This is a genomic window from Cytophagales bacterium (assembly GCA_019456305.1).
In the GTDB taxonomy this organism is placed as follows: domain Bacteria; phylum Bacteroidota; class Bacteroidia; order Cytophagales; family VRUD01; genus VRUD01.
The window spans coordinates 1-49,145 of record VRUD01000020.1 but is presented as its reverse complement, the minus strand read 5'-3'; the positions used below and the strand labels follow the sequence as shown (position 1 = coordinate 49,145).

At 38.2% G+C, this 49,145-nt stretch carries 33 protein-coding genes and 4 pseudogenes (1 of these 37 running past the window's edge); 18 read left to right on the top strand and 19 right to left on the bottom strand.

Annotated features, from left to right (window positions below; translation table 11 throughout):
• From FVQ77_06180 to FVQ77_06145, 8 genes and pseudogenes are all read left to right on the top strand, one after another.
• Positions 1-28: pseudogene (locus tag FVQ77_06180) on the top strand (hypothetical protein) (it extends 1,106 nt beyond the left edge of the window).
• Positions 29-92: 64 nt separating this feature from the next.
• Positions 93-1,772 (top strand): T9SS type A sorting domain-containing protein, encoded by a 1,680-nt coding sequence (locus tag FVQ77_06175; protein ID MBW8049915.1) that lies wholly within the window; start codon positions 93-95, stop codon positions 1,770-1,772.
• A complete protein-coding gene (locus FVQ77_06170) occupies positions 1,769-2,860 on the top strand; it encodes a galactose oxidase (GenBank protein ID MBW8049914.1) in 1,092 nt (363 codons plus the stop codon). The genes FVQ77_06175 and FVQ77_06170 overlap by 4 nt, the downstream gene beginning before the upstream one ends.
• A 432-nt stretch (positions 2,861-3,292) precedes the next feature.
• Positions 3,293-4,138 carry a HEPN domain-containing protein gene (locus FVQ77_06165; GenBank protein MBW8049913.1) on the top strand — a complete coding sequence of 282 codons (846 nt, stop codon included), beginning with the start codon at positions 3,293-3,295 and terminating at the stop codon, positions 4,136-4,138.
• A gap of 12 nt (positions 4,139-4,150) precedes the next feature.
• A complete protein-coding gene (locus tag FVQ77_06160; GenBank protein MBW8049912.1) occupies positions 4,151-6,316 on the top strand; it encodes a tetratricopeptide repeat protein in 2,166 nt (721 codons plus the stop codon).
• Entirely contained in the window at positions 6,313-6,771 is a 459-nt protein-coding gene (locus tag FVQ77_06155) for a GatB/YqeY domain-containing protein (GenBank protein ID MBW8049911.1), read from the top strand. The genes FVQ77_06160 and FVQ77_06155 overlap by 4 nt, the downstream gene beginning before the upstream one ends.
• A 99-nt stretch (positions 6,772-6,870) precedes the next feature.
• The gene (locus FVQ77_06150; GenBank protein ID MBW8049910.1) at positions 6,871-7,395 is read left to right on the top strand and encodes a CvpA family protein; all 525 of its coding nucleotides are present in this window, start codon (positions 6,871-6,873) and stop codon (positions 7,393-7,395) included.
• A gap of 3 nt (positions 7,396-7,398) precedes the next feature.
• Positions 7,399-8,472, top strand: a complete 1,074-nt coding sequence (locus tag FVQ77_06145) for a rhodanese domain-containing protein (protein ID MBW8049909.1) — start codon at positions 7,399-7,401, stop codon at positions 8,470-8,472.
• 46 nt (positions 8,473-8,518) lie between these two features.
• On the opposite strand, the gene FVQ77_06140 is transcribed toward FVQ77_06145, so the two are convergent.
• The 3 genes from FVQ77_06140 to FVQ77_06130 all read right to left on the bottom strand — a co-directional run bounded on the left by FVQ77_06140 (position 8,519) and on the right by FVQ77_06130 (position 12,533).
• Positions 8,519-11,722, bottom strand: a complete 3,204-nt coding sequence (locus FVQ77_06140) for a T9SS type A sorting domain-containing protein (GenBank protein MBW8049908.1) — start codon at positions 11,720-11,722, stop codon at positions 8,519-8,521.
• A gap of 283 nt (positions 11,723-12,005) precedes the next feature.
• Positions 12,006-12,263, bottom strand: a complete 258-nt coding sequence (locus FVQ77_06135; protein MBW8049907.1) for a DUF2442 domain-containing protein — start codon at positions 12,261-12,263, stop codon at positions 12,006-12,008.
• Positions 12,264-12,272: 9 nt separating this feature from the next.
• Complete coding sequence (locus FVQ77_06130; GenBank protein MBW8049906.1) at positions 12,273-12,533, bottom strand: DUF4160 domain-containing protein; 261 nt, start codon at positions 12,531-12,533, stop codon at positions 12,273-12,275.
• A gap of 135 nt (positions 12,534-12,668) precedes the next feature.
• Between FVQ77_06130 and FVQ77_06125 the strand changes: the two genes are divergently transcribed.
• The gene (locus tag FVQ77_06125) at positions 12,669-19,037 is read left to right on the top strand and encodes a PKD domain-containing protein (GenBank protein MBW8049905.1); all 6,369 of its coding nucleotides are present in this window, start codon (positions 12,669-12,671) and stop codon (positions 19,035-19,037) included.
• A gap of 199 nt (positions 19,038-19,236) precedes the next feature.
• Here the strand turns inward: FVQ77_06125 and FVQ77_06120 are convergent, their stop codons facing one another.
• The 10 genes from FVQ77_06120 to FVQ77_06075 form a co-directional block, all read right to left on the bottom strand.
• Entirely contained in the window at positions 19,237-19,665 is a 429-nt protein-coding gene (locus FVQ77_06120; protein MBW8049904.1) for an ATP-binding protein, read from the bottom strand.
• Positions 19,643-19,978 carry an STAS domain-containing protein gene (locus FVQ77_06115; protein MBW8049903.1) on the bottom strand — a complete coding sequence of 112 codons (336 nt, stop codon included), beginning with the start codon at positions 19,976-19,978 and terminating at the stop codon, positions 19,643-19,645. Before FVQ77_06115 ends, FVQ77_06120 begins: the two co-directional genes overlap by 23 nt.
• A gap of 67 nt (positions 19,979-20,045) precedes the next feature.
• On the bottom strand, positions 20,046-22,151 hold the full coding sequence (locus tag FVQ77_06110; GenBank protein ID MBW8049902.1) for a serine/threonine-protein phosphatase: 2,106 nt from the start codon (positions 22,149-22,151) through the stop codon (positions 20,046-20,048).
• Positions 22,117-22,341: a hypothetical protein gene (locus FVQ77_06105; GenBank protein ID MBW8049901.1), complete on the bottom strand. Its 225-nt coding sequence runs from the start codon at positions 22,339-22,341 to the stop codon at positions 22,117-22,119. The genes FVQ77_06110 and FVQ77_06105 overlap by 35 nt, the downstream gene beginning before the upstream one ends.
• 332 nt (positions 22,342-22,673) lie before the next feature.
• Complete coding sequence (gene guaB / locus FVQ77_06100) at positions 22,674-24,143, bottom strand: IMP dehydrogenase (GenBank protein MBW8049900.1); 1,470 nt, start codon at positions 24,141-24,143, stop codon at positions 22,674-22,676.
• Positions 24,144-24,772: 629 nt separating this feature from the next.
• Positions 24,773-26,437, bottom strand: a complete 1,665-nt coding sequence (locus FVQ77_06095) for a T9SS type B sorting domain-containing protein (GenBank protein ID MBW8049899.1) — start codon at positions 26,435-26,437, stop codon at positions 24,773-24,775.
• A gap of 102 nt (positions 26,438-26,539) precedes the next feature.
• On the bottom strand, positions 26,540-27,775 hold the full coding sequence (locus FVQ77_06090) for a hypothetical protein (GenBank protein ID MBW8049898.1): 1,236 nt from the start codon (positions 27,773-27,775) through the stop codon (positions 26,540-26,542).
• A gap of 195 nt (positions 27,776-27,970) precedes the next feature.
• Positions 27,971-29,230 (bottom strand): phospho-N-acetylmuramoyl-pentapeptide-transferase, encoded by a 1,260-nt coding sequence (locus tag FVQ77_06085; GenBank protein ID MBW8049897.1) that lies wholly within the window; start codon positions 29,228-29,230, stop codon positions 27,971-27,973.
• Positions 29,231-29,234: 4 nt separating this feature from the next.
• The gene (locus FVQ77_06080) at positions 29,235-30,857 is read right to left on the bottom strand and encodes a UDP-N-acetylmuramoyl-L-alanyl-D-glutamate--2,6-diaminopimelate ligase (GenBank protein MBW8049896.1); all 1,623 of its coding nucleotides are present in this window, start codon (positions 30,855-30,857) and stop codon (positions 29,235-29,237) included.
• A gap of 246 nt (positions 30,858-31,103) precedes the next feature.
• Complete coding sequence (locus FVQ77_06075) at positions 31,104-32,414, bottom strand: T9SS type A sorting domain-containing protein (protein ID MBW8049895.1); 1,311 nt, start codon at positions 32,412-32,414, stop codon at positions 31,104-31,106.
• Between the two features lie 111 nt (positions 32,415-32,525).
• On the opposite strand from FVQ77_06075, the pseudogene FVQ77_06070 reads away from it, so the two are divergent.
• From FVQ77_06070 to FVQ77_06060, 3 pseudogenes are all read left to right on the top strand, one after another.
• Positions 32,526-33,137: pseudogene (locus FVQ77_06070) on the top strand (excinuclease ABC subunit A).
• Positions 33,138-34,115: 978 nt separating this feature from the next.
• Positions 34,116-35,153, top strand: a pseudogene (locus FVQ77_06065) (ATP-binding cassette domain-containing protein).
• Positions 35,154-35,651: 498 nt separating this feature from the next.
• Positions 35,652-35,927: pseudogene (locus FVQ77_06060) on the top strand (hypothetical protein).
• Positions 35,928-35,962: 35 nt separating this feature from the next.
• Here FVQ77_06060 and FVQ77_06055 read toward each other — a convergent pair.
• The 3 genes from FVQ77_06055 to FVQ77_06045 form a co-directional block, all read right to left on the bottom strand.
• Positions 35,963-37,072, bottom strand: coding sequence for a tetratricopeptide repeat protein (locus FVQ77_06055; GenBank protein ID MBW8049894.1), 1,110 nt, complete (start codon positions 37,070-37,072; stop codon positions 35,963-35,965).
• A gap of 80 nt (positions 37,073-37,152) precedes the next feature.
• The gene (locus FVQ77_06050) at positions 37,153-38,223 is read right to left on the bottom strand and encodes a M42 family metallopeptidase (protein ID MBW8049893.1); all 1,071 of its coding nucleotides are present in this window, start codon (positions 38,221-38,223) and stop codon (positions 37,153-37,155) included.
• A gap of 94 nt (positions 38,224-38,317) precedes the next feature.
• Positions 38,318-39,382 (bottom strand): branched-chain amino acid aminotransferase, encoded by a 1,065-nt coding sequence (locus tag FVQ77_06045; GenBank protein MBW8049892.1) that lies wholly within the window; start codon positions 39,380-39,382, stop codon positions 38,318-38,320.
• A gap of 206 nt (positions 39,383-39,588) precedes the next feature.
• Between FVQ77_06045 and FVQ77_06040 the strand changes: the two genes are divergently transcribed.
• The 4 genes from FVQ77_06040 to FVQ77_06025 all read left to right on the top strand — a co-directional run bounded on the left by FVQ77_06040 (position 39,589) and on the right by FVQ77_06025 (position 44,157).
• Positions 39,589-40,269 carry a hypothetical protein gene (locus tag FVQ77_06040; GenBank protein MBW8049891.1) on the top strand — a complete coding sequence of 227 codons (681 nt, stop codon included), beginning with the start codon at positions 39,589-39,591 and terminating at the stop codon, positions 40,267-40,269.
• Between the two features lie 218 nt (positions 40,270-40,487).
• Complete coding sequence (gene hflX, locus FVQ77_06035; GenBank protein ID MBW8049890.1) at positions 40,488-41,801, top strand: GTPase HflX; 1,314 nt, start codon at positions 40,488-40,490, stop codon at positions 41,799-41,801.
• A 326-nt stretch (positions 41,802-42,127) separates the two neighbouring features.
• Positions 42,128-43,447, top strand: a complete 1,320-nt coding sequence (locus FVQ77_06030) for an adenosylhomocysteinase (GenBank protein ID MBW8049889.1) — start codon at positions 42,128-42,130, stop codon at positions 43,445-43,447.
• Between the two features lie 17 nt (positions 43,448-43,464).
• Entirely contained in the window at positions 43,465-44,157 is a 693-nt protein-coding gene (locus FVQ77_06025; protein MBW8049888.1) for a class I SAM-dependent methyltransferase, read from the top strand.
• Positions 44,158-44,206: 49 nt separating this feature from the next.
• Here FVQ77_06025 and FVQ77_06020 read toward each other — a convergent pair whose 3' ends face one another.
• The 3 genes from FVQ77_06020 to FVQ77_06010 form a co-directional block, all read right to left on the bottom strand.
• Complete coding sequence (locus FVQ77_06020) at positions 44,207-45,298, bottom strand: glycosyltransferase family 4 protein (protein ID MBW8049887.1); 1,092 nt, start codon at positions 45,296-45,298, stop codon at positions 44,207-44,209.
• A 281-nt stretch (positions 45,299-45,579) separates the two neighbouring features.
• A complete protein-coding gene (locus FVQ77_06015) occupies positions 45,580-46,272 on the bottom strand; it encodes a class I SAM-dependent methyltransferase (protein ID MBW8049886.1) in 693 nt (230 codons plus the stop codon).
• Positions 46,273-46,486: 214 nt separating this feature from the next.
• A complete protein-coding gene (locus tag FVQ77_06010) occupies positions 46,487-47,827 on the bottom strand; it encodes an O-antigen ligase family protein (GenBank protein ID MBW8049885.1) in 1,341 nt (446 codons plus the stop codon).
• 221 nt (positions 47,828-48,048) lie between these two features.
• Between FVQ77_06010 and FVQ77_06005 the strand changes: the two genes are divergently transcribed.
• Positions 48,049-48,633, top strand: a complete 585-nt coding sequence (locus FVQ77_06005) for a sigma-70 family RNA polymerase sigma factor (GenBank protein ID MBW8049884.1) — start codon at positions 48,049-48,051, stop codon at positions 48,631-48,633.
• A gap of 74 nt (positions 48,634-48,707) precedes the next feature.
• On the top strand, positions 48,708-48,977 hold the full coding sequence (locus FVQ77_06000; protein ID MBW8049883.1) for a mycothiol system anti-sigma-R factor: 270 nt from the start codon (positions 48,708-48,710) through the stop codon (positions 48,975-48,977).
• Positions 48,978-49,145: the final 168 nt, after the last annotated feature.

Below are 49,145 nucleotides of genomic sequence, written 5' to 3'. Positions count from 1 at the left end.
TTATTATCTCAATAGACAGTACCTATGATACTACTTATGTTTATACATATGATACCACTTGGATATTTGCGTATTTTTTCGATACTATTGGTATGACTGTTGATTCTGCTGTTGTTTATATTAATGATTCTGCTGTTGTTGATACTATAACATTATCCATTGATACCGTTTGTTCCGATACTACTTTCCCTGTATGCCCTGATATCCTTATTATCTCAATAGACAGTACCTATGATACTACTTATGTTTATACATATGATACCACTTGGATATTTGCGTATTTTAGTTTTTTCTGGCAAGCCGGTGGTGTAGATGCAAATTTGAATCCTGACCCTTCTGATTCGATCTGGTTAGAGTTTCTGGCTAAAGATAGTACATGGAATTGGGTTTGGGGGAAAAAAGGGAATGCAATAAATGTAGGAGATAGTATTGCGTTAGATTTTAAGCAGGAATTCATTGCAATTACTGATAATAACCTTGCCTATTTTCACAAAGGCTTTCAATTTAAATTTCAATCATTTGGCCGCCTTTCCGGCAATTATGATGTCTGGCACATAGATTATGTTTACCTTTATACAAACGATACATTAAATGATGATTTTGCTTTTAGTAATTCTCCTACATCTTTTCTTAGCAGATATTCAGCAATGCCTCATAATCAATACTTTGTTGATAATTCCACAAAAAGCGCTGAAACTGCTGATATCATATCCGTTACTACTAATAATTTAAGAAAACAGCAGCTTTCAATGGATGTTTTATGTGAATTATCTATAAGTAATGAAAGCAGCATTGATTCATTGATTGATATCATTCTTGACACTACCTATTTCACTCCTAATCAATGTCCAAATAAACAATATCAACAATGTCAATTAAATGCATTACCTGATGAAAACAAATTAACAGATTTTAATAGTGCACTTAAAATAAAATACAAATTTAAGATTGAAAGTGATAGCACATTTACATCAAACGACACAATCTCCGGTTTTACAATCTTAGACAATTACTACGCGTACGATGACGGCAGCGCAGAATATGGCATTGGAATAAACGTACCTTTTGGCAGAGCAGCATATAGATTTATTCTCAACGAGCCCGATACACTTACCGAAATACAAATGTACTTTACCCAATTAGGCGAAAACCATAACGGCAAAACTTTTAAGCTCATGGTATGGAAACATATTGATACTGTAAATGCTGCAAACGATGATACTTTATACTCAAAAGACGTGCAGATTCTATACCAGGGAAGCATAAACAAATTTGACAGCTATAAAATTGATTCTCTTATATGGGACGGTATAGTCAGCGATACTTTTTATGTAGGCTGGATGCAATACACCAACGATATTCTAAATATTGGCTTTGATAAAAATACCAATACCAACCAGCATATTTTTTATAATGTTGCCGGACAATGGATCAGGTACGACCTTTCGGAAGGAAGTATGATGATAAGGCCCGTTTTTGGTGAATCCGGTTTCGCTACTGCAATACCTGAATATAAAACTATAAACAGATCAATAAAAATATACCCCAATCCTTCTGATGGTGTGGTTTATATATCAGCTATCAATAGTCCATCACTTCAGGGATGGGTCTACGTTTATGATATTAAAGGCAAGCTCATTGTAATGCAAAATTTACTACACAATAATAACTCCCATCAAATTGATCTGTCTGGCTACCCCGATGGGATGTATTTTTTGAAATTTGCAGGTAAAAACCTCAATGTTAATAAAAAGCTTATCTTGATCAAATGAAAAAGTTTAGGGATTTTATAGCTTACAATTGCTTTATGATTTGTATAGCAATTGCGGGTGGTTTGGGAATATTTATTTTTTATGGATGCAAAAAAGATGAGGATAAATCTAAACCAAACGAAGCAGGTTTAGGTGTATGGGTACAAAAAGCCGACTTAGGTGATATTGATACCCTATGTTCCGATACTACTTTGTCTATCTGCCCTGATACCCTAATTATCTCAATAGACACTACTACCACACCGAGAAGTTCTGCTGTGGGTTTTTCCATCGGCTCCAAAGGATATATCGGAACAGGGCAATATTTCATTTCGGGAACATTAGTTAACTATAAAGACTTCTGGGAATACGACCCCGGCGCCAATCTCTGGACGCAGAAAGCCGACTTTGGCGGCAGTGCAAGATATGCTGCTGTGGGCTTTTCCATCGGCTCCAAAGGGTATATCGGAACAGGATCTGGTAACGATAAAGACTTCTGGGAATATGACACTACCAGCAATACCTGGACGAAAAAAGCCGACTTTGGCGGTACAGCAAGATACTATGCTGTGGGCTTTTCCATCGGCTCAATAGGGTATATCGGAACAGGATGGAATAATAGCTATCTAAAAGACTTCTGGGAATATGACCCCAACACCGATACCTGGACGAAAAAAGCTGACTTTGGCGGTATAGCAAGAGCTAAAGCTGTGGGTTTTTCCATCGGCTCCAAAGGGTATGTCGGAACAGGATATGATGGTAACAACCCTCTAAAAGACTTTTGGGAATACGATCCCGGCACCGATCTCTGGACGAAAAAAGACGACTTTGAAAGTACGGCAAGATTAGGCGCTGTGGGTTTTTCCATCGGCTCCAAAGGGTATATCGGAACAGGAGGAGAAATTGGTGGCGCTAGTAAAAAAGACTTCTGGGAATACGACCCTGCAGCTGATATTATAGGGGGCACACCCTGGACGAAAAAAACCAACTTTGGCGGTACAGCCAGATCAAGTCCTGTGGGCTTTTCCATCGGCTCCAAAGGTTATATTGGAACAGGGTCAAGGAGTGATGGTACCTTTATAAAAGATTTTTGGGAATATACGCCTTAATACTTAGGGCTTACCGAAAAATAAGTTCCAGATTTTTGCGCACAAATTTGTTACAGATTTGGCTTATCCGATTGAGCAAAACCGCAGGAATAGCAGCGTTATTTTGAGGATTTTGCGATTGAGGAGGGGCGAGCGTAAAAAATTCTGCCCTTTGGCAGAATTTAGCGAGCAGCCAGCTATGGAGGGAGGGATCAAAGATGTGGCAAAGTTGTGATGCAAAAATCGGAACTTATTTTTCGGCAAGCCCTTAAAGCCGAAAGTTCACCCCGTGAGATAGCATATTTTAAAAGTTTCTATGCATTTGGTTAAGTATTATCTCACGGGGTGAATCTTTTTTTGCTATCTTTGTGGCAATGTAAATACTTGTAATGTGTCTTTTATTCGTATCATTAGTCCCGCCAAAGGCGGGATTAGCATTATAAATTCGTATCTATGTTAATAGAAAAAATACTTATAGACGTCAAAAAAGCAGTAACAAAGCTCTACGGTGAACGTTTGAGCAAGTTGATATTGTACGGTTCCCAGGCAAGGGGGGAGGCAACGGAATATTCGGATATTGATCTTTTGATCGTTTTAAAAGGCAGGATGAATGAAAAAAAAGAGACTAATAGAAGAGATATAATTTATGACCTTATATTAAAATATAATGAAGAGATCTCAGGGTTTGTGGTATCTGAAAATCAATATAAAACGAACAACATGCCTTTTTATTTAAATGTTCGTAATGATGGTATTGATTTATTAAAATCCGGTGAAATATTAACGCCACAAAAAATGAAAAAAATTTATTACGAAAGAAAACTTAAAAATAACGGAAAACCATTCCATGAAAATTTTAGACCTATGAAATTTAAAAAGGAAATAAAAATATTAATTGACAAATCAAAAAGGGAATTTAGTGACGCAGAATTACTTTTCAAAAATGAAAGTTATGAAGGTTCAGTTTCGCGCTGCTATTATTCTATATTTCACGCTGCACAGGCAGCTCTTTTAACAAATAATATAGATCCATTTGGCTTTCAACATAAAACTATTGTTTCAAAGTTCGGAGAGCTTTTTATTAAAACTGGTATTTTTCCAAAAGATATGAGCAAATATTTTATAGATACAAAAGATAAAAGAGAAGAAGCAGACTATGATTCTGTCGTTGGATTTATTTCCAAAGAAGAAGCTGCCACAAAGATAGAAAATGGTAAAGAGTTTAATCAAACCATAGAAAATTATATCCAAAAAGAAATGAAAAAAGAGAAAAATAAAAAAAGAGGGATGGAAATGTAAATTAACTGAGTAATGCAGCATCAAAAAAAAATGAACAAAATCACACTTACATTTCTTCTACTCGTGGTTGCTTTTTATGCTTTTTCCCAAAAGTCAGCAAAAGATTATTATAAGAGCGGTCTTAAAAAACATAAATCCGGTAATTATAAAGCAGCGCTAATAGATCTGAATAAAGCTATTAAGCTTTTTTCTAATTATGATAAGGCCTATAATAGAAGGGGGCTTGCTAAATATGAATTAGAGGATTATGAAGGCGCAATACAGGATTTTGATAAGGCCATCGAATTGAAACCAGAAATAGTTGAGCGCTATTATAACAGGGGTAAGGCTAAAGTCGGCTTTAAAAAATATCTGGGAGCAATAGACGATTACAATAAAGCAATTGACTTAAACCCTGAGTATCATGAAGCTTTTTATGAAAGAGGGATCGCCAAATATGAGTCTGGCCTTTACAATGAAGCAATAAAGGATTGTAATAAAGCAATTGAGCTAAAAATTTTTGATCCCGGGTATTCGGGACCCCTGCTTTTAAGTGGGAGTGATATTAATGATAATTTAGAAGATTACATTGGAGCTATACAGCATAATAAAAAGGTTATATTAAACCATATTTTTGCCAGGCCATGGTATAACAGTGTTGTTTCCAAAAAATACTTACAAGACACTATCGGAGTAATAGAAGTTTGCAATAAGGCAATAGCGTCAAATCCTGACGATTTTGAAGCTTATTATAACAGAGGCCTTGTAAAAGCTGATTCACAGGATTACAATGGAGCAATACAGGATTATAATACTGTTCTGGCTATAGAACCTGATTATCTTGATGCTTATCATAGCAGAGCTCTTGCCAGATATGAGTTGAGAGATTATAATGCAGCAATATGGGATTTTAATTTGGCAATCCAGATGGACTCTGCTTTGGATGAGGGTTATTATAACAGGGCGCTTGCAAAAGCTTATTTGCAGGATTATAGTGGTTCCATCAAGGATAATAATATGATGCTTATGCTGAATCCAGGTTTTGCTTTAGCTTTTTATAACAGGGGACTTTCTAAAAAATATTTACAAGACCATAGAGGCGCAATACAGGATTTCGATAAAGCAATAAAACTAAAATCAGATTATACCAAAGCTTATTTATACAGAGGCTTCAGTAAAGTAGATCTGCAAGATTACAACGGGGCAATAGATGATTTCAGTAAAGCGATAAAGTTGAATCCTGACGATGCAAATCTTTATAATAACAGGGGCCAGGCAAAATATAAATTAAAGGATTACAAAGGTGCAACCCAGGACCACGATAAGGCAATAGCGTTAAATCCTGATGATGCTATGGCGTATTTTTACAAAGGACTTATTAAATATGAATCAGGCAATTTCGAAGAAGCTATACAGGATTACGACAAGGCAATTGATCTGAAACCAGACCTTGTCAATGCTTATAAAAACAGGGGTATTGCTAAAAGCAGATCAGGGTTTTATAAAGAAGCAATGCCTGATTTCGATAAGGAGATAGAATTAAATCCTGACGGGGTCGGTGGATATTACAATAGAGGGCTCACGAAAGAAGTATTAAGAGATCATAAAGGAGCAATAAAGGATTACAGTAAAGCGATAAAATTAAACAGTGAATATTATCAGTGCTGGTATAACAGAGGTGTTGCTAAAAGTCATCAAAAAGATTATTCAGGGGCAATAAAAGATTTCAATAAAGCGATTGAATTAAAACCCGGTTTTGCTAAAGCCTATCTGAACGGAGGTATTGCTAAAGGTAAAACAGCAGATTATAAAGGCGCAATTAAGGATCTCAATAAAGCGATAGAATTAAATCCTGGCAATGCAGAGGCATATTTTTTCAGGGGTGTTGTAAAAGATGAATTAAGAGATTATAGAGGATCAATACAGGATTACAGCAAGACGATCAATTTAAATCCGGATTATGGTTTGGCTTATTATAACAGGGGTAAAGCTAAAAGTGAATTAGGACAATATAAAGGAGCTGTAAAGGATTATAATAAGGCGATTGAAATGAAACCTGATCTTTCTTTGGCTTATCTTATCAGAGCCGCCACTAAATATGAATCCGGAGATAAAGATGGCGCCTGCTTAGATTGGAGTAAAGCCGGTGAACTTGGTATTTTTGAGGCATATGATTTTATTAAGAAATATTGTAAATGAACTTAAAAGAACAAATTGATGCTGATATCAAAAAAGCGATGCTATCCAAAGATCGGGTTGCTTTGCTCGCTTTAAGAAGCGTTAAATCACTGATATTAATAGCCGAAACTGAAAAGGGTTCCGGGGGTGAATTATCCAAAGATGCTGAATTAAAGCTCTTGATGAAAGCAGTAAAGCAGCGAAAAGAATCTGCCGAAATTTATGCATCACAAAGTAGAAAAGATCTTGAAGGAGTTGAATTAGCAGAGTTGAAAATAATTGAAAAATATTTGCCGGCACAGCTATCTGATAATGAGCTTACCGATAAATTAAAAGAGATCATAAAAAAGATTGGGGCATCGGCTCCTTCGGATATGGGTAAAGTAATGGGGATTGCCACGAAGGAATTAGCAGGCCAGGCAGATGGAAAAGTTATTGCTGATTTGGTTAAAAAGCTATTAGTATTTTATCATTAGGGCATCTCTAAAAACTACACCATATATTCCCCTCTATCAAGAGGGGCAAGGGGTGTGTTTTAAAAAATATGTAGTTTTTAGAGATGCCCATTAGTATCATTGAAGTTTCTTGATATAATTTTGCTGATTCCCTTACTATGGGGCGCCTACAGAGGTTATAAAAAAGGTCTGTTGCTGGAAATTGTAGCTATATTCGCATTAGTTCTGGGAGTTATTGGTGGATTTAAATTGTTACACTGGGGGATCCATACACTCACAAATTTTATTGGAGATTATCATAAGTTGATACCTATACTTGCCTTTATACTAATATTTATTTCTATCGTAATATTGGTAAATATTTTAGGAAAGGCCTTGAAAAAGGTTTTAGATTATACTTTACTTGGAAGTCTCGACAATTTTTCCGGGGCTTTGGTAGGCCTGATAAAATGGGCATTTGGTTTAAGCATTATCTTATGGCTGGTCCAACTGGCAGGAATAGTTTTTCCGGAGGATGCAACAACAGGTACTTTTTTATTTCCTTTTATGGTAAATTTAGCCCCGATGATAATTGCCTGGTTTGCGCTGTTTTTGCCTTTTATACAGGATTTGATGGATTCAATTAAGGATTTATTACAAATATAAAACATGAGAGCGTATAGTATCTTATTATATTACTGTTACACCCCTATTGATGATCCTGAGAACTTCAGAAAAGAGCATCATCTTTATTGTTTATCTTCAAACCTTAAAGGAAGAATTATTATAGCTAAAGAAGGTATCAATGGAATTATTTCAGGCATTAAGGAAAATTGCGAAAAATATAGGCGATTTCTAAAAAATGATGCCCGTTTCAAAAATATTGAATTTAAGATTGATGAGCACCAAGGTCATGTTTTCAAAAAACTAAATGTGCGCGTAAAACCTGAGTTAGTAAGTTTGGGATTTCCTGCAATTGATCCAAATAAAAAAACCGGGGTGTACTTAGAACCCAATGAATTTAAAAGATTAATCCACAGCCCCCCCCTAACTCCAAGCCAACTTGAATCGGAGAAACGGGGAATCGGAGAAACGGAGAGAGGGAAAACGAAGCGATTCACCGATTCACCGATTCACCCATTCACCGATTCAGGGGGACTTAGGGGGGCTGGTAGGGGGGCTGTAGTGGTTCTGGATGTGAGAAACAATGTTGAACATAAAATAGGTAGGTTCAAAAATGCGGTTACCTTAAATATTGACCACTTCAGGGATTTTACTTCAAAAGTTAAGGAATTAGAACGCTATAAAAACTGCAAGATATTAACATATTGTACAGGAGGTATAAGATGCGAGAAGGCAAGTGCGTACCTTCTTCAGCAGGGCTTTAAAGATGTTTATCAGCTTCACGGGGGTATTATTAACTATGGCTATAAAGAAGGTGGAAAGGATTTTGATGGTAAATGCTATGTGTTTGACAGTAGGATAGCCGTGGATGTTAACAAAGTAAATCCAGTGGTTATTTCCAGGTGTTACATTTGTGATTCTACTTGCGACAGGATGGTTAATTGTGCGAATCCGGAGTGTAATTTACACCTGCCCATCTGTAAGAAGTGTGGCCTGACGTATGAGGGCGCTTGTTCAAAGCAATGTATGGCTCATCCTAAAAAACGGCCACTTAACGAGAGCGGCTATTATCAAAAAGAAATGAATGGATATGATCCGTATTATCAAATTAAAAAGTAATCGTATTGTAATGGATCTATTATCTAATTCTTTACAAATTCTATTATTATCTGCTTATATCAACATTTTTTGATACCACACCTTTTTCTGTCTCAATCTGTACAATATAATTCCCTGCTGTTAGTTTTGAAATATCCAATTTATTTGTTCCTTCCGGCACTACATCCAATACAATCTGTCCTAAAGAATTGATCAGCTTTATGCTTTCTATCTTGATACCATTAGACTGAATGATCAACATACCGGCAGCAGGATTCGGATATATCTTTAAACTTTCGTTTAGATCTTCACTGATGCCTGTGGTTTTTATTACCACGATCGTTTTTTGGACTGTATCCGTGCAGGTACCATTTGATACTATCAATACCACGGTGTAAATCCCTTCAGAAAAATAGTTATAGGGTGGATTTTGGATAGTAGCAAAATTACCATCACCAAAATTCCATGACCAGGAAGTAGAGCCGCTGGTGTTGTCGGTAAATTGTATAAAAAAAGAAATTGCAAGATCAACAGTATCTTTATCTGAACTAAATGAACCTACAAATGGATTCACGGATACTGTGATGGACGAAGTACCGGAACAACCGTTAGCGTCAACACTAATTACTGTATAAGTGGTAGTAGAATCAGGTGAAGCAACAACAGAGGCCCCGACCGTAGAACTCAATCCCTGAGGCGGTGACCAGGTATATGTAGTACCTCCGTTTGCAGTGAGTGTTACCGGTTCACCCGGACAAATTGCCGGTGATGCAGGATTTACGGTAATTGTTGGCGAATTAGCTGCAACTACGGTAATTGATACAGCGCCTGAACAGCCATTATTATCAGTTCCTGTTACAGTATAAGTAGTAGTAAAGGAAGGTGAGGCGTCAACAATAGCCCCCGTATCAACATTTAAACCGGTTGAAGGTGACCAACTGTACGTAATAGCCCCGTTAGCTGTAAGTGAAACCAAACCGCTGTCACATATTACCCCGGATGGAGGATTGACAGAAATGGTTGGCAAAGGGTAGATGGTCACGGCAACTGATGCTGTATTGCTGCAGCCATTTGTATCTGTGCCGATAACGACATACGTTGTGGTAGTTGTTGGTGCAGCAGTTACAACAGCACCTGATGTACCGCTTAATCCTGCCGCGGGTGACCAGGCATATGAATTTCCTCCCGTGGCTGTCAGAATTACACTACTTCCAAAACAAATTGCAGATGACGGTGTTACAAAGATACCAGGTAACGAATCAATTGTGATATAGCCCGCAGTAGAAAGTGTATCATTTGTTCCGCAACCAATAGCTATCAATTCAACATCATAAGCTCCCGGGGCGTTATAGGTTACAGATGGATTTGCAACGGTAGAAGTAGATGGAGTTCCTCCCGGGAATGACCACATATATCCCGTTGAACCCGTAGAAGTATTGATAAAGGTTGTTGTTAAAGTATCACACCCGGAAGTTGAGCCGGCAGTGAAACCTGCAGCAGGAGTATTTCCCAATATCGTTACGGTAACTGTCGCTGAATCAACAATACCTGTTGTGGTATCTGTTCCCACTATGGTATAGGTAGTAGTAGCAGATGGGAAAGCAATTACAGTATCGCCTGTGCCGGCACTCAGACTGCCTGACGGAGACCAGGAATATGTATCGACACCGCTTGCAGTAAGGACAACACTATCCCCGGCACAAATTTGAGAAGATAATGGAGTAACAGCAAGTATGCCTGAGCACACAACCAAGGCGCCGGTATCAAACGGCAAGGTAGTAACATCAAAAGAATAGTACATCATGTAGTTAATAGCAGTTGGACCACCACCCTGAAGCTCAGTACTAGGCTCTGAGTCTTCCTGCCAAACAATATGAATTCGGTTGTCTGCCCATATCATTTTGTTGGTCATTGGATAAACATCTTCCTCAAATCCCGTGCCGCTTGAGCCGTCATCAACATTACCTAATAATGGATGACCTGCTATGTTAATTGGTTTGCTCCAGGTACAACCGCCATCGGGTGAATAAACCAAATACAGGTCTCTGAATGATTGACCTGAAGTATCTCCTGTATTTGAGGTCCACTCAACCATGCCTGCATATACAATGTATGGATTGCCGGTTTGATCAACAGAGATCTGCGACATAGACGTAACCCCCAGGTAATAGATAGGAAAATTATTGCCTATTCCACTGGATGGGTCACCATCGGGCGGGCAAGGCGTAGGCGTACAGGTCCAGTTGGGCAGGTCAACCAACCCGGCTACAATAAGAGGAGCGCTCATGTTTTCATTCCAGTAATAGAGTCCATCATCTCCCAAAGGGAAAAGGCTGCCTGTAGGTACTCCCAGGCTGTTAACTTCAAGCACTATTTGTCCGGTTGAAGCATGAACCATACCATTATTGTCAACAGTAACTGCGTGTGCATCATCATAAGTCCAAACTTCATAACTATTAGGGCCAAAGTATAATTTACCTGCAGTATCAAAGGGTGCAATTATTGTAAAGCTCCACGTACCGATATCTCCGTTAGCAGTGGATTTCCACATTATCCAGTCTTCTCCCCAACCACCTGCTGTGAAAGCAACCGTACCATTCCTGGCGTCAATAGCATAAGAATCAGCGCCTATTCCACCAATTACGGTTGTATCGTCCATACCCGGAACAAGCAAATTCGTAATATCCCACGTCATTCCACCGTCAGAAGACCGGTAGTAAATTGCAGGTCTCGTTACTCCACCTGGAGTTACCCCAGCCGGACTTGAACTTATAATATGAATATAATTCCCATCCGCAACAGCCCTGGGCCACACATCACCGCCATAAGGATAAGTGAAAGGCAGAGTTGTTGTGCTCCACGCGCCAGAACCTTGTATGGGACGCCTCGTTATTTTTAGAGGAGTATGAGTAATTACGATCTCATCCATAGAATCTGACCAAACAATGTTAGGCCATCCAACATATCCTGAAGCACAGCCATGAGGAATCCCGCACTCACCATTAATACCATACACCCATGAAGCGCCATTATAATAGTTGTAACCAATACCCCTGTCAGCCGGATCTGGCTGAGGAGTGGTACATGAATGATTTTGGATCCATACGGCAGCCATGGTGCCGTTAGGTTTACTCACAAGTCCGTTACGTATTGCGGCGTTTGTCTGGAGGTCATAGCAAGTATGGCCGATTTGAACGCCCCAGGAGGCTTGTCCGCTTGAAATGCTTATTCCTGCAATAAAAGCGAACACGAATAAGAATGATTTTTTCATATCTATTGTTGTATTAATTTTAATTGGTGTAAATATACAAAAATAAAACAAAATCCTAACCTGGCGTAGCCAGAACCAAAATTTTAGTTCAGGATTTTTGGTTTTTAGTTTTAGTTATTTGGTTGTTAGTTTTAGTTCATTAGTTCAATAGTTTGCTAATGCCGGACTCATGGCACGACCAACAAACTAAAAAACTATAACCATAAACTATCAAACCATAACCAAAAACTAACAGCCAAAAACTAAATATTTTGCCAAAACTTGTCAGAATTTTAAATGTTAATCAATCTTTAATATATTCAATTGTTTTTCCAATTTCGTATAAAACATCAGGGCATATATCTGCACCATTTGGCCAGCAAATTGTATTTGAATAAGGGTCTTTTTTTACTTTTCTGAAGTATTCAATATCTTTTAATTCCTTAAATACACCATTACCTCCTATAAAAGATTTTATATCAATGATCTTAATATAATCGTCATCAAAAATAATTTCTAATTTATATTCTCTGAGGTATCTTACTTCTTTAATCCAATGCATGATTATACATTATTTTATAGGTTCAATTTTACCAAGTGGTTTTTCATTTTTCATTAACTCCCACTTTTCTAAAAGTTCTTCTTGATGAAGTTCTGCCCAATCAAGTATTAAATTCAGTCCTTTTCTTGGAAATTTGCCGGAAATTAACTTCAGATCTTCTATTGAAACTTTAGCTCTATATTCGTTATAGGTAATATGAAAATGAGGCGGTTCATGATCTTTGTAAAACATCTGAACAACAATTCCATAAAATCTGCATAACTCAGGCATAGAATTTAATTTTCTTTCTTGCAATTATAGTAAATTTAAATGAATTATCCAAAATACCGGTAAAATTACCCAGTGAATCGGATATTTTTTATATATAAATTTTGCATCAACGAAAATTTTTACTATATTTGGGCTATGAAAAAAACGTTATTCATCTTCACTTTCACTTTCTTTTTTATCTTCACCTCTTTTTCTCAGGTTTTTTACGGTGAAGAAGCCCGGAAAGCAGTCCCGGGAAGTGAGCTTGTAAAACCAGGGTTCAATACTTCTATTCCGCAATATATCAGGTTCGGTGATCGAGCTGGGATCAAATTTGACAATCCTCCTTATCAGGATGAGGAAGGGAGTGTTGGGGATTTAGCGGGAGGGGGTTCTCCCTTTAGGGAGTTAGAGGGTGCGGGAATTGAAAAATGGCTGAATCGTACATTTAAAATTGAGGATGGGTCGCGGTTAAAGTTTCTCAAATACGAAAAAGATAATCTTGGATTTACACATTACAAATATCAACAAACCTTGAATGATATTCCTATTGAAGGAGCAATATACATGGTCCATGTCAAGAATAGGAAAGTCAAATCAATGAATGGCATCCTATTCAACGCGCTGAATTTAAATTCAATTCCAAAACTAAGTGAAAACCAGGCGCTGAATAAAGCGCTGCAATACATTAATGCTGCTATAGGGGGAAAAGGAGATGGCAAAGTCCCCCCTTCGGGGGGATTTAGGGGGGCTGCCACCGTTTATAAATGGGAAATCCCCGGAGAAGAGGAACACCTGAAGCTTGTAACAAACGATCCGAATGCTACTTATTATCCGGATGGGAAGCTCGTGTTTGTACCAAAAAACGGGAATAATAAATCCACTGACTACCGTTTGGCTTATAAATTCGATATTTACGCATCCGAACCTTTATACAGGGCATACATATTTGTAGATGCCGTAACAGGCGAAGTTATTTTTGAAAACAACCGGATCCGTACCAATGACGTTCCGGGGACCGCTGTTACAAAATACAGCGGCACCAAAACCATAATCACAGATAGCACCGGAAGCGGTTACCGACTGAGAGAAGCGGGTAGGGGAAATGGTATTCAAACGTGGGATATGAACACCGGTACGAATTACGGCAACGCTGTTGATTTTACCGATGCGGACAATTTCTGGAATAACGTCAATGCCGACCAGGACGAAGTAGCAACTGATGCTCACTGGGGCGCTGAAATGACCTACGATTATCTTTGGAATGATCATGGCAGAAATAGTATTGATGGAAGTGGGTTTATGTTAAGAAGTTATGTACATTACAATAACAATTACTCCAACGCTTTCTGGGACGGGCAGAGAATGACATACGGAGACGGGTCCGGTTCCTATAGCCCTTTTACGGCTTTGGATATTGCCGGGCACGAGATCGGTCACGGACTGACTGATTTTACCGCTGACCTGGTTTATTCTTACGAATCAGGAGCATTGAATGAATCTTTCAGTGACATATTGGGTACTTCTGTTGAATTTTATGGCAAACCCGCCCAGGCAAACTGGCTGGTCGGGGAAGACATCGGGGTCGTGCTCAGGTCAATGGCTGATCCTAAAGTCTATGGTGATCCGGATACTTATCTGGGAGTGAATTGGGCTACCGGACCCGGAGACAACGGAGGCGTTCACACCAACAGCGGTGTTCAGAATTTCTGGTATTATCTCCTCGCAAATGGTGGCAGCGGCACCAATGATAATGGAGACAGCTATAACATTACGGGAATCGGGCTTGCTAATGCAGGCGCTATAGCTTTCAGGAACCTTACCGTTTACCTTTGGCCAAATGCACAATACGATGATGCCAGGTTCTACGCGATCCAGTCAGCCATTGATATTTTTGGCCCCTGTACTCCTGAAGTAATCGCAACTACAGATGCGTGGTATGCGGTAGGGGTCGGAGGTATTTTTAATCCTACAGTAATTAGCGACTTTTCTGCCAACCCTGCCTCATCATGCTCCTTTCCCTTCACTGCAAATTTTACCAACCTCAGTTCCAATGGCGGCAGCTTTTACTGGGATTTTGGGGATGGAGACACTAATAGCGCTGTGAACCCAGCCCACATTTACAATTCCTATGGTACATTTACTGTCAGTTTAGTTGCCGATGGAGGCGCCTGTGGAATAGATACAACCGTTAAAACGGCATATATAGTCGTTGATTCAACATTGCCCTGTATCGTAAACATGCCTCTATCCGGAGAAGGTGACCTGCAAACATCCTGTACCGGCACATTATACGACAATGGAGGTCCTGCCGGTACTTATGCTGATAATACGACCAACTATATTACAATCGCTCCTCTTGGAGCTGCCACAGTCACCCTGAATATTATTTCCTTCGACATCGAACCGGGGAGCGGTGGCCCCGACCCTTGTGATTATGATTATGTTGAATTTTTTGATGGCCCAAACACCACTTATCCTTCCTTTGGGAAGTTTTGCAATACTACAGGAAGCCCCGTTACCATTACCTCTACCGGTGGATCAATTACAATCCTGCATTTTGCAGACCCTTTGGTAAATGGAGATGGGTTCGAAATTAACTGGAACTGTACTTATCCCAGCACCCCGCCTGTTGCCGGTTTCACCTCTGATGTTACTTCAACCTGTACGGGAGTGATCAACTTCATGGATCTGTCTTCCAATGGCGCTGCTTCCTGGTTGTGGTATTTTGGTGATGGGGATACTTCTACACAACAAAATCCTGTCCATACTTACGTTAATAACGGAACCTATACGGTAAAACTGGTTGTAACAAATGGTTTTGGCGCTGATTCCCTGATACAGGCCTCTTATATCACGGTTTCAAAACCCGCTGCACCTGCCGCTATTCCCGCAGCAAGGTGCGGACAGGGCAGTGTGGCATTATCTGCTTCCGGTGCCGGCCTGATTAACTGGTATGATGATTCGCTCACAACCAATCTTGTTAACACAGGTTCAACCTATAATACGCCTCCATTATCAGCAACCACTGATTATTGGGTTGAAGAAGTGGTTCTTTCGGCATCTCAGTATGTGGGCCCTCCTGACAATACATTCGGTTCCGGAGCCAATTTCCAGGGCGACAGGCACCTGGTCTTTGATTGCTATAAATCCCTCAGGATAGTCTCCGTATTGGTGTATGCACAGGGAGCAGGCTTCAGAACCATCGAGTTGCGTGATAATATCGGCCTGGTCATCCGTGACACACTTATATATATCCAGGATGGAGAAAGCAGGATAACATTGAATTTTGATGTACCGGTAGGTACTGACCTGCAATTAGGGATCTCAGGCACCCCTGACCTCTTCCGGAACAGCACGGGCGCTAATTACCCATATATCTTACCCGGCTGGCTCTCCATCACAGGTGTCAATGCTCCTACATCCTACTATTACTTCTTTTACGATTGGGAAGTAAAGGAACCCTGTACAAGTGAAAACACCAGGGTTACTGCAACAATATACCAGGAACCTACTGCTGCTGTCACTGGTGTTACAAATACAACCTGTATAGGAGCCTGTGATGGGGTGGCAACGGCTACTGCATCGGGCGGCAGTCCTCCATATAGCTGGTTTTGGAGCCCTTCAAACCAGGTTGATTCTACTGCCATTATATGTTCAGGTTTACACAGCGTAGTCGTTACAGATACCAATGGGTGTACAGATACAACAAGCTTAACCATTACAGAACCACCTCCTATTGTTCTTGCCCTCAGTTCTGTTGATGCCAATTGCGGAAATGCAGATGGAGAAGTCTTCGTTATTGCCTCCGGTGGCGCTGCCCCTTACACTTTTTTGTGGGATGATTCGTCTGCCCAGGTTAATGATACGGCTACCGGGTTGGCAGCAGGTACATATTCTGTTATAGTTACTGACACAAATGGATGTACAGATACCGGCGCTGTATTTGTTAGCAATACCGTTCCAATAGTCAGCATAACTTCATGGCTTGACGTTAGCTGCAACGGCTATAGTGATGGGGAAGCAACCGCTTCTGCTTCCGGCGGCACGCTCCCATATGCCTATCAATGGGATGACCCGCTTTTGCAAACAACGGACACGGCTGTGGGTTTACTGGCGGGCGCTTATACCATTACAGTTACTGATTCTAATAATTGTGTTGCAACTGCTGTCATTACAATTAATGAACCTCCTGCTATTACGTTATCAATATCTGTTATTAATGCCAACTGCGGACAGAATGATGGTGAAGCTACGGTGTTTGCTTCCGGTGGTGACAGTTCTTATACTTATCAATGGGATGACTCTCTCTCTCAGACCACAGCTACAGCTATGGGATTGAGTGCGGGAACTTATACAATTACCGTTACCGATAGTACCGGTTGTACGAGAACGGATACTGCTGCGATCATCAGCCTTCCGGCCGGTACAGCTATGATTACTTCCAGCAGTGATGTCAGTTGCAGCGGCATGTGTGACGGCAGCGCTACCGCTTCAATGACCGGCAGTGCACCTCCATTTACTTATTTGTGGGATGATGATTCTGCACAAACCAATGCTACTGCTGCCGGCTTGTGTGCAGGTATCTATAACGTAGTAGTTACAGATTCCAATGGCTGTGCGGATATAGCAAATATTACCATTAATGAATCCTCTGCAACACTTATTATCAGCAGTAATAATGCCACCTGTGACAGCGCTAACGGCATGGCGGTCGTTTCTGTCTCAGGCGGTGTTTTCCCATATTCATATCTATGGGACGATCCTCTTGCACAGACTACCGATACTGCTACCGGACTGACAGCAGGAGGATATAGCGTGATAATTACTGACGCAATAGGTTGTATTGATACCGGGACAGTAACGGTGGGTGATGCAGGCCCTCCTGCGGTTTCCATAGTTTCCATAACAAATATTACCTGTAATGGCAGCAGTGATGGTACTGCTGCTGTATCAGTTGATTCGGGTGGCGTCCCTCCATTTAGCTTTATTTGGGATAATGGAGATACAACTGCTGCTGCTGATAGTTTAGCAGCAGGAATCCATATAGTGATCGTTACTGACTCAAACGGATGTATAGCCTCTGCAGACACCAATATTGATCAGCCAGCTCCAATAATTGCAGCAGTTACATCTTCACTTAGCCCAAGCTGTATTGGAGCCTGTAACGGATTGGCTACTGTTTCCGCTGCAGGGGGTACGCCACCATATACATACCAATGGGATGACCCATTGTTACAAACAACAGCAACAGCCGATAGCTTATGTGCCGGCACCTATATTGTATCTGTAAGCGATGCAAATGGATGCTCCCCCGGAATAGATACTGTAACCATTGTAGAACCTGATTCAATTTCGGTTACTATTATACCAATAAATATTAGTTGTAATGGTGTGTGTGATGGCGATGTCACAGTAACAGTATCGGGTGGCACTCCTCCTTATATGTATGTGTGGGATATCGTCCCCTGGCCTGGACCCGGTTTATGTGCAGGAACATATCATTTAACATTGACTGATGTCAATGGTTGCGTTGTTATGGACAGTGTTACCATTTATGAACCACCGGCATTGACTTCAGTCATCACCAACAGTGCAAATCCCACTTGTGCTGGAGTATGTGATGGGGCTGCAACAGTAACTCCGTCAGGCGGCACAGGGACATATACTTATTTATGGCAGCCAAATGGAAGCACCGATTCGACTGCAACCGGGTTATGTGCAGGAACGAATACGGTAACGGTAACGGATGCCAACGGCTGCGTTGTTATTGATTCAGTAACCCTCAGTGAACCACCCCCACTAATTCTTATTTCATCTGTTACAAATGCCTCTTGTAATGGATTATGCGATGGTTCTATTATGTTAAATGTTTTCGGAGGGACAGCGCCCTATACATTTTCATGTTCATGGGCTAATTGTAATTTTAATAATTTATGTGCAGCTAATTACATTGTAACCGTAATAGACAGCCAGGGCTGCACCATCTCGGACAGCATAATAATTACCGAACCGGATTCTATCTTCATTACAAGCATTGTTGACACACCCACACTGGGTAATAATGGAGCAATAAACCTGACAGTTACCGGTGGTACGCCTCCTTATGCCTTTTTATGGGATAACGGAGCTACTACCGAAGATATTGATAGTTTAGTGGCAGGGGCTTATCAGGTTGTGGTTACAGATTCATTGGATTGTATAGATTCTTTGACCATTCAGGTTCCTCAGCCTACAGATATTACCGAAACAAATTTGGCAGGCGGAGTTAAAATCTATCCCAATCCATTCACCACAGAAACAACATTAATACTAACCTCATTAAATAAGTATAAGTCAGGGGTGGTTTTATCACTTTATGATATTGTGGGCAGCAAACGAAGTATTTCTTATACTGTAAATCATAAAATAAATGATGTAGCAGAGATCAGGCTAAAAAGAGGTGATCTGCCGGCAGGTATTTATTTTTATTCAGTAAGAGCGGGAGAGAATTTAATAAGTAATGGGAAGCTGATAGTTCAATAATTGAGAACGTAAGCTTTACTGTAGCATATATGTTACTTTATACACCCCTTTTTCCCATTTCCTTTTCGCCTTGCGAATTTTGCCAAAATATAACAATGGGTAGTGATGCAACGAGAAGAAACGTCACTATTAATATAATATAATCAATAATCATTGCTTTAATAATTCAATTAGATTTATTAAAATTTCAACTATCCTACTATCCTATCTTCTTAAAAAGCCTGCATACATTCCCCTCCCCATTCTGGCAGTATTCAATTTTGTCCATGATCTTGTTGACTAATTTAAGCCCGAGCCCGCCTTTTCGTTTTTTATCTATGATATCCTTGTTTGTAGGCGGCTGATAATCCGAAGGGTCAAATGCTGTGCCGTGGTCAAATATCTCAAAGATCAAATTTCCGTTTTGATCTGTGATCGTCAGCTCAATCATTTTTGCTTCATTGCAATCATTGGAATGTATCATGCGGTTGGCGCAAACTTCTTCAACGGCTAATACAATTTGATTCTGTTCAACTTCGCGTAAAGCATATTTACTCAAACGCTGGCTGACATACGCCCTGACCTTCTTAAGATTACTTTTACAACACGCTACGCTGAAGGTGTTATCAATGGACAATTGTTCTTGCATTTTCTTTGGAATTAACGATATTAACCAATTTGTCTAAACCAAGAATTTGAAAAACGTTTCGGACCTTTTCGTTCATATCAAAAAAGATCAACGCTATATTTTTTTTTTCAAATTCCTGCAGATACGACATAAACACACCAAGCCCTGCTGAAGAAATATAATTCAAATCTTTACAATCTATGAGCAGCTTTTTTTCATCCGAACTAACTGCATTTCCAATAATTTCATCAATCTGGATCGAATTGCTGGCATCCAGGTCACCACTTATGCGGATAAATAAAATATCACTTTCTTTCTTGGTTTTTATCTCCATAATAGATTAGCGGATCTACTTACGTAGATTTACTTACGTAATATAAATCAATAGGTTTGAATAACCATTAAAATTTTGTCACCAAGATTGAAAAATCATCCTCAGGATGTTTATCTTCACTGAAATTATAGAGGTCTGTGCTTAAGTTTTTAATTATTTGATCACAACTCAAGTCATGAGATTGATCCAGGATATCTTTAATTCTTTCATACCCATATTCCTCATTTTTGGTATTCTTGGCTTCAGTGATCCCGTCTGTATAAAGTAGTAAAACATCACCCACTTTATAACTGAACTGCTCATTGTTAATGTGTTCAGCATATTTTTTATTTCTTAAAATGCCAAGTCCAAGCCCCTGGTTTTGTAAGAAATTAGTTTCTTTTTTGACACTATCATAATGGAGAGCAGGGCAGTGTCCGGCCGAGGCAAAATTAATAGTCTGCTTTCCGGTGTCAATAATAAAAAAAGAAAGTGTGATAAAAGAAGACTTTTCCAGACAACGGCTCAAAGCATTATTGGCATAGATCATAAACTTATCAGGAAGGAGGTCTAATTGTGCCAGGCTTTGGAATATGCCTTTCATCTGTGCCATATTAAATGCTGCCGAAGTGCCTTTACCGGATACATCCCCAATTACAACGGTAAATCTGTTTTTTGGCAAGGAATAAATGTCATAGAAGTCGCCTCCTACTTCGCTGGCAGCCTGTGAAAAAGCTTTTATTTCAAATTTGCCATTGGAAATTAACCTGTCAGGCAGCAAACTTTTCTGAACTTTATCAGCAATTTTCAATTCTTCCTTGTATCTTTCGTTCGCAATGGCTTCAGAAATTAATCTTAAGTTCTCAATAGAAACGCTTGCCTGGCTGACATAAGTTTTAGTGATATTGATCATATTATTATCAAAACCTCCTTTCACTTTTTTTAACAATACAAATGTTCCAAACCTTTGATTGTGTGTATAAATCGGTATGATCAAAAGTGAATTGTATTTCGATTTTGTAATTCCCTTGTAATATTTGTTCTTTTTCAGGTTGTTTGAGCAGTAGGGCTGGTAATTAGAACTGATATAGCTTTGTTCAATGATGTTTTTAATATTATACATATCAGCAAGCAATATATTTTTTTCAACTATAGTTTCAGTTTCATAGTCATCATTAGTGGTTTCTACCCATGCAGTATCTGCAGCCACGGCTTTTATGCTGCTTTCCAGAAGTAGATCATATACCTGCTTTTCATCTTTGCCTAATTGAATGGATTGGCCCAATCTTTGAAAGTTAAGGGCTTCTTCAAATTTTTGTTCAAAAACAGAGGAGGTGGGCAGATTAAATAATACCACAAGCAAGGAGGAAATACCATAGATAAAGAAAAATGTAAACACTGCTCCTATAAAGATCTTACGGGAAATATCAACCCCGGCATAGACGAAATCTCCTTTTATTAAGTGCAGGGTCTGATCAGACTGATAGAAAATACTATAAAAAAATGCTGCCCCGAAAATTAGTATGAAAAGTATTAGCGGAATACTTTTCAATTTTTGATTGAAATTGAGATACGCCACCCATTTAGCATTCACAGATAATAAAAGCCCGTAAAAGACTATGATCATACAAACTATCAGGAAAACAGCGTCTGAAATATTAAGGTTTAAAAAGTTTAAAATAAGGGTGGCAGCGATTATCCACTCAAAAATCTGCCATGTAATTGCGAGCACTTTAGTTTTTTGATACAACACCAACCTTTTCCAGACAAAAAAAGTTTTTGTTACGAAAATGGTAACAAGAACAATATGAATGTGATAGAATAAATTTAATAATAGAGGATTTTCAGCCAGGGCGCTTCCTTTTATGAGCCATAAAAAGAATATTAACGATGATGAGGCAATTATCGTTAATAAGCCTGTAACAAAGAGATTCAATAGCAATTCAATAATATTTACTCCTTCCAAACTACCAACCGACAATCGGTAGTAAAGGAAAATAAACAAGAAGAAAAGCGTCAAAAGAGCAGTAATTATATAACCAGGAATGTCAGTATCTGTTGGCGGATCAGCGCTTAAGCCGAGGGCAATAACAGAACTAAGTGCAAGCATCAATAGCCAGGCAATTGTAGCTGCAAGAAGCCAGGTTTTAGTAATGTTTTTATAATCTATTTTCTTTTTCTTTTCTTTTTTCATCCTTTAATATTTGCTTTCGTAACAATGCTTCAAGCCAATGATATGGAAAATGGAGAAGACCTGCTATAATTGCGAATAAAATAAATACTATCCCGTGATCTTCCAGTAAATACGGGTCTGTAATTGGCTCTAAAAGCACTATGATAAAAAAGAAAAATAACAGGAAGGTCATAAACAGAAGAAGTTGCATCGTACGGACAGGTCTATTTGTCAATTTTCCTACTAATGCTATGATTAGCAGAAATGCCGAAAACATGAATATAAAGGAAATCATGGTTAATAATTTAGGAATTTCAATTAATGTAAAGCAATTTCATCTTGAGTATTCGGGATTACTAAGTTAGGCACTTAAAAAATCTTTAAGACTAACATGTTGTCTATAATTTTGTTGGTGTTAATAGACAAGTTGGCAGTTGGCAATTTTGCCAACTGCCAACTGCCAACTTGTATCATACTGGTAAATGTATTTCCCCACGAGCTCGTGGGTTTTTATTAAAACTTGTTTTGAATAAATTTAGGTTCTTACCTGGAATAATTAGGCGCTTCCTTAGTGATCTGTATATCATGTGGGTGGCTTTCCATCACGCCAGCTGGAGTGATCTTTACAAATTTAGCGTCTTTGAGTTTTTGGATATTTTGTGCACCGCAGTAGCCCATGCCTGCCTTTAATCCCCCTATGAGTTGAAGGATCACCTCTGAAACGAAGCCTTTATAAGGTACTCTGCCTACGATCCCTTCAGGCACTAATTTACGCTCATCTTCTTCTGAATCCTGGAAGTACCTGTCTTTAGAGCCGTCCTGCATGGCTTCTATTGACCCCATCCCACGGTAGGTTTTATATTTGCGGCCTTCATAGATAATTACCTCTCCAGGCGCTTCTTCGGTACCGGCTAACAAAGAACCGATCATGACAGCACCTGCTCCACCTGCTATGGCTTTTACAACGTCTCCGGAAAATCTAATGCCTCCATCGGCAATTACAGGAACATCCCTTTTTGATAATGCTTTCGCAGACTCATAAACTGCTGACAGTTGGGGCATCCCTATGCCTGCGATCACGCGGGTAGTGCAGATACTCCCCGGGCCAATGCCCACTTTTACAGCATCTGCTCCTGCATCTGCCAGGGCAGTGGCAGCTTCTCCGGTTACCACATTACCAACGATAACATCTATATCTTTAAAGGTTCGTTTTACTTCTTTGAGGGCATCAATGACACTTTTAGAATGCCCATGTGCTGTATCAATACAGATAACGTCTGCTCCTGCCTTAATCAATGCGTCTATTCTTTGTAAGGAATCTTTCTTTATTCCTACGGCTGCCCCAACCCTCAATCTTCCATACTTGTCTTTACATGCTTTAGGACGGTCTTTTTTCTTTAAGATATCCTTATAGGTGATAAGCCCTATCAAACGGTAGTCTTTATCCACTACAGGCAGTTTTTCAATTTTATGCTTTTTTAAAATATCTTCGGCTTCTTTCAGGTTTGCGCCTTTATTTGCAGTGACCAGGTTTTCTTTAGTCATTACGTCTGTAACCGGCAATGAGAGATCTTTCTGAAACCTCAGATCACGATTTGTAATGATGCCTACTAATTTTTGCTGCTTATCTACAATTGGAATTCCACCGATCTTCATTTCTTTCATTATCTTAAAAGCATCTTCCAAAGTAGAATTTCCATTTAATGTAACAGGGTCTAAGATCATTCCGCTTTCCGATCGCTTTACCTTGCGTACCTGTTCAGCCTGGGCTTTTATAGACATGTTTTTATGAATAAACCCAATCCCCCCCTCCTGAGCCATAGCAATAGCCATATCAAATTCGGTGACTGTATCCATAGCAGACGAAACCAGGGGAATGTTTAATTGGATATTCCTGGTAAGATAAGTAGCAGTATCTGTCTCTTTGGGCAGTATTTTTGAATAAGCAGGAAGTAAAAGCACGTCATCATAAGTGAGGGCCTCGTAAAGGATTTTGGAATTGTCTATAGGCATGGCCTTTAAATTTAGTATCGGAATTTCATCCCGAGTACCCGGGATAAATGAAATTTATATTCAAATCTATTATTCCCGCCTGCATTGCTTTTGCTTTGCTGTTGGCGGGCAGGTGTGCTCTTAATGAACAGCTACTGGGCTCTGGTTACTGGGTTCTGGATTATTTGCTTTCGGCAGGCAGGTTGGTAATTCTTTCTGACAGTAATCACTACCTTTACCCAGCAACCAGCAACTTTATCTTAATTTCACTTCAATATATCGAGATTTCATTTTTTAATCAACTGACAACGCTATGTCCTATTGGATATTGTAAATATAGAGCGCAAAGGTAATGAGAATTTAGGGAAAATAAAAAGTCAGACTGTAGAAAAAGAAACATTATAATAAAAATATTAACAAATACTTGACTATAATAAATTAGTACCCGGGATTAGCGTCTGGGTGATATAATAAAAACATCTTTTAAACAAAAAAGTCCCTCAAAATTGAGAGACTTTTATAATATTTGGGTCTAATAGACAAAAGTTGGTTGCTAAAATCACCGCAAAAATAGTAATATTATAAGTAATGTGCAATAAATATGCGTAAAATATGAAAAAAATTATCTTACCAACGTTCACCCTGTAGCTTTATCGTATCAGGGTTATATCCCCTTTTTCAATTTTATTTTCTCCATCCAAAAACTCAACTTCAAGATAATAAACAAAGACAGCTATGCCGGATTCTTTTCCTTTGTACTTTCCATTCCATCCAGTTTCAGTAGCTTCTTTTATATCACCAGTTTCAAAAACTATTTCTCCCCAGCGATTATAAATGGCTAAATAGATATTTTTAATACCACTGCTATCAATAATACGAAATACATCATTTTCCCCATCTTTGTTTGGTGTAAAAGCATTAGGTATGAATAAGTTATTTTCTTTTACAATCTTAATGGTTTTACACAAGCTATCCGTACCGCATCCTTTAGATGTCACGGTCAAACAAACATTATATGTGCCAGCTTTAGCATAGGTATGTGTAGGGTTTTGCGTAACAGAAGTGTACCCGTCACCAAAATCCCAATGCCACGAATCTGGATTTGTTAAAGAACTATCTATAAAAGATATTAAATTTCCAACAAATAAGATTGAAGTTGTTCCAAAATTAGCAAGAAGTGGTTGGAGAGAGTTAGCTATTAAAGACTCATTTGGTAGTTGAAATCCTGAAATTCTATCCTCAAGAAACACAGCATTTGGCTGAAAATTACATCCAGGACCTACCATATTCGGATTATCTATTACATCAAGGTAGAAAGAAAAAAATTTAGGAATATATATTTTATCATCCGGTCCAATTTTCATATCTCCTCTCCGTTCGATGCTTAGTGCCGTTATAGTAATTCTACTAGCAACGATGTCACTTGCATTTAGATTATATTGATATAAACTATCTTCACCCAAGTAAGCAATAACATCATAAAATACGTTTCCATCAGGAGAGAAACTACAAGCAGTATTGGCATTATTAGCAACAACTAAATCTAATGGATTAGAAAAAGTTCCTAGTGAATTGTCAAAATCAATAAGATACCTGGTACCGGGTACTATAAATGGTAACTTTATTGCAATTTTATCTCCTTTGGTACTCATTTCAATATTATTAAATGCTAAAGTGTTAAATCCAAGATCAGTAATAATCGGTGAGGAAATTCCATCATTAGAGACCTGATAGGCATAGAATACACAGGTATTATAATCAACCGTAATAACCCAAAAGTCACAACCATTGGCATGCTTAGTACCTATCAACTGTTCACTTGTGTTTGCTTGTAAAGAAATAGCTTTTACTACTGTAACTGCTCCCAAACCTCCATATAAACTCATATCAATAATAGAATAATGTAAACCTGTACCATTACTCGTAGGGTGTCCATCATTCGTAAAAATATAAAATTTATTAGTATCTTCGGTAACAGGGACTATTAAAGATGATTGTGCTGTAGACCAATGTCCACCCATGTTATTCCCATTTTGCATTATATTATGGTTCCGGTCATACACATTTTCACTATCTGAGTAAAATAATAATTGACCAGCACTATTACAATAAACTGCACAGCCTTCTGTATAACCCATCCCACTATTAGTTAATGCAAGGGGAAAACCACTATTAAAATCAAGACCAGCACCCGGCAGATTTGGATTAAAAATATCTCCTCCAAAATACCATATATTTCCTTGCTTTTGTGCAAAAACACAAATTGAGTATAGTAAAACACACAATATGAGTATTAAATCTTTAAATGGATTCATATTTCGAGATATTAAAGCATTTTACACCGCGAATGACATTATGATTGCATTATAAGATGATATACAATGTGCTTTAATTACTATTACTTTTGCAACTAAGTACTAATTCCCCTCCTTATCCACCTTGATCAGGAATACATCAGCCTTCCCGGCTCCGAAGCTTTTCGTCTCACCTGCGATAATAAATCCTCCATCAGCAGTTTGCTGAACCGAATAGGCAACATCGTATTTTTTTCCGCCAAAAGTTTTTGTCCAAATCTTATTACCATCACTATCTGTACGGAGCAAAAAAACATCATAGGTGTAGGCTCCTTCTCCTGATATTTCTACCCAACTTGCTGTATATCCTGCGATAATATACCCTATGTCATTTCCAATCACAGGAGAAACTGAATTGCCAAAGTCCTTATTTCCATGGCCAAAGGTTTTTGTCCACAGTATATCTCCATTATCAATAACCTTGATCAGATAAACGTCAGAAACGTTGGGTCCAAAGCTGCTCCCCCCGCCTGTGATCACATACGCATCTTCTGACCCAAGCGCCCGTGAAACAGAATAGCCCCCATCATAACCCAACCCACCAAGGGTTTTTGTCCAAAGTGTATCGCCATTCGCATTAGTACGGATCAAACAAATATCAATATTTTCCGCTTCCATACTAAATGAATGTCCAATGATAATATAACCTCCGTCAAAAGTAGTCTGAAGTGACCTGCCAAACCAGGCGCCTGTTCCTCCAAAAGTTTTTGTCCACAGCGTATCACCATTCACATTGGTACGTATCAAATAAACATCCCAAATCCCGAAACTTCTTGTTTGTCCTGCGATTATATACCCAGGTTCTTTCCTCTCTGTTATGGTCGGATTATCAATCCGACCTACAACGGTCGGATTATCAATCCGACCTACAATGGAAACAGAATAACCCCAATCATCACCTTTTCCTCCATAAGTCTTCGTCCAGATCGTATCTCCACTTGCATCGGTCTTGATCAGATAAACATCAGTGGCTCCTGCACCAAAACTCTTGGTATATCCGGTAATTATAAATCCGGAGTCAGTAGTTTGCTGAACCGACCTGCCAATATCCTCACCTGCTCCACCATAGGTTTTTGTCCAAAGAGAATCTCCATTTGCATCTGTACGGATCAGATAAACGTCAGCACCACCTGCTCCGAAACTCTTTGTGCTTCCTACTATAATATAACCTCCATCGTAGGTTTGCCGGACAGCTCTGCTGCGATCATCACCCGCTCCACCAAAGGTAACTTTAAAAGCTTGTGAGAGCGCATAGTTTGCAATTAAACAAACAGCTATGATTGTAAGTGTTTTTTTCATGATTATCTGGGTTTAGTGTTTGATGTTAAATCTATTACAAAGATAAGGAATTACCCTAAAAAAAATCTATTTTCGTAATTTAAATTTCATAGTGTTAGTGTTTTGTTTAAAACCAGAAGTTTTTGCTTCCGACTTCGGTCTTCCGACTTCCGACTGATTAGTTACCTATTTTCTACTTTGTACTTATCAAATAACCTATCTCAATTTCAGCGTTACAAGCGTTAAAACAGCCAGCATCATACAGATAATAAGGAAACGCATTACTATTTTTGATTCATGGAAATTTAATTTTTGATAATGATGATGTAAAGGAGCCATTTTGAATATACGCTTTCCTTGTCCAAATCTCTTTTTGGTATATTTAAAATATAAAACCTGTATAATAACCGACACAATTTCAATTAAAAATATGCCGCAGAGTAAGGGGATCAAAAGTTCTTTTCTTATAGTTAACGCCAGCACAGCAATAATACCTCCTAATGTAAGGCTGCCGGTATCCCCCATAAAAACTTTGGCAGGATAAGAATTATACCATAAGAAGCCCACACAAGCTCCAACAAAAGCACCGCAAAAGATAACCAATTCTCCTGAATTAGGAATATACATGATGTTTAAGTAATCAGAGAAAATAATGTTACCGGATATGTAAGCCAATACAGCCAATGTCAATCCGATAATTGCCGAAGAGCCGGCAAGGAGTCCATCCAATCCATCAGTTAAATTAGCGCCATTGGAAACTGCTGTGATAATAAATATAACTATTAAGACATAAACCAGCCATGTTAAATCCTTGTTGATGAAACTGACAAGGCTGCCGTAATCAAATTCATTATTTTTCAAAAATGGGATCGTTGTTTTGGTGGATCTCGTATCTACGTAATCCGTATCAGGCCCGCCTGCCAATGTACTTTGGCGGGAAGCCAGGTACTGTTTTTCATATTGAGCTAACTGTAACTCTATACTTTCTGCAGAATATTGCCTGATCACTACATCTTCGTGAAAATAGAGTGTTAGTCCCACTATTATTCCCAGTCCCACCTGGCCAAATATCTTGAATCTTCCGGCAAGCCCCTCTTTATTCTTTTTAAAGACTTTTATATAGTCATCTATGAAGCCAATGAAGCCTAACCATACTGTAGAAATAAGCATCAGTATGATATAAATATTATCTATCTTGGCAAAAAGCAAGGTAGGTATTAATATACCGATCAGAATGATCAAACCTCCCATAGTAGGCGTACCCTTTTTGTCTGTCTGGCCGGCTAATCCCAATTCTCTTATGTTCTCATCAACCTGTTTTCTTTGTAATAATGCAATTAACCGTTTTCCAAAATACATAGCAACGAGTAGCGACAGTATAGAGGCCATGATGGACCTGAATGAAATATATTGAAAAACTCCCGCTCCAACCAGGTCATATTTTGTTTCCAGAAAATCGAATAAATAGTAAAACATTGTTCTATTGTAATAACTTCAAAGTTTCAATTAAAACTTTTTTATCATCAAAAGGCTTCCTAATTCCCTTGATCTCCTGGTAAGTTTCGTGGCCTTTGCCGGCAATAATAATGATATCATCCGGATTTGCCATACTACAGGCCGTTTTAATAGCTTCTTTTCTTTCTATTATGGTTAGCGTTTTTTTGTGATCGGCAGTTTTAACCCCTTTCTGCATATCTTCAATTATCTTTTCAGGGGCTTCGTTTCTCGGATTGTCCGAAGTAAATATTACTTTATCACTAAACCGGCAGGCAATCCCAGCCATCATGGGCCTTTTTGATGTATCTCTGTTTCCTCCGCATCCTACTACCGTTATTAACTGTGCGTTGCCATTTTTTAATTCATTTATAGTACTCAGTACATTCTTTAAAGCATCAGGGGTGTGAGCGTAATCCACAATAGCAGTGAGCCCTGGCGCTTGTGGTGAAGCAACAGACACCACTTCAAATCTGCCATTGACAGATGTTAAATCTGACAATATGGTTAGAATTTTTTCTTTATTTTCTTTTTCACTACCTGAATGCCTGCCCTGTAGCGAAGCATATCGGGGTTGTGTTACCTCATCCAAAAGTACAGCCGTTGAATAGGCTGCCAGTAAATTATAGGCGTTGAATGTACCAATCAATTTGAACCAAACCTGTTTCCCATCAATTTCCAGCTCTAAACCTTCCAAAGTGTTAGAAACCAATTTTGCCTTGAAATCTGCAACAGACCTGAGTGCATAACTATACTTTGCTGCTTTGGTATTTTGCAGCATAACATGCCACCTTTTGTCATCATGGTTTACAAGCGCAAAAGCTGATGAGGATAAGGTATCAAAAAAATGTTTTTTGGTGCTGATATATTCATCAAATGAGCTGTGGTAATCCAGATGTTCATGCGTGATATTCGTAAAGATGGCCGCTGAAAAATGAAGCCCCGCAATTCTCTTTTGCTCTATACCGTGCGAGCTTACTTCCATAAAACAATGGGTACATCCTGCCTTATTCATTTTAGCAAGCAATTGATTAATGCTAACAGGGTCGGGGGTGGTAAGTGTGAGTGGGTGTCCCCCCGAGTACTCGGGGGGATCTCCGCTGCACTCCGACTGGGTGCTGGGTACTGGGTACTCAGTGTTAGGTGCTGTTACAATATCTTCGTTGATTTTATTTTGAATCGTAGAAATAAGTCCGGTATTATACCCGAGTTTCCTGAAAAGCTGGTGCAGCAGTGTTACAGTGGTGGTTTTGCCATTTGTGCCTGTAACCCCAACTAATTTTATTTTTTCAGAAGGATTGTCATAGAAGTTGGAGGCAATGACGGCAAGGGCTTCGCGGCTGTCTTTGACCTGGATGAAGACTGAATGTTTAATGTTAGATGATGGATATCGGATGGTTCCATTTTCCATTACAATTGCAACTGCCCCTTTTTCAATTGCTTCATTAATAAATGAATGTCCATCAACCTGAGTGCCTTTCACAGCTATAAAAAGTGACCCTTTTTTTACGTTTCGTGAATCAAAAAGTATGTCATTAATTTTTATATCTGTACTGCCGGAGACCGATTCTATGGAAACTTTGTATAATATGTCTTTTAGATTTGGCATAAGGCTATTTATAAAGATAGCAATATATAATAAAAAAAGCTTTTAATAAAAAAGTCCCTCAAAATTGAGAGACTTTTATAATATTTGCTATAAAAATTTAGAATTATTATATGAACGGATGAGTAAGCACAGGGACGAGTGTTAAGAAAATGTCCTGTGGACATTTTTAACGAGTAGCCAGCCTGCGGGGTTGGCGAAGTCCAAAGAATACCTCGATTGTAGGTAGTAGCCCCAAATAATTTCACGTCATCTAATAATAAACTTTCCCGCGTCAACAAATGTTTTCTCGGTATGTAATTTATAGAAATATATTCCAAAAGGGAATTCGTCTGTGTCTATTACAAAACGGTTATGATTTATTGATTGTCTCGCGGCGATTTGTTTCCCTAACAGATTATGCAGTGTCAAGAACAGTTGTTGTTGGACACCGTCGACAGTAATTACTATTGTGGAACCTTGAGCTTTGATAAGAACATTGATGTTTCTTGAGGGTAATAAACCTACTCCGGTAGTGCCTGTGTCGGTAATACATAATAAATTCGATTTTGAAGAATTGTAGTTGAGAACTGATGAATTCTGTGAACAATTCATGTAGCGAATAGTTTCTATTAGATAGCAAGAGTCACCTGATAAGTCTGTATATGAAGTAATATTTGAAAGAACAGAGCCAACAAGAGTCATGATTTGAGATGACGCTCCTCTCCATATTCTATAGGAAGTTACAGTAAATCCTTGGTATGGAGTCCATGTTAAATTAGCTGTTGTCCCATTCATTGTTCCTGTGAGGTGAATTGTTTCGTGGAAATTGCTTAAGGGTAAAGTATTATTAAAAGAATCTACTAACGCTATTTTATATCTTTCGGATTGATTGTCTGGAGTTGAGTTGTTATCTGTAAATACACTGTTTGCGCTATACGGTATATTACCAATCGAGTCGTATTGATTTGGAGAAGTTTCTTTGTATATTGTATAGGATTGAGCTGTATATACCCCCTTGTCCCAAATAATTTCATTCTTGTTTGTGGAAGTATCTACCGTCACCATCCATATCTCTGGCGTATCAATTACAGTAGTAATTGTAGTATCCTGATAGTAAATAATAATTTCTGCTTCATCTACGCATACGTATGGGGTGTCGTGAATTAATTGTATCATATTTGTATCTCCATATTGGTATCCCGGAAAGCCGTCCGGTGTATATCGAATATGGGTAGACGGCCGACATTCCCCAGGTAGACCCATACAAGGTCCGATACAACATTCTGTACTGACTATTTGGCCATTTAGTTCTACTGTTAGCTTGCTGAGTCCACAATCAACTTTATATACCGTGACTTCTATTTTTGTCACCTTTTTACCAGTAGGTATTGGATCTAAGAATTCTTTGATACCATTATTCCAGTCGCCAGTTGCGCCATCCGAACAAGCAAAGCTTCCATTCGGCCCATCACAAATCTCACCCCAACCGAATATCCAGTTAACTACAACAGTGTCGGATTGTGCTATGGATAAGTAAGGAAACAAAAAGAAAAGCAGATAAAATATTAAAGTTTTCATATCGAGATGATTTAAAATAAATATAGTTTTTACAAGGTAAATAAAGAAAATTTCTTACAATCTTATTAACTTTGCAAAAATAAGAAAAAAAAATTCCATAAAATCCTTTTTATGGCAAAAAAAATAAACATAGACTCCCTCAATCCCAAACATCATATCATCATCAAAGGCGCGAAGGTAAATAATCTAAAAAATCTCAGTGTAGCCTTTCCAAGGAATAAGCTGACAGTGGTAACGGGGCTTTCCGGTTCAGGTAAATCTTCCCTGGTATTTGATACCCTTTTTGCCGAAGGACAAAGGAGGTATGTTGAAAGCCTCAGTGCTTATGCCCGGCAGTTTTTGGCAAGGATGGAAAAACCGCAGGTAGATTACATAAAAGGCGTTTCCCCAGCCATAGCCATTGGCCAAAAAACAAACACCAAAAATCCACGCTCAACGGTGGGTACCTCAACTGAAATTTATGACTATTTAAAATTACTTTTTGCCAGAATTGGAAAAACAATCTCACCTCAATCAGGAAATGTTGTCAAAAAAGATTCTGTATCGGATGTTGTGGATTATATTCACCGGTTTAATGAAGGTGACAAGTTCTCGATACTGGCGCCTTTAAAAATAAAAGAACACAGAACCGTTCAGGATGAACTGAAAATATTACTGCAAAAAGGTTATTCCAGGGTTGCACTGAATGGAGAGATTCATTTTATTGAGGATATACTTGAAAATCAAATTCGAAATCCGATCCCGAGTACTCGGGACGAAATTCGAAATCCAAAATTCAAAACAAATTCCAAATCCCAATCAGTACAATCATCCCGAGTACTCGGGACCGCAATTACAGATTTAATACATAATCACTATCTTGAAAAGGGGACCCTGATTTTTATAGTAATTGACAGAAACCTTGTAAAGAAAAACGATGAAGATAATAAGTTCAGGATAGCTGACTCGGTACAAACAGCTTTTTTTGAAGGGGAAGGGGAATGTATTTTAGAATTATCTTTGACGAATGATGATTTAAAAAACAGTAAAGGGGATAATTCAAAAACCGTAAATTTTTCTAATCTTTTTGAATCTGATGGAATACTATTTGAAGAGCCCAGCGTAAACTTATTCAGCTTTAACAACCCTTATGGCGCTTGCAAAAAGTGTGAGGGCTTTGGCAAAATATTGGGTGTAGATACAGACCTGGTTATACCTGATAAAAGTTTGTCGGTATATGATGCAGCGATTGCGCCCTGGAGGAGTGAAAAGATGGGTGCATGGCTCAAGCCCCTGATAAGTAACAGTGTAAATTTCAACTTTCCCATCCACAGGCCCTATAACGATCTTACTGATAAGGAAAAAGAGCTCTTATGGACAGGCAATGAGCACTTCCGTGGTTTAAATGATTTTTTCAAATATATAGAAAGAAAGACATACAAGATACAATACAGAGTATTACTTTCACGATACCGGGGCAAAACTACCTGCCCTGATTGCAAAGGCACAAGATTAAGGGAGGACGCCTCTTATGTTAAAATAGCAGGTAAATCAATTACAGATCTGCTTTTACTCCCTGTTAGCAGCATAGCCGCCCCTAAAAAGCCTGCTGAATCAGAGAATCAGAGAATCGGAGATAGGGAGAACCAGACTAAGCTCACCGATTCACCCACTCACCGGTTCTCCGGTTCAGAAGGGAAGGGGGGTGGTGTCGGGGGAGTGTTAGAATTTTTTGAATCTACTAAATTCAATGACCATGAAAATAAAATTGCCCGGAGACTTCTTACAGAAATAAAATACAGATTAAGTTATTTAAAAAATGTCGGACTGGGATATTTAACGCTTAACCGTTTAACATCAACGCTTTCGGGAGGTGAATTTCAAAGAATTAAACTAGCCACTTCATTGGGCAGCGCTTTGGTAGGTTCTATGTACATACTGGATGAGCCTACCATAGGCCTTCATCCGAGAGATACCACCCAATTAACGGGCGTTTTAGAATCATTAAGAGATCTGGGTAATACTGTAATTGTGGTTGAGCACGATGAATTGATCATGAAGGCGGCCGACCGGATCATAGACATTGGCCCGGATGCAGGTTCTAATGGCGGTAAGCTGGTATTTGAAGGCGCTTTTGATGAACTTGTCAACAACGGTAGTACTTATACTGCAAAATATTTGAGTGGAAAAGATAAAATTGAAGTTCCCGGTTTACGCAGAAAATGGAAAGATCATATAGCCATAAAAGGGGCGAGCGAAAATAATTTGAAGAATATTGATATAAAAATTCCTATAGGTGTAATATGCGTTATCACCGGGGTAAGCGGTTCGGGAAAATCTACCCTGGTAAAACAAATTTTATACCCTGCACTCTTGAAGAGTAACAGTAGCAACGGATATCGTGCTATTGGCAAAGATGAACATACCGGCAAGTTTGAGAAAATAGAAGGCGCCCTGGAGTATATCTCCCAGGTTGAATTTGTTGACCAGAACCCAATTGGTAAGTCTTCACGCTCTAATCCCGTAACCCATATAAAAGCTTATGATCTCATCCGTCAGTTATATACTGACCAACCATTATCTAAAGCCCGAAGCTACAAACCTGCTCATTTTTCTTTTAATGTTGATGGCGGGAGGTGCGATACCTGCCAGGGAGCAGGCACGGTAACTATTGAAATGCAGTTTTTGGCTGACATCAATCTAACTTGCGAAAGTTGCAAAGGAAAAAGGTTCAAACAGGAAATATTAGATGTTAGATATGCCAGCTCCAGCAGCCCGCCTCTAACTCCAAGCCCCCTTGAATCGGAGAAACGGGGAATCGGAGAAACGGAGAGCAGTAAAACGAAGCGATTCACCGATTCGGCAAGAAATATTGTCGGGGCGGATTTAGGTGAGGCTGGAGGGGGGGGCAATATTTCTGAAGTTTTGGACATGACTGTAGATGACGCTCTGATCTTTTTCAAAGACAAACCCAATATCATTAATGCACTGATACCTTTGCAAAAGGTAGGGTTAGGTTATATTTGTTTGGGTCAGCCTTCCAATACCCTCAGTGGGGGTGAAGCTCAGCGGGTTAAACTTGCATCTTTTTTGGGAAAGGGAAGCCCCCATAGCCCCCCTACCAGCCCCCCAGCCAGCCCCCCTAACAGCCCCCCTAAATCCCCCCGAAGGGGGGACTTCACCACCCCAATTGCCAAAGGCAAAAGCGATGGCAAAGTCCTCCCGAGTACTCGGGATGGGGTGGGGGGGGCTTTATTCTTCATTTTTGATGAACCTACCACCGGCTTGCATACGCATGATATCAAGAAACTACTTATTTCCATGGTTGCTTTGGTAGAGCAGGGCCATTCGGTTGTGATCATTGAACACAATATGGAAGTTGTCAAATGTGCTGATTGGATCATTGATCTTGGACCTGAGGGCGGTGAAAAGGGAGGAAGGGTTTGCTTTGCCGGGGTTCCTGAAGATCTGATCAAAGTCAAGAACAATCATACTGCACGGTATTTAAGAGAGAAAATGATGCATAGCGTGTAGAGACGCCCAAATTGGGCGTCTCTACGCTATGTGCTCTACTCGCAATTCTTTTTCATCATACTATATCCTGATTTATATCCGAGCTCCTTTGATTTTAAAATATCTTTACAGCCGCCATCCACATCTTTGAGATCATACTTTGCCATACCCCGATTAAAATAAACCAATGCTATATTAGGGTTAGATTTTATTACCACGTTGTAATCATCAATAGCGTCTTTAAAATCCTGCAAATAAAAACGGGCATCTCCTCTTCTCCGGTAAACGGAATAATTGTTGGGATTCAATTCAATATAGCTGCTGTAATCCCTTTCTGCTTCTTTATATTTGTTAAGATATTCATAAGTAATTCCCCTGCTCAAATAAGCATCCAGATTTTTAGGGTTAAGCTTCAGGCATTTATCAAAGTCTTGTATGGCTAAAAAATATTCTCCTGAATTTTTATGTGCTGTGGCCCGGTTGTAATAACAAAGTGGAAAATTAGGGTTAAGGCGCAAGCACCTGGAAAAATTTTCAACTGCATCATCAAATTTATTTAAATGATGATATACAATACCTCTTTTATAAAATTGATAATAATCAATAGAGTCAAATTCTATGGACTTATCCAGGTCACCCAACGCTTCACCATACCTGCCCAGACGAAGCTGTGAATTTCCCCTGAAATAATAATAATATCCTTTGGCAGAATCCAGGTTAATCGCTTTTGAGAAATCTTCAATTGCATTTTCTTCTTTGCCCACTTTTGATCTTAACACACCCATCTTATAATAGACATCAGCATTGGGATTAACAGACACAGATTTTGAGTAATCTTCAAGAGCTTTGTCATAATCACCCGTGATCACATATAAAAGGCCTCTTTCATAATAAACCTCATAATTTTGAGCGCCCAGCTTGATAGCATTGGTATAATCATCTATTGCCTGGATTTCCTTGCCTATATAAGAATTTATTAACCCTCTGTAATAATATGCCTGATGGTTTTTGTCATCTGCTTGTATGGCTTTCGTAAAGCTTTCTATTGCCTCTGAATAGAGTTTATGTTCCAGTTGATTTTTACCTTGCGTAAGATCATCAACTTTTTCCTGAGCAGCAACATTACAGGAAAGAAATAAAAGGAAAATGGGAATTAATTGTTTCATGGCTTTAGGGGTTGTTTATAATTATTGATGATTTTTTTTGCAATTTAACTAACTAAAACTATTAACTAATAAACCAATAGCTACTTAATATAGCTGAAATCATGCCCGTTTTTTAGCTGGACCAAAAACTCATATATCAACCTAATCACATTCTCCACGTCTTGTTTATGAACAGACTCTACAGTAGTGTGCATATATTTTAAAGGTAAAGATATCAGCGCTGAGGCAACACCTTCATTTGAATATGCAAATGCATCGGTATCCGTACCTGTACTGCGGGAAGTAGCTAATCTCTGGAAGGATATCTTTTTCTTTTCTGCTACTTTGATGATCATCTCCAGCAGATTATTATGTACAGCCGGGCCGTAGGTTAAGACAGGCCCTTTACTTGTTGAGACATCCCCGCTTTTCTTTTTATCATACATCGGGGTTTGGGTATCGTGGCATACATCTGTGACAAGCGCTACATTTGGCTTGATGCGGTTTGCGATCATCTCGGCACCCCTCAGTCCGATCTCTTCCTGCACCGAATTGACAATATACAATCCAAAAGGGAGCTTTTTCTTTTTTTCCTTAAGCATCTTAGCCACTTGGGCAATCATATACCCGCCTATGCGGTTATCCAATGCCCTCCCTACAAAATATTTATTGTTAAGGGTCATCAATTCATCTTCAAATGTCGCTACACATCCTACGTGTACGCCCAGCTTCTCAACTTCTTTTTTGGAATTAGCCCCGCAGTCAAGAAAAATATTCTTTAAAGTGGGTGTTTCTTCCTTCTCACCCTGCCGAACATGAATTGCCGGCCAACCGAAAACAGCCTTCACAATACCTTTATTGGTGTGGATATTTACTCTTTTTGAAGGAGCGATCTGATGGTCGGAGCCGCCATTGCGGCAAACATAAATAATACCCTCTTTGGTAATATAATTAACAAACCATGATATTTCGTCTGCATGAGCCTCAATTACAACCTTATAATCAGCCACTGGATTAATGATGCCCATTGCGGTACCATAGGTATCGGTAAAATGATCATCAATATAGGGTTTAATATATTCCAGCCAGATCTTCTGGCCGGAAACTTCAAAACCGGTGGGTGATGCGTTGTTGAGGTATTTTTCCAGAAATTTTTTACTTTTATTGTCCATATAAATTAGTGAAATTCGTGTAATTTAGTGGTTAAGTGGGATTTGACGCTGAATTTGTATCATTAGCCCCGCCAAAGGCGGGGTTAGCATAGGGTTACAACTTATAAACCCAATCATGCACATCTTCAATTTTCCCTGTTTTTATTCCTTCAAGTGTCTTTGCAATTTTTTGTGAAACCCCGGCTGTGGTAAAGTCTGGTAATATATAATCTTCGTCCTGATAACCTACTACCGTAATGGGTGCAATTGTAGCTGCTGTGCCTACGCCAAATATTTCTTTGAGTATGCCCTTTTCATACCCATCAATCATCTCGTTAATGCTGACGGGTCTTTCTTCCACTTTCACACCCAGGTCTTTTGCTAATTGGAGAACACTTCTGCGGGTAATTCCGTCAAGGATGGTATCGCTTACGGGTGGGGTTACCAGGGTATCTCCAAATACAAACATAATGTTCATAGTGCCCGACTCTTCTATGTATTTGTGTTCAACAGCATCTGTCCAGATAAGCTGGCGATATCCTTTGTCCTGGGCTAATTTGGCAGGATAAAGCGCAGCGCCATAATTCCCTGCAGCTTTTGCAAAACCTACACCTCCCTGTACAGACCGGGTATATTTTGTTTCTACATAAACCTTAATGGGCTCGGGGTAATATGGGCCAACCGGGCTGGTGATAACCAGGAATTTGTATGTATCTGAAGGTTTTATTCCGATATATTCATCAGAAGCAAACATGAATGGCCTGATATAAAGAGCGCAATCAGGATTTGAAGGGATCCATTGTTTGTCTAATTCAAGTAAATTAGTTATTGCCTGTATAAAAATATCTTCCGGAAAGGGGGGCATACACATTCTGTGTGCAGATATATTCAACCTTTGGGCATTATCATACGGCCTGAAGATCAACACGTCTCCTTCTTCGCTTTTATAAGCCTTCAATCCTTCAAATACCGATTGTCCGTAATGAAGCGCCAGGTTTGCAGGGCTTATTCTTAAATTGCCATACGGAGAGATCCGAAAGTTATTCCATGAACCATCTTTGTAATCAGCTATAAACATGTGGTCAGAACAAATTTTTCCGAATTTGATATCATCAAAATCAACATCAGAAATTCTTGATCTCTCAACTGTTTCAATATTTATATCGAGCGTGTCAATCATGGCTGTTGCAGTTGGTTTTAGGGATTGTTAGAAAATAAACTTTACATTTAATTATTGCAAGTATACACATAATATTTTTTAAGAAAAAAATATAGCAAGAAAAAATTCATATTTATTTTGTATGGTTTACCTAAAATATGTATATTTGACGGTTGATGGCGTAAAATAATGCATTTTACATTATAACATTTTAAAAATTATCACTTATGGATACAGGTATGTTACACACTCATGTATTAGTTGTTGTGATTTTTATGCTTTTATTTCTTGTAAAAGCAGTTTTACTGGTAGTAAAAAAGCAGGAATTACTCGCAAAGGTACGTGCCAAAACAAAGATAGCTGAAATGATATTAGGGGCGTTGATATTAATAACAGGTATTTATCTACTTTGGATACAGGGTCAATACGAAAGCTGGCTTATCATTAAGGTTGTTATAGTTTTAATCGCTATTCCTTTGGGTATAGCAGGTTTCATTAAAAATAATGTTGTGTTGGTTCTTCTTTCATTGTTTGCATTCATTTATGTATATGGAGTGGCTGAAACTAAAAGTATTAAGTTTAAAAAAAGTATCCAACACTTAAATTTAAAGGCAGGACAAAATGATACTTCATCAGAAAATATGGCATCAAAAATTCTCTCATCTAATGAGAATGTTGCAATTGCTAACGCCAAAGCCATATATGATCAATTATGTTTAAACTGCCATGGAACTGACGGTAAGCTGGGGAAATTTAAAGCAAGCGATCTAAGCAAAAGTACGATGAGTAACCATGAAAAAAAACAGATCATCGCTAATGGTAAAGGTGTGATGAAGGGATATAGGAAAGAACTTTCTGATAGTGAAATTGAATCTATTGCTTTATATCTGGACACATTTAAAAAGTAGACAGTAGACAGTAGACAATAACTATAACTATAACTATGACTATTAATAATGACAGTATCCCACCCTGCGGGTGACCAGCCGAAGGCTGGCAATATCTAATATCGGGTATTAACAGGGCATCTCTAAAAACTACATATTTTTTAAAACACACCCCTTGCCCCTCTTGATAGAGGGGAATGTATGGTGTAGTTTTTAGAGATGCCCAACAGGCAAACATTATGCATCAAGTATCAACCAACCGGCATCCAGCATCTAGTATTCAGCAACCAGAAAAAGCCATCTTGGTTGCATTAATTAATGAAAAACAACCTTTGGCAAAGACAAAGGAATACCTGGAAGAATTAACATTTTTAGCCGAAACATCAGGGGCCAGAACGTTACAAAGTTTTACACAACGGTATGATTTCCCCCATCCGAAAACTTTTGTAGGAAAAGGGAAGCTCAATGAAATTAAAGCTTACATTACAGCAAATGATGTTGATATGGTTATTTTTGATGAGGAACTCTCTCCTGCTCAGCAAACAAACCTTGAAAAAGAGCTTCAATGCAAGATCCTGGACCGCACTGCCTTAATATTAGATATCTTTGCTATTAGAGCTAAAACCGCACAGGCAAAAACACAGGTAGAGTTGGCACAAATGGAGTATTTGCTCCCGCGCTTAAAAGGGCTATGGACACATCTTGAAAGACAAAAAGGGGGTATTGGATTGCGAGGTCCGGGTGAAAAAGAACTGGAAACAGACAGAAGAATTATGAGAAATAAAATATCACTGCTTAAAAAGAATCTTGAAAAAATAGACCGGCAGATGATAACCCAGCGTAAATCCAGGGGAAAGTTGGTTCGGGTAGCACTTGTAGGATATACCAATGCGGGTAAATCTACTTTGATGAATCTTCTGGCCGGTTCAAATATTTTTGCCGAAAACAAACTGTTTGCTACTGTGGATTCAACAGTCAGAAAGGTAGTTATAAGAGGGACGAGGGATGAGAGACGGGGGGCGAGGGACGACACCAGTCCTCAAAACCAAATTCCTTTGTTACTGACCGATACTGTTGGTTTTATTAGAAAGTTACCCCATAGCCTGATAGAATCGTTTAAGTCAACATTGGATGAGGTGTGTGAAGCAGATCTGTTATTGCACGTTGTGGATGTTGCCCATCCCTGTTTTGAAGAACATATTGATGTTGTAAACAGTACACTGGCAGAAATAGGCGCTGCAAACAAACCTACCATACTGGTGTTTAATAAAATAGATCTATACCATCCAAATTATTCGTTAAACGGGCAGGATAAGTCATCCTTTTGTAGAGACGTTGCCCCGACAAATCGGGATTTCAGAGAATCTTCAACATGCAACGTCTCTACAAAAGAACTTAAATCCACTTATTTTGCTAAGAGCGGGAAGACAACAATATTTATTTCAGCCCTGGGAAAGATCAATATTGAGGAATTACGCAAAGCAATATATAAAAAAGCAGCGCCTATACATCACTCAATATATCCTAATTGGATGAAAATAAAGTACGAATAAGACCCGAATTCGTAGTGATTTTGTTTGGTTCTGTGGTTAATGGTAAAGTGCATAGATAAAAATATTCAGATCATTTATCCCTGGCAGGTGCCGTATTTTTTAGATTCATAGTTTGTTTTATACAACTATATTTTCTACCTTTGCAGTCAATATTATGGGGTCTTTGAAAAAAATAAAATGAGTATCCGTTTTTTTATCAAATTATCAATAACACGTCATGCAACCATCCCGAGTACTCGGGAATCATGGTCAAGTAATGTTTTTGGTATAAAAAAGCGGACAGTCATTAAAAATAATTATACTATAAACCTTTAAATCATAATATTATGGAAACCACAACAATTGACAAAAACGTGAAAAATAAAGTAAAAGATATCTCCCTTGCCGAATGGGGCAGAAAAGAGATCAATTTAGCTGAAGCCGAAATGCCAGGATTGATGGCAATCAGGAAAGAATATGGCCCTAAAAAGCCGTTAAAAGGCGCCAGGATCGCAGGTTGTTTACACATGACCATTCAGACTGCTGTTTTAATAGAAACTTTAATTGAATTAGGCGCTGAAGTCACCTGGTCTTCATGCAATATATTTTCAACGCAGGATCATGCTGCTGCTGCAATAGCTAAAGCAGGTATCGCTGTTTATGCGTGGAAAGGAATGACTGAAGAGGAGTTTGATTGGTGTATAGAGCAAACGCTATTTTTCGGAGAGGATAGAAAGCCTTTAAATATGATCCTCGATGATGGCGGTGACCTAACCAATATGGTGCTTGATAAGTATCCTGAATTAGCTCAAGGTACAAAAGGAATAAGCGAAGAAACTACTACAGGTGTACACCGGCTTTATGAAAGAATGGAAAAAGACACTTTACCGGTACCTGCAATCAATGTGAACGACTCGGTTACAAAATCAAAATTTGATAATAAGTATGGCTGCCGGGAATCACTTGTTGACGGGATCAGGAGAGCTACGGACCTGATGATAGCAGGAAAAGTGGCTGTAGTTGCCGGGTATGGCGATGTTGGTAAAGGTTCTGCAGAATCATTAAGAGCAGCCGGCGCCAGGGTTATTGTTACGGAAATTGACCCGATCTGTGCATTGCAGGCAGCGATGGAAGGATTTGAAGTGAAGAAAATGGAAGATGCTGTGAAGCGAGCAGATATTGTTGTTACAGCCACAGGTAATAAAGATATAATTGGCAGCCGTCATTTTAAGATAATGAAAGACAAGGCCATTGTTTGCAATATAGGTCATTTTGATAATGAAATTGATGTGGCATGGTTGAATGACAATTATGACCATACCAAAGAAACTATCAAACCCCAGGTTGATAAATATACAGTGGATGGCAAAGATATTATCCTGCTTGCTGAGGGGCGTCTCATAAATTTGGGCTGTGCCACAGGGCATCCATCATTTGTGATGTCTAATTCTTTCACCAACCAGACTCTGGCACAAATTGAATTGTGGAATAATACAGGCAAATACGAAAACAAGGTTTACACCCTGCCAAAGCATCTTGACGAAAAAGTCGCCCAACTGCACCTTGAGAAAGTTGGAGTTGAATTAGAAACATTGACCCCGGAACAAGCTAAATATATCGGGGTGAAGGTTGAAGGGCCGTATAAGGCAGAGTGGTATAGGTATTGATAAACTTCAAAATCCAAATGACACCAAAAGAGATTGATGACAAATTAGTGATACCAGAAGAAGATAAGGTAACATCAATAAAAATATTGGAAGCTGAATATATCTATAACTTTATAAAAGAACATGATATAAAAAAAACCCTTGAAACAGGATTTGGTTATGCTCGTTCTGCTTCGAATATTATAGCTGCCTCAGAATGTAAACACATAGTTATTGATCCTTTTCAAGCTAATTACCAATATTTAGGGCTTAAAAACATTGAAAAGATAGGGTTACAAAATTTATTAGATTTTCGCAATGATTACTCTCATAATATTTTGCCAGAGCTATTAGAAAAAAAACAATTATTCAAATTTATATTTATTGACGGGGATCATAAGTTCGATGGTATATTAATTGATTTTTATTATTCTGATTTGTTATTAGAAAATAAAGGATATATTTTACTTCACGACACCTGGATGCGTAGTACCCAGCTTGTAATGTCATTTATAAAAAAGAATCGAAATGATTATATAAAATTAAAAACCCCATTAAGGAATTTTGCATTGTATCAAAAAGTTGGGCTTGACAAAAGAAATGGTATGTATTTCAAAGAATTTTATACTACTAAATCACTTATAACTTATAATGTGATTACGTGGTTAACGACAGGAAATCAAAATATATTAAAAAGGATTGTATTTAAATTAAAAGAATTAATTAAATAAAGAACTATTTGAGAAAACCAGAAGCTCTCCACTGAATTTGATTTATACATTATAAATTAATTACTTCCCTATATATCTCCAGCGTCTTTTCAGCCATTTTTTCTTTTGTATAATCTTTCAAGCTGTTGCAGGCATCCTCTGTTAACCGTTCTCTTAACCGCTCATCGTTTAAAAGACGAATTACACACCGGGCTAATGATCCATGATCTTTTATCTCTGCCGTCAGACCTGTTTTTTCATTGATCACTATCTCCGGAATACCACCTGCACGTGTAGCCACAACTGGTATCTTATTGGCAAAAGCATCTAGTATAGCTGTACCCAGCCCTTCGGTTTTAGAGGTCATTAAGAAAATATCTATTTCAGGAAAAATATCAGGAATATCATCCCTGAAGCCCGTCATATAAATGTGTTGCTCAAGCTGTTTTTGTTCTATATAGTTGGCAATTTCGTTGTACGAAGGGCCGGCTCCAATGATAAAAAATTTGGCTTTTATCTTTTGCGTGATCAATTCTTCAGCAGTATTTACGAAAGTAAAGTGATCTTTATGAGGCGCGATAGCCGATGTATTTGCAATGATTGCATTATTGGCTGGTATTTTGTATTCTTCCCGTAATATATTCCGGTTTGTTTTTCCTTTAAACTTGTTCGGGTCAATACCACTATATACAGTTACGCATTTTGAATGATCTTTTATACCTTTAGCAACTATTTCTTTAATTGTTTCTGACACACAAACGATTTTTTTAATTCCATTATAATTGTACTTAAAACGTGATAGAAAATTATTTTTTACCGGAAAATCCACCCTTCTGCTTAAAATAATCGGGAGGTTATTACCTAACAGGTGAGACCATACTCCTATTGCGTGTGAATGGCTGCTATGGAGGTGCACCAGATCAATTCCTATATATTTGCAAAATTCTTTTATTCTCAAGGCAGTGATTATGTCAAATTCATTGGCAAATGGAAGAGAAACGTGGTCAATTAATTGTTTTTTACAATAAGATTCAAATGCTGAATTTTTACGGCAGGCAACAAAACAGTGAACATTTTTATTTTGTAACTCTTCAATAAGGTAAGCGATTTGCTGTTCTCCGCCCCGCCATGTTCTTTCAGAGCTTAAGTGTAAAATTTTCATCGTGGGTGTTAAGGAGTAAACCTTATTTTATTGTATCGGAATTTCGATGTTTAAATGAAATTTATATTCAAATCTATTATTTGTGCTATTAATAAACAGCTACTAGGCTCTGGTTACTGGGTTCTGGGTTATTTGCTTTCGGTAGGCAGGTTGGTAATTCTTTCTGACATTATTCACTACCATCACCCAGTACCCAGTGCCCAGTACCCAGTAACTAACTTATTATTTTTACTTTATCCCGAGTACTCGAGACTAATTTTATTTTTAATTAACTTACTTTGTTATGTTCTTTGAAAGGTAATAAAAAGTACTCTGCCCAGTAGCAATTTAGTATTATTATGGATTTGTATTTTCTTTAATCGACAGTAAAGATATATGAGTGGGTAAAAAAACATTAAATATTTTGAGGTTGATTGAAATTTGTCAATGTCTATAGAATATATTTCAAAACCGTTACGAATGCCAATATAATTATACTGATCTATGGTTAATGATGCTACATGTTGAAGGCCATCATTATTATACAAATCCAAGGGTTTAAAACTATAGTAAAAACCAGAGAGCAAAAACCTGATCCTTGATTTTAATGAAATTATATTGGGAGTTGAAAAAATTAATTTGCCATTGGGCCTTAATATTCGTTTACATTCCTGAAAGAAACTTTCATGGTCAAGAATGTGCTCCATAACTTCAACAGCAATAATCACATCAAATGATCCATTCTCATAAGGAAGTTTTTTTGTCAAATCAGCTTTTTTACATGCTACTTTATCAAACATAAATATTTCCGGAAACAAATCACAGGCACTAATGCTGAAACCATGTTCATATAATTTTTTTGTAAATGCGCCATGCCCTGCTCCAACTTCAAGGACTTGTAGCTCCTTCGGGTCTTTTCCAATTATTTTTAAAAAATAAGGGAAAAATTTTTCATGGATTCCCGGCATTGCGATGGGTAGAACTTCGTTGCTCATAGTTATAAATGACTAAGCTGGCGTAGCCAGAACCAAACAAGTTATTAATCAACAGTCAACAGTCGGCAATCGGCAGTCGGCAGTCAGCAACATTGGCGACTGTGGACTGCTCCCGAGTACTCGGGATGGACTTGTTTCAGAATGTATAAAAATATTTTGCCAAAAAGTGTCAAGATTTAAGAATTTAGTTACTTAATTAAGTCGTTGTGTATAGTCATTTCTTATTTCCTAATATACCAATAAATGACATGAATAAAGAGAACGTCATACTATCAATCTGTTTAATTAATGATGCGTCAAAAAGCATAGTTGTCAGGTAAAAAGATAAGAATGACAATCCATATATAAAGATTATTTGTGCATTCCTGAGAGAATACAGCCAATAAAAGATAACCAAAATAAAGACTATCAATCCCCAAATACCTATTGAGGCCCAAATATACAAATATTGAGAGTGGGAATTTACAGGCAGATCATACTGGTCTTTTTCATAGATTTTACTTAGTTCATATATATAATCTCCTGTACCTACACCCAACACAGGATTTTGTTTTATTAACTGCCAGGTATTTTTCCACGATACAATTCTTCGCACACTGGTGAAGTCACGAATTCTTTCATCGTCCTTTTTTAAGTTTTTAGATACTTCCAGCTCCCAGAATAATTGATTATAACGTTTATGGACCGGAGGTATAAATTTATAAGCACAGTAAGGGATTGATACAGCAAAAAAAATAATTATTAGCATGAACAAAGAAGACGCAAAAAATTTGCCAATTCGCTTCATCAGTTTTGGTTGCAAATAGTTGTAAAACAAGCAAATAAAAAAAACCATTAAACCTGCTAACAATCCTAACTGCCCGCCTCTGCCACCTAATAATGAAGATGTAATTATTAATGTTAAAAATAGAAATAGAATATAGATTCTTTTTTTATTTGCCTGCCTGCGCCAAGGCTTTGGCAGGCGGGTCTGTTTACTCCACAGAGGAAGCTCCGCAAAAAACAAATAACAAGAGCTTATAGAAGCAACAGCTATCAGATTACTAAATTGTAACCTGTCAATAAAAGGTGAATAAAGTCCAAATAATATTCTATCTTTATTTAATGGATATTCTTGCAATAGTGGTATATTATTAATTAATTTGATTAGTTGAGCTTCAGGAATTAAGTAAAAAATTATTGTAACAAGGCAGGCAAAGGCAGTTCCCTGAATAAAAGCTAATATGTATTGTCTGCCATATTTTTCAATAAGGCCAGGATTGAGCAGGACAATAAATGGAATAACAAAGAGCCGATGATGACGTTTAAGAACAATTAAGCCGTTGACCAGATCAGACGTGTAAAGTAAACCAACTAAAAAACAAAGAAAAATCAAGCAAATACTTACTACATGTTTATTTTCCTTAATCAGATATTTAATATTTATATCTTTTAATCTGAGTAGGGATAAAAAGATCAATAATACTTCACACGTTGAGGCAAGGCCTTTTGAAATGGGCAGTGAAATAAAGAGTACTAAAAACAGATAATGGGTATATTTGTTGTTAATTATCATAATTTTTAAGTGCTGAAGTGAAGAGGAAAAAGTGTTTAAATGCTCCTACATGCTAACCACTTTGCACTTCAGAACTTTTTTTACTGTAGATGTTCTATATGTTTTTTTAAAAATAAACTTTAATTTTGGAACAATATTATTAACCTTGAACGTAATATTAATTCTTATTATCAAAAAAACACTGTATTTTACAAACTTAAAACATCTAACGGAGCGGGTAAATGCACATTAAGGTAAAAAATAGTAATAAAGCATCAAAAGATAAGCTCTTTGAAAAAGAGTTGCTGCCTCAAATAAATTCACTCTATAATCTGGCATACAGGTTAACATTAGACGAGGATGATTCTAAAGACCTTGTACAGGAAACATATTATAAAGCATACCGCTTTATTGATTCATATCAGTCAGGAACTAATGCCAGGGCTTGGTTGTTCAGGATATTAAAAAACAGTTTTATTAATGAATTCAGGAAAAAGATCAAGCAACCTCATAAGATTGATTATAATGAAATAGAAGCAAATTATAACAGAGAAGCGGGAGATGTATTTGATAAAAACATCGTAGTAGATCTGAGGATAGAAACGGTGCAGGATATGATTGGTGATGAAATTACCAACGCCCTCAATTCATTAGATGTTGATTTCAGAACCGTAATTATTTTGTGTGACCTGGAGGGTTTTACTTATGATGAAATTGCTAAAATATTAGATATTCCTATCGGAACAGTTCGTTCACGGCTGCATAGAGCAAGGAACATTCTTAAAGAAATATTGAAAAAATATGCAAAGAAAATGGGGTATAAGTAGCAACAATTTAATTACGCAATATTGTAATCATAAAATATATTATTTCTATGGGATTATGTCAGAATTAATTTATAATGGATAAATCTAAAAAAGAGCAAAGTAGTTCACAAAAATGTATGAATTGTGAAGAGTGCATTAAAACGCTTGGGCTTATCATTGACGGTGAAGCTACACCAGAAGAAGAAGCATATTTTACGAAGCATATTGAAAAATGTATGCCATGCTTAAAGCAATACCATCTTGAAAATGCAGTAAAAAAAGTGCTCAAAAACAAGCTGGAACGTAAGCCTGTCCCTAAAGGACTTGTGGAAATGATCAGAGCAAGAATAAATCAGATGGCTTAATGCGCATTGTGCAGAGAGCATAGCGCATGGTGCATAGAGGAGAGAACAAAATGCAGCGTTCTTTACGCTATGCTCCATGCGCTAGTACTTAGTTGCATAAATAAGGGTTATTATGCTTTGTTGAATTAAACAATATTGTCACTCGTAGTAATTTAATAGTAATTCAAT

Coding starts and splice junctions, on each gene's coding strand:
- FVQ77_06175 (MBW8049915.1), top strand. CDS start 93: ATGACTGTTGATTCTGCTGTTGTTTATATTAATGATTCTGCTGTTGTT.
- FVQ77_06170 (MBW8049914.1), top strand. CDS start 1,769: ATGAAAAAGTTTAGGGATTTTATAGCTTACAATTGCTTTATGATTTGT.
- FVQ77_06165 (MBW8049913.1), top strand. CDS start 3,293: ATGTTAATAGAAAAAATACTTATAGACGTCAAAAAAGCAGTAACAAAG.
- FVQ77_06160 (MBW8049912.1), top strand. CDS start 4,151: ATGCAGCATCAAAAAAAAATGAACAAAATCACACTTACATTTCTTCTA.
- FVQ77_06155 (MBW8049911.1), top strand. CDS start 6,313: ATGAACTTAAAAGAACAAATTGATGCTGATATCAAAAAAGCGATGCTA.
- FVQ77_06145 (MBW8049909.1), top strand. CDS start 7,399: ATGAGAGCGTATAGTATCTTATTATATTACTGTTACACCCCTATTGAT.
- FVQ77_06140 (MBW8049908.1), bottom strand. CDS start 11,722: ATGAAAAAATCATTCTTATTCGTGTTCGCTTTTATTGCAGGAATAAGC.
- FVQ77_06135 (MBW8049907.1), bottom strand. CDS start 12,263: ATGCATTGGATTAAAGAAGTAAGATACCTCAGAGAATATAAATTAGAA.
- FVQ77_06130 (MBW8049906.1), bottom strand. CDS start 12,533: ATGCCTGAGTTATGCAGATTTTATGGAATTGTTGTTCAGATGTTTTAC.
- FVQ77_06125 (MBW8049905.1), top strand. CDS start 12,669: ATGAAAAAAACGTTATTCATCTTCACTTTCACTTTCTTTTTTATCTTC.
- FVQ77_06120 (MBW8049904.1), bottom strand. CDS start 19,665: ATGCAAGAACAATTGTCCATTGATAACACCTTCAGCGTAGCGTGTTGT.
- FVQ77_06115 (MBW8049903.1), bottom strand. CDS start 19,978: ATGGAGATAAAAACCAAGAAAGAAAGTGATATTTTATTTATCCGCATA.
- FVQ77_06110 (MBW8049902.1), bottom strand. CDS start 22,151: ATGAAAAAAGAAAAGAAAAAGAAAATAGATTATAAAAACATTACTAAA.
- FVQ77_06105 (MBW8049901.1), bottom strand. CDS start 22,341: ATGCAACTTCTTCTGTTTATGACCTTCCTGTTATTTTTCTTTTTTATC.
- guaB (MBW8049900.1), bottom strand. CDS start 24,143: ATGCCTATAGACAATTCCAAAATCCTTTACGAGGCCCTCACTTATGAT.
- FVQ77_06095 (MBW8049899.1), bottom strand. CDS start 26,437: ATGAATCCATTTAAAGATTTAATACTCATATTGTGTGTTTTACTATAC.
- FVQ77_06090 (MBW8049898.1), bottom strand. CDS start 27,775: ATGAAAAAAACACTTACAATCATAGCTGTTTGTTTAATTGCAAACTAT.
- FVQ77_06085 (MBW8049897.1), bottom strand. CDS start 29,230: ATGTTTTACTATTTATTCGATTTTCTGGAAACAAAATATGACCTGGTT.
- FVQ77_06080 (MBW8049896.1), bottom strand. CDS start 30,857: ATGCCAAATCTAAAAGACATATTATACAAAGTTTCCATAGAATCGGTC.
- FVQ77_06075 (MBW8049895.1), bottom strand. CDS start 32,414: ATGAAAACTTTAATATTTTATCTGCTTTTCTTTTTGTTTCCTTACTTA.
- FVQ77_06055 (MBW8049894.1), bottom strand. CDS start 37,072: ATGAAACAATTAATTCCCATTTTCCTTTTATTTCTTTCCTGTAATGTT.
- FVQ77_06050 (MBW8049893.1), bottom strand. CDS start 38,223: ATGGACAATAAAAGTAAAAAATTTCTGGAAAAATACCTCAACAACGCA.
- FVQ77_06045 (MBW8049892.1), bottom strand. CDS start 39,382: ATGATTGACACGCTCGATATAAATATTGAAACAGTTGAGAGATCAAGA.
- FVQ77_06040 (MBW8049891.1), top strand. CDS start 39,589: ATGGATACAGGTATGTTACACACTCATGTATTAGTTGTTGTGATTTTT.
- hflX (MBW8049890.1), top strand. CDS start 40,488: ATGCATCAAGTATCAACCAACCGGCATCCAGCATCTAGTATTCAGCAA.
- FVQ77_06030 (MBW8049889.1), top strand. CDS start 42,128: ATGGAAACCACAACAATTGACAAAAACGTGAAAAATAAAGTAAAAGAT.
- FVQ77_06025 (MBW8049888.1), top strand. CDS start 43,465: ATGACACCAAAAGAGATTGATGACAAATTAGTGATACCAGAAGAAGAT.
- FVQ77_06020 (MBW8049887.1), bottom strand. CDS start 45,298: ATGAAAATTTTACACTTAAGCTCTGAAAGAACATGGCGGGGCGGAGAA.
- FVQ77_06015 (MBW8049886.1), bottom strand. CDS start 46,272: ATGAGCAACGAAGTTCTACCCATCGCAATGCCGGGAATCCATGAAAAA.
- FVQ77_06010 (MBW8049885.1), bottom strand. CDS start 47,827: ATGATAATTAACAACAAATATACCCATTATCTGTTTTTAGTACTCTTT.
- FVQ77_06005 (MBW8049884.1), top strand. CDS start 48,049: ATGCACATTAAGGTAAAAAATAGTAATAAAGCATCAAAAGATAAGCTC.
- FVQ77_06000 (MBW8049883.1), top strand. CDS start 48,708: ATGGATAAATCTAAAAAAGAGCAAAGTAGTTCACAAAAATGTATGAAT.